The organism is Rheinheimera marina (assembly GCF_042654345.1).
Lineage (GTDB): Bacteria > Pseudomonadota > Gammaproteobacteria > Enterobacterales > Alteromonadaceae > Pararheinheimera > Pararheinheimera marina.
Genome location: NZ_JBHSGB010000010.1, coordinates 1 through 54740, shown reverse-complemented (window position 1 = coordinate 54740; position 54740 = coordinate 1). Strand labels below are relative to the sequence as shown.

63 protein-coding genes and 1 riboswitch are annotated in these 54740 nt (G+C 51.0%); of the genes, 25 read left to right on the top strand and 38 right to left on the bottom strand.

The window, feature by feature from the left end; genetic code table 11:
• Positions 1 to 360: 360 nt before the first annotated feature.
• On the bottom strand, positions 361 to 1836 hold the full coding sequence (ilvC, locus tag ACFO3I_RS09925; RefSeq protein ID WP_377333826.1) for a ketol-acid reductoisomerase: 1476 nt from the start codon (positions 1834 to 1836) through the stop codon (positions 361 to 363).
• A gap of 141 nt (positions 1837 to 1977) precedes the next feature.
• On the opposite strand from ilvC, the gene ilvY reads away from it, so the two are divergent.
• On the top strand, positions 1978 to 2874 hold the full coding sequence (gene ilvY / locus ACFO3I_RS09920; protein ID WP_377333824.1) for an HTH-type transcriptional activator IlvY: 897 nt from the start codon (positions 1978 to 1980) through the stop codon (positions 2872 to 2874).
• Between the two features lie 53 nt (positions 2875 to 2927).
• Here ilvY and ACFO3I_RS09915 read toward each other — a convergent pair whose 3' ends face one another.
• From ACFO3I_RS09915 to zapE, 8 genes are all read right to left on the bottom strand, one after another.
• The gene (locus ACFO3I_RS09915) at positions 2928 to 3353 is read right to left on the bottom strand and encodes a ClpXP protease specificity-enhancing factor (protein WP_377333822.1); all 426 of its coding nucleotides are present in this window, start codon (positions 3351 to 3353) and stop codon (positions 2928 to 2930) included.
• Positions 3354 to 3357: 4 nt separating this feature from the next.
• Positions 3358 to 3987: a stringent starvation protein SspA gene (gene sspA, locus ACFO3I_RS09910; RefSeq protein ID WP_377333820.1), complete on the bottom strand. Its 630-nt coding sequence runs from the start codon at positions 3985 to 3987 to the stop codon at positions 3358 to 3360.
• Positions 3988 to 4133: 146 nt separating this feature from the next.
• Positions 4134 to 4874 (bottom strand): cytochrome c1, encoded by a 741-nt coding sequence (locus ACFO3I_RS09905; RefSeq protein WP_377333818.1) that lies wholly within the window; start codon positions 4872 to 4874, stop codon positions 4134 to 4136.
• Positions 4874 to 6148, bottom strand: coding sequence for a cytochrome b (locus tag ACFO3I_RS09900; RefSeq protein WP_377333816.1), 1275 nt, complete (start codon positions 6146 to 6148; stop codon positions 4874 to 4876). Before ACFO3I_RS09900 ends, ACFO3I_RS09905 begins: the two co-directional genes overlap by 1 nt.
• Positions 6148 to 6738, bottom strand: a complete 591-nt coding sequence (gene petA / locus ACFO3I_RS09895; protein WP_377333814.1) for a ubiquinol-cytochrome c reductase iron-sulfur subunit — start codon at positions 6736 to 6738, stop codon at positions 6148 to 6150. Before petA ends, ACFO3I_RS09900 begins: the two co-directional genes overlap by 1 nt.
• A 408-nt stretch (positions 6739 to 7146) precedes the next feature.
• Positions 7147 to 7539, bottom strand: a complete 393-nt coding sequence (gene rpsI, locus ACFO3I_RS09890; protein ID WP_337842843.1) for a 30S ribosomal protein S9 — start codon at positions 7537 to 7539, stop codon at positions 7147 to 7149.
• Between the two features lie 12 nt (positions 7540 to 7551).
• On the bottom strand, positions 7552 to 7980 hold the full coding sequence (gene rplM, locus ACFO3I_RS09885; protein WP_337842842.1) for a 50S ribosomal protein L13: 429 nt from the start codon (positions 7978 to 7980) through the stop codon (positions 7552 to 7554).
• 176 nt (positions 7981 to 8156) lie between these two features.
• Positions 8157 to 9251, bottom strand: coding sequence for a cell division protein ZapE (gene zapE / locus ACFO3I_RS09880; RefSeq protein WP_377333812.1), 1095 nt, complete (start codon positions 9249 to 9251; stop codon positions 8157 to 8159).
• A gap of 190 nt (positions 9252 to 9441) precedes the next feature.
• Between zapE and ACFO3I_RS09875 the strand changes: the two genes are divergently transcribed.
• From ACFO3I_RS09875 to ACFO3I_RS09860, 4 genes are all read left to right on the top strand, one after another.
• Positions 9442 to 9894: a Z-ring associated ZapG family protein gene (locus ACFO3I_RS09875; RefSeq protein ID WP_377333810.1), complete on the top strand. Its 453-nt coding sequence runs from the start codon at positions 9442 to 9444 to the stop codon at positions 9892 to 9894.
• Between the two features lie 59 nt (positions 9895 to 9953).
• On the top strand, positions 9954 to 11297 hold the full coding sequence (locus ACFO3I_RS09870) for a Do family serine endopeptidase (protein WP_377333808.1): 1344 nt from the start codon (positions 9954 to 9956) through the stop codon (positions 11295 to 11297).
• 90 nt (positions 11298 to 11387) lie between these two features.
• Complete coding sequence (degS, locus tag ACFO3I_RS09865) at positions 11388 to 12458, top strand: outer membrane-stress sensor serine endopeptidase DegS (RefSeq protein ID WP_377333805.1); 1071 nt, start codon at positions 11388 to 11390, stop codon at positions 12456 to 12458.
• 35 nt (positions 12459 to 12493) lie between these two features.
• Complete coding sequence (locus ACFO3I_RS09860) at positions 12494 to 13054, top strand: hypothetical protein (protein ID WP_377333804.1); 561 nt, start codon at positions 12494 to 12496, stop codon at positions 13052 to 13054.
• 74 nt (positions 13055 to 13128) lie between these two features.
• On the opposite strand, the gene murA is transcribed toward ACFO3I_RS09860, so the two are convergent.
• From murA to ACFO3I_RS09825, 7 genes are read right to left on the bottom strand one after another with little or no spacing between them, the layout of a single operon-like run.
• The gene (murA, locus tag ACFO3I_RS09855; protein ID WP_377333802.1) at positions 13129 to 14385 is read right to left on the bottom strand and encodes a UDP-N-acetylglucosamine 1-carboxyvinyltransferase; all 1257 of its coding nucleotides are present in this window, start codon (positions 14383 to 14385) and stop codon (positions 13129 to 13131) included.
• 6 nt (positions 14386 to 14391) lie between these two features.
• Positions 14392 to 14649, bottom strand: a complete 258-nt coding sequence (locus ACFO3I_RS09850) for a BolA family protein (RefSeq protein WP_377333800.1) — start codon at positions 14647 to 14649, stop codon at positions 14392 to 14394.
• A complete protein-coding gene (locus ACFO3I_RS09845) occupies positions 14630 to 14950 on the bottom strand; it encodes an STAS domain-containing protein (protein WP_377333798.1) in 321 nt (106 codons plus the stop codon). Before ACFO3I_RS09845 ends, ACFO3I_RS09850 begins: the two co-directional genes overlap by 20 nt.
• Positions 14937 to 15605, bottom strand: coding sequence for an MlaC/ttg2D family ABC transporter substrate-binding protein (locus ACFO3I_RS09840; protein WP_377333796.1), 669 nt, complete (start codon positions 15603 to 15605; stop codon positions 14937 to 14939). The genes ACFO3I_RS09845 and ACFO3I_RS09840 overlap by 14 nt, the downstream gene beginning before the upstream one ends.
• Positions 15605 to 16072: an outer membrane lipid asymmetry maintenance protein MlaD gene (gene mlaD / locus ACFO3I_RS09835; protein ID WP_377333794.1), complete on the bottom strand. Its 468-nt coding sequence runs from the start codon at positions 16070 to 16072 to the stop codon at positions 15605 to 15607. The genes ACFO3I_RS09840 and mlaD overlap by 1 nt, the downstream gene beginning before the upstream one ends.
• A gap of 3 nt (positions 16073 to 16075) precedes the next feature.
• A complete protein-coding gene (gene mlaE / locus ACFO3I_RS09830; RefSeq protein WP_377333792.1) occupies positions 16076 to 16858 on the bottom strand; it encodes a lipid asymmetry maintenance ABC transporter permease subunit MlaE in 783 nt (260 codons plus the stop codon).
• A complete protein-coding gene (locus ACFO3I_RS09825) occupies positions 16855 to 17658 on the bottom strand; it encodes an ATP-binding cassette domain-containing protein (RefSeq protein ID WP_377333791.1) in 804 nt (267 codons plus the stop codon). Before ACFO3I_RS09825 ends, mlaE begins: the two co-directional genes overlap by 4 nt.
• Before the next feature lie 341 nt (positions 17659 to 17999).
• Here ACFO3I_RS09825 and ACFO3I_RS09820 point away from each other — a divergent pair, with 341 nt between their 5' ends.
• The 10 genes from ACFO3I_RS09820 to ACFO3I_RS09775 are packed head-to-tail and all read left to right on the top strand — an operon-like array spanning position 18000 to position 24729.
• Positions 18000 to 18968: a KpsF/GutQ family sugar-phosphate isomerase gene (locus ACFO3I_RS09820; protein ID WP_377333789.1), complete on the top strand. Its 969-nt coding sequence runs from the start codon at positions 18000 to 18002 to the stop codon at positions 18966 to 18968.
• The gene (kdsC, locus tag ACFO3I_RS09815; protein ID WP_377333787.1) at positions 18968 to 19528 is read left to right on the top strand and encodes a 3-deoxy-manno-octulosonate-8-phosphatase KdsC; all 561 of its coding nucleotides are present in this window, start codon (positions 18968 to 18970) and stop codon (positions 19526 to 19528) included. Before ACFO3I_RS09820 ends, kdsC begins: the two co-directional genes overlap by 1 nt.
• Positions 19525 to 20079 carry an LPS export ABC transporter periplasmic protein LptC gene (gene lptC, locus ACFO3I_RS09810; protein ID WP_377333785.1) on the top strand — a complete coding sequence of 185 codons (555 nt, stop codon included), beginning with the start codon at positions 19525 to 19527 and terminating at the stop codon, positions 20077 to 20079. The genes kdsC and lptC overlap by 4 nt, the downstream gene beginning before the upstream one ends.
• A complete protein-coding gene (gene lptA, locus ACFO3I_RS09805) occupies positions 20066 to 20566 on the top strand; it encodes a lipopolysaccharide transport periplasmic protein LptA (protein WP_377333783.1) in 501 nt (166 codons plus the stop codon). Before lptC ends, lptA begins: the two co-directional genes overlap by 14 nt.
• On the top strand, positions 20563 to 21285 hold the full coding sequence (gene lptB, locus ACFO3I_RS09800) for an LPS export ABC transporter ATP-binding protein (protein WP_377333782.1): 723 nt from the start codon (positions 20563 to 20565) through the stop codon (positions 21283 to 21285). Before lptA ends, lptB begins: the two co-directional genes overlap by 4 nt.
• Positions 21286 to 21331: 46 nt before the next feature.
• The gene (locus ACFO3I_RS09795) at positions 21332 to 22816 is read left to right on the top strand and encodes an RNA polymerase factor sigma-54 (protein ID WP_377333780.1); all 1485 of its coding nucleotides are present in this window, start codon (positions 21332 to 21334) and stop codon (positions 22814 to 22816) included.
• A 25-nt stretch (positions 22817 to 22841) separates the two neighbouring features.
• Positions 22842 to 23129 (top strand): ribosome hibernation promoting factor, encoded by a 288-nt coding sequence (hpf, locus tag ACFO3I_RS09790; RefSeq protein WP_337842822.1) that lies wholly within the window; start codon positions 22842 to 22844, stop codon positions 23127 to 23129.
• Between the two features lie 10 nt (positions 23130 to 23139).
• A complete protein-coding gene (gene ptsN, locus ACFO3I_RS09785; protein WP_377333777.1) occupies positions 23140 to 23610 on the top strand; it encodes a PTS IIA-like nitrogen regulatory protein PtsN in 471 nt (156 codons plus the stop codon).
• Positions 23607 to 24464 (top strand): RNase adapter RapZ, encoded by an 858-nt coding sequence (gene rapZ / locus ACFO3I_RS09780; protein ID WP_377333775.1) that lies wholly within the window; start codon positions 23607 to 23609, stop codon positions 24462 to 24464. The genes ptsN and rapZ overlap by 4 nt, the downstream gene beginning before the upstream one ends.
• On the top strand, positions 24454 to 24729 hold the full coding sequence (locus ACFO3I_RS09775; protein ID WP_377333774.1) for an HPr family phosphocarrier protein: 276 nt from the start codon (positions 24454 to 24456) through the stop codon (positions 24727 to 24729). Before rapZ ends, ACFO3I_RS09775 begins: the two co-directional genes overlap by 11 nt.
• 8 nt (positions 24730 to 24737) lie before the next feature.
• Here the strand turns inward: ACFO3I_RS09775 and ACFO3I_RS09770 are convergent, their stop codons facing one another.
• The 8 genes from ACFO3I_RS09770 to ACFO3I_RS09735 form a co-directional block, all read right to left on the bottom strand.
• Positions 24738 to 25079 (bottom strand): Na+/H+ antiporter subunit G, encoded by a 342-nt coding sequence (locus tag ACFO3I_RS09770; RefSeq protein ID WP_377333772.1) that lies wholly within the window; start codon positions 25077 to 25079, stop codon positions 24738 to 24740.
• Positions 25080 to 25088: 9 nt separating this feature from the next.
• Positions 25089 to 25358: a K+/H+ antiporter subunit F gene (locus tag ACFO3I_RS09765; RefSeq protein WP_377333770.1), complete on the bottom strand. Its 270-nt coding sequence runs from the start codon at positions 25356 to 25358 to the stop codon at positions 25089 to 25091.
• Positions 25358 to 25852 (bottom strand): Na+/H+ antiporter subunit E, encoded by a 495-nt coding sequence (locus tag ACFO3I_RS09760; protein WP_377333769.1) that lies wholly within the window; start codon positions 25850 to 25852, stop codon positions 25358 to 25360. Before ACFO3I_RS09760 ends, ACFO3I_RS09765 begins: the two co-directional genes overlap by 1 nt.
• On the bottom strand, positions 25852 to 27348 hold the full coding sequence (locus ACFO3I_RS09755) for a monovalent cation/H+ antiporter subunit D (protein ID WP_377333767.1): 1497 nt from the start codon (positions 27346 to 27348) through the stop codon (positions 25852 to 25854). Before ACFO3I_RS09755 ends, ACFO3I_RS09760 begins: the two co-directional genes overlap by 1 nt.
• Positions 27345 to 27698, bottom strand: coding sequence for a Na+/H+ antiporter subunit C (locus ACFO3I_RS09750; protein WP_377333765.1), 354 nt, complete (start codon positions 27696 to 27698; stop codon positions 27345 to 27347). Before ACFO3I_RS09750 ends, ACFO3I_RS09755 begins: the two co-directional genes overlap by 4 nt.
• Positions 27698 to 30496 (bottom strand): monovalent cation/H+ antiporter subunit A, encoded by a 2799-nt coding sequence (locus tag ACFO3I_RS09745; RefSeq protein WP_377333763.1) that lies wholly within the window; start codon positions 30494 to 30496, stop codon positions 27698 to 27700. The genes ACFO3I_RS09750 and ACFO3I_RS09745 overlap by 1 nt, the downstream gene beginning before the upstream one ends.
• Positions 30497 to 30718: 222 nt before the next feature.
• The gene (gene nhaB / locus ACFO3I_RS09740; protein WP_377333761.1) at positions 30719 to 32305 is read right to left on the bottom strand and encodes a sodium/proton antiporter NhaB; all 1587 of its coding nucleotides are present in this window, start codon (positions 32303 to 32305) and stop codon (positions 30719 to 30721) included.
• A gap of 237 nt (positions 32306 to 32542) precedes the next feature.
• Positions 32543 to 34603 (bottom strand): S9 family peptidase, encoded by a 2061-nt coding sequence (locus ACFO3I_RS09735; protein WP_377333759.1) that lies wholly within the window; start codon positions 34601 to 34603, stop codon positions 32543 to 32545.
• A 257-nt stretch (positions 34604 to 34860) separates the two neighbouring features.
• On the opposite strand from ACFO3I_RS09735, the gene ACFO3I_RS09730 reads away from it, so the two are divergent.
• Positions 34861 to 35043: a MerR family transcriptional regulator gene (locus tag ACFO3I_RS09730; RefSeq protein WP_377333757.1), complete on the top strand. Its 183-nt coding sequence runs from the start codon at positions 34861 to 34863 to the stop codon at positions 35041 to 35043.
• Here the strand turns inward: ACFO3I_RS09730 and ACFO3I_RS09725 are convergent.
• From ACFO3I_RS09725 to mgtE, 5 genes are all read right to left on the bottom strand, one after another.
• Entirely contained in the window at positions 35029 to 35922 is an 894-nt protein-coding gene (locus ACFO3I_RS09725) for a phosphotransferase (protein WP_377333756.1), read from the bottom strand. The two genes, ACFO3I_RS09730 and ACFO3I_RS09725, sit on opposite strands and share 15 nt — an antisense overlap.
• Entirely contained in the window at positions 35883 to 36500 is a 618-nt protein-coding gene (gene pnuC, locus ACFO3I_RS09720) for a nicotinamide riboside transporter PnuC (RefSeq protein ID WP_377333755.1), read from the bottom strand. Before pnuC ends, ACFO3I_RS09725 begins: the two co-directional genes overlap by 40 nt.
• Complete coding sequence (locus ACFO3I_RS09715; RefSeq protein ID WP_377333753.1) at positions 36497 to 36745, bottom strand: hypothetical protein; 249 nt, start codon at positions 36743 to 36745, stop codon at positions 36497 to 36499. Before ACFO3I_RS09715 ends, pnuC begins: the two co-directional genes overlap by 4 nt.
• A 10-nt stretch (positions 36746 to 36755) precedes the next feature.
• Positions 36756 to 38831 (bottom strand): TonB-dependent receptor, encoded by a 2076-nt coding sequence (locus tag ACFO3I_RS09710; protein ID WP_377333751.1) that lies wholly within the window; start codon positions 38829 to 38831, stop codon positions 36756 to 36758.
• 53 nt (positions 38832 to 38884) lie between these two features.
• Positions 38885 to 38981: riboswitch (TPP riboswitch) on the bottom strand.
• A gap of 87 nt (positions 38982 to 39068) precedes the next feature.
• A complete protein-coding gene (gene mgtE / locus ACFO3I_RS09705; RefSeq protein ID WP_377333749.1) occupies positions 39069 to 40418 on the bottom strand; it encodes a magnesium transporter in 1350 nt (449 codons plus the stop codon).
• Between the two features lie 222 nt (positions 40419 to 40640).
• On the opposite strand from mgtE, the gene ACFO3I_RS09700 reads away from it, so the two are divergent.
• The 3 genes from ACFO3I_RS09700 to ACFO3I_RS09690 all read left to right on the top strand — a co-directional run bounded on the left by ACFO3I_RS09700 (position 40641) and on the right by ACFO3I_RS09690 (position 44005).
• Positions 40641 to 41447 (top strand): DUF432 domain-containing protein, encoded by an 807-nt coding sequence (locus ACFO3I_RS09700; RefSeq protein WP_377333747.1) that lies wholly within the window; start codon positions 40641 to 40643, stop codon positions 41445 to 41447.
• Positions 41447 to 42280, top strand: coding sequence for a mechanosensitive ion channel family protein (locus ACFO3I_RS09695; protein ID WP_377333746.1), 834 nt, complete (start codon positions 41447 to 41449; stop codon positions 42278 to 42280). The genes ACFO3I_RS09700 and ACFO3I_RS09695 overlap by 1 nt, the downstream gene beginning before the upstream one ends.
• Before the next feature lie 87 nt (positions 42281 to 42367).
• Positions 42368 to 44005, top strand: coding sequence for a BamA/TamA family outer membrane protein (locus ACFO3I_RS09690; protein WP_377333744.1), 1638 nt, complete (start codon positions 42368 to 42370; stop codon positions 44003 to 44005).
• Between the two features lie 15 nt (positions 44006 to 44020).
• On the opposite strand, the gene mutM is transcribed toward ACFO3I_RS09690, so the two are convergent.
• From mutM to radC, 5 genes are all read right to left on the bottom strand, one after another.
• On the bottom strand, positions 44021 to 44836 hold the full coding sequence (gene mutM, locus ACFO3I_RS09685) for a bifunctional DNA-formamidopyrimidine glycosylase/DNA-(apurinic or apyrimidinic site) lyase (protein ID WP_377333743.1): 816 nt from the start codon (positions 44834 to 44836) through the stop codon (positions 44021 to 44023).
• 2 nt (positions 44837 to 44838) lie between these two features.
• The gene (locus ACFO3I_RS09680; protein WP_377333741.1) at positions 44839 to 45309 is read right to left on the bottom strand and encodes a hypothetical protein; all 471 of its coding nucleotides are present in this window, start codon (positions 45307 to 45309) and stop codon (positions 44839 to 44841) included.
• Positions 45310 to 45439: 130 nt separating this feature from the next.
• Positions 45440 to 45595: a 50S ribosomal protein L33 gene (gene rpmG, locus ACFO3I_RS09675; RefSeq protein WP_031566726.1), complete on the bottom strand. Its 156-nt coding sequence runs from the start codon at positions 45593 to 45595 to the stop codon at positions 45440 to 45442.
• An 11-nt stretch (positions 45596 to 45606) separates the two neighbouring features.
• The gene (rpmB, locus tag ACFO3I_RS09670; RefSeq protein ID WP_377333739.1) at positions 45607 to 45843 is read right to left on the bottom strand and encodes a 50S ribosomal protein L28; all 237 of its coding nucleotides are present in this window, start codon (positions 45841 to 45843) and stop codon (positions 45607 to 45609) included.
• A gap of 166 nt (positions 45844 to 46009) precedes the next feature.
• Positions 46010 to 46684, bottom strand: coding sequence for a RadC family protein (gene radC, locus ACFO3I_RS09665; RefSeq protein WP_377333738.1), 675 nt, complete (start codon positions 46682 to 46684; stop codon positions 46010 to 46012).
• An 82-nt stretch (positions 46685 to 46766) separates the two neighbouring features.
• Between radC and coaBC the strand changes: the two genes are divergently transcribed.
• From coaBC to slmA, 3 genes are read left to right on the top strand one after another with little or no spacing between them, the layout of a single operon-like run.
• Positions 46767 to 47978: a bifunctional phosphopantothenoylcysteine decarboxylase/phosphopantothenate--cysteine ligase CoaBC gene (gene coaBC, locus ACFO3I_RS09660; protein WP_377333736.1), complete on the top strand. Its 1212-nt coding sequence runs from the start codon at positions 46767 to 46769 to the stop codon at positions 47976 to 47978.
• Positions 47975 to 48433 (top strand): dUTP diphosphatase, encoded by a 459-nt coding sequence (dut, locus tag ACFO3I_RS09655; protein WP_377333734.1) that lies wholly within the window; start codon positions 47975 to 47977, stop codon positions 48431 to 48433. Before coaBC ends, dut begins: the two co-directional genes overlap by 4 nt.
• Before the next feature lie 18 nt (positions 48434 to 48451).
• Positions 48452 to 49045, top strand: coding sequence for a nucleoid occlusion factor SlmA (slmA, locus tag ACFO3I_RS09650; protein WP_377333732.1), 594 nt, complete (start codon positions 48452 to 48454; stop codon positions 49043 to 49045).
• Positions 49046 to 49093: 48 nt separating this feature from the next.
• Here the strand turns inward: slmA and ACFO3I_RS09645 are convergent, their stop codons facing one another.
• The 3 genes from ACFO3I_RS09645 to rph are packed head-to-tail and all read right to left on the bottom strand — an operon-like array spanning position 49094 to position 50842.
• Positions 49094 to 49465, bottom strand: coding sequence for a diacylglycerol kinase (locus tag ACFO3I_RS09645; RefSeq protein ID WP_377333731.1), 372 nt, complete (start codon positions 49463 to 49465; stop codon positions 49094 to 49096).
• Positions 49466 to 49474: 9 nt separating this feature from the next.
• Positions 49475 to 50119: an orotate phosphoribosyltransferase gene (gene pyrE / locus ACFO3I_RS09640; RefSeq protein WP_377333730.1), complete on the bottom strand. Its 645-nt coding sequence runs from the start codon at positions 50117 to 50119 to the stop codon at positions 49475 to 49477.
• 9 nt (positions 50120 to 50128) lie between these two features.
• The gene (gene rph / locus ACFO3I_RS09635) at positions 50129 to 50842 is read right to left on the bottom strand and encodes a ribonuclease PH (protein WP_377333728.1); all 714 of its coding nucleotides are present in this window, start codon (positions 50840 to 50842) and stop codon (positions 50129 to 50131) included.
• Between the two features lie 126 nt (positions 50843 to 50968).
• Between rph and ACFO3I_RS09630 the strand changes: the two genes are divergently transcribed.
• Both ACFO3I_RS09630 and ACFO3I_RS09625 read left to right on the top strand, forming a co-directional pair.
• Positions 50969 to 51829: a YicC/YloC family endoribonuclease gene (locus tag ACFO3I_RS09630; protein WP_377333726.1), complete on the top strand. Its 861-nt coding sequence runs from the start codon at positions 50969 to 50971 to the stop codon at positions 51827 to 51829.
• A gap of 200 nt (positions 51830 to 52029) precedes the next feature.
• Positions 52030 to 53274 (top strand): tyrosine-type recombinase/integrase, encoded by a 1245-nt coding sequence (locus ACFO3I_RS09625; protein WP_377333724.1) that lies wholly within the window; start codon positions 52030 to 52032, stop codon positions 53272 to 53274.
• Here ACFO3I_RS09625 and ACFO3I_RS09620 read toward each other — a convergent pair.
• Positions 53262 to 53819, bottom strand: coding sequence for a hypothetical protein (locus ACFO3I_RS09620; RefSeq protein WP_377333722.1), 558 nt, complete (start codon positions 53817 to 53819; stop codon positions 53262 to 53264). The genes ACFO3I_RS09625 and ACFO3I_RS09620 overlap by 13 nt on opposite strands.
• Positions 53820 to 53922: 103 nt before the next feature.
• On the opposite strand from ACFO3I_RS09620, the gene ACFO3I_RS09615 reads away from it, so the two are divergent.
• Positions 53923 to 54450, top strand: coding sequence for an H-NS family histone-like protein (locus ACFO3I_RS09615; protein WP_377333720.1), 528 nt, complete (start codon positions 53923 to 53925; stop codon positions 54448 to 54450).
• The last annotated feature ends 290 nt before the right edge of the window (positions 54451 to 54740 follow it).

The window sequence follows — 54740 nt, the reverse complement described above, 5'->3', positions numbered from 1 at the left end:
GTAGCGACGAGCGAGTTGCCCAGCCGCCTTGGGCGCACGATTTTGAGCCGGGATTTCGCTGCGACCTGGGGTCGCTTTTTCTTTGGGTACTTTCTTTTGGCGAGACAAAAGAAAGTGCCTCGCCAAAGGCGAAGGCTTTGCTAAACAATCTTGCCGTTTGCATTAAGAAAAAATGAGCACACAACCTAGCGATCATTAAAGTACGTCGGAAGTGAGCCGTTTAGACAAAAAACTATGACAAGAATAAGAAAATCGGGACTTGCCGCGATCAGGCAAAAAAAAGCCCGGCAAAGCCGGGCAAACAACCAAGGTCCACGTAAAAACTCGGTACCTGGGGATGAGGCTTAGGGAGCCTCGCTACTAACCCACAATCTTTTTCATTGCGGTCATGTAGCCCCGTAACTTTTTACCCACCTGCTCTACCGGGTGCTGACGAATCGCTTCGTTCACCGCAATCAGGCGGATATTGTCCACGCCGGTGGCGGCGGAACTTAAACCTTTACCTACATACTCAGTGCTCAGCTGGTTCACAAAATCGCGCAGCAGCGGTACTGCAGCATTGCTGAACAGGTAGTTACCGTATTCAGCAGTGTCCGAAATCACCACGTTCATCTCGTACAGGCGCTTACGGGCAATGGTATTTGCAATCAGCGGCGTCTCATGCAGCGACTCGTAATAGGCTGATTCTTCAATGATGCCAGCCGCCACCATGGTTTCGAACGCCAGCTCTACACCAGCTTTTACCATGGCAACAAACAGAATGCCGCGGTCAAAGTAGTCTTGCTCAGCAATTTGCTCGTCGGACACAGGCGCGCTTTCAAAACCGGATTGGCGGGTTTCTTCACGCCAGCCCAGCAGGTTTTTGTCGTCATTGGCCCAGTCGGCCATCATGGTGCGGGAGAACTCACCGCTGATGATGTCGTCCATATGTTTTTCAAACAGCGGGCGCATCTTCACTTTTAACTCTTCTGCCAGATCAAAAGCTTTGATCTTGGCTGGGTTCGACAGACGGTCCATCATATGCGTGATGCCGCCGTGCTTCAGCGCTTCTGTGGTGGTTTCCCAGCCAAACTGGATCAGCTTAGCGGCGTAACCTGGTTCAATACCCTCGGCCACCATTTTGTCGTACGCCAGGATAGAACCAGTTTGCAACATGCCGCACAGAATAGTTTGTTCGCCCATTAAGTCCGATTTCACTTCCGCTACAAAAGACGATTCCAGTACACCGGCACGGTCACCGCCTGTTGCTGAGGCATACGCCTTGGCAATTTCTAAACCCTGGCCTTTCGGGTCGTTTTCCGGGTGCACTGCAATCAGCGTTGGCACACCAAAACCACGTTTGTATTCTTCACGTACTTCAGTGCCGGGGCACTTAGGCGCTACCATCACTACTGTGATGTCTTTACGAATTTGCGTGCCTTCTTCAACAATGTTGAAACCGTGCGAATACGCCAGCGTTGCCCCTTGTTTCATCAGCGGCATAATGGCGCTAACTACTGAGGTATGCTGCTTGTCCGGTGTCAGGTTTAACACCAGGTCGGCCGTTGGAATTAACTCTTCGTAGGTACCTACTTTAAAACCATTGGATGACGCGCTCTGGAATGACTTGCGTTTCTCGGCAATGGCTTCGGCACGCAGTGCGTAGCTGATATCCAGGCCAGAGTCGCGCATGTTCAAGCCTTGGTTCAGGCCCTGAGCACCACAACCTACAATCACAACTTTCCAGCCTTTTAACAGCTGACAACCATTGGCAAACTCTTCTTTGGCCATAAAACGGCATTTGCCTAACTGCTTTAACTGCTGACGCAGATTTAAGGTGTTGAAATAATTGCTCATACAGGTCTCACAAATTCTTTGGGCCGGCCCTTTGGCTCGGCGTAACAGTGGCTGACACTACGCACTGTTTTGATGCGACTGAGAATAAAACAGTGCATTCATTGCGTGAAGTGATATATTCACAATACAGTATTTCATTTTATGCAACACAGAATGGATATCCGCACCGCCCAGTTGTTTCTGCATTTGGCCAGCAGCCTGAACTTTGCCCGCACCAGTGAGCAGATGTATGTCAGCCCATCCACCTTAAGCCGCACTATTCAGCGGCTTGAGCAGGAGCTGAATGTCGAGTTGTTTATCCGCGACAACAGGTCGGTGCGGTTAACCGCCGCCGGTATCCGGCTGCAGGGTTTTGTCAAAAGCTACCTGGAGCAGTGGCATCAGCTGCAGCTGGACCTGAACCAAAACAGTGCAAATCTGACCGGCGAAATCCGGCTGTTTTGTACCGTCACCGCCAGCTTCAGCCACCTGCCTGCCATTCTGGATAAATTCCGGCTGGTTTGCCCTTTGGCCGAAATTAAGCTGATCACCGGCGACGCCGGCCAGGCGCTGGACAAAGTAAAACAGGATGAAGCTGATATTGCGCTGGCAGTCTACCCCGAACATTTGCCAATGAATATGGCGTTTCGCAGCATTGCCAAGGTGCAGCTGCAGCTGATAGCCCCGGTGATCCCTTGTAAAGCCAATGACTTACTCAGCCAAAACCCGGTGCCCTGGGACCAGGTGCCGCTGATTTTGCCCGAGCACGGCCCGCTGCGCGACCGTTTTGAACACTGGCGTAAACCCCGGGGTATTGAGCCGAAAATAGTCGCCAAAGTAGAAGGCCACGAAGCCATGGTCAGTATGGTGGCATTGGGTACAGGTGTCGCGCTGGCCCCTTCTATTGTGGCGCTGCAAAGCCCGGCCAAAGACAGGGTGCGTTTTATCAGCCAACAGAATGAGTTTGAACCCTTTGATTTGGGCTTATGCGTCTTGTCGAAACGCTTGCACGAGCCACTGTTGCGCGCTTTCTGGCAGGTGGCGTCTGAGCTGAACTGACGGGGATTAAAGAGACCAGCGGGCGAATGCCCGCCTGGCTTATCTGAGGTGACTTATTTGATCACTTTTAAGTGAGAGACTTTTTTAGCGGCCGGTGGAGTTGGTTCTGACGGCTCCGGAAGGTCGTCGTCCAGCTCCAGGTCCACGTCAATTTCTTCTTCGTCCAGCTCGGCTTCAAACATGGTACCGGCACCGTTTTCGCGGGCATAAATAGCCAACACGGCTTTGACAGGCACCGACAGTGCGAAAGGTTGACCACCAAAGCGGGCATTAAAGCTGATGAAGTCGTTGCCCATTTGCAGGTTGCCAATGGCAGACGGGTTAATATTCAATACAATCTGGCCGTTCTGCACATGCTGCTGGGGCACTTTTACCCCGCGCACTGTGGCGTTGACCACCAGGTAAGGCGTCAGGTTGTTATCGACAATCCAGTCGTAAAAAGCACGCACTAAATAAGGTTTGTTGGAGGTCATGTCCATGCAATTACCCTCTTCTGATCTCGCGCTCAGCGCTGGTCAGAGACTGCTGAAAACCATCGCGCTCAAAAATGCGCCCCATATACAGGTTCAGAGCTTTACTGCCAGCTCCGGACAATTCAATCCCCATAGCCGGTAGACGCCACAATAATGCGGCCAGATAACAATCGACCAGACTGAATTCGTCGCTGAGGAAAAAGGTGTTTTCCTGAAACAGCGGCGCCATTGCCAATAAACCTTCGCGCAGGTCGCGGCGGGCGACAGCAGCATCATCACTGTGGCTCAGAATTTTTTTCGCCAGGCTAAACCAGTCCTGCTCAATGCGGTGCATCATCAGACGGGTATTGGCTCGGGCCACCGGGTACACCGGCATCAGCGGCGGGTGAGGAAAACGCTCATCCAGGTATTCATTGATAATAGGCGCTTTAAATACCGACAGCTCACGGTCAATTAAAGTGGGCAGGCTGCCATAAGGGTTCACTTCGTATACGTCTTCCGGGACTTGCTCTGGTTTCACTAACACCAGGTCATGGGCCACACCTTTTTCGGCCAGCACAATGCGTACTATGTGGCTGTATAGCTCATCTTTGTCCGAAAATAAGGTCATGCCAGTACGTCTGTTGGCGGTTTGACTCATTTTTTCCTCCGGCTCGTACCCGTCGTCGCTGCACTACTTCAACTGACTTGGGTCTGTGTTTTCCCCTGATGACGACTTGAATGCAGCACCAGAGGGCCAAAATACAAAGGGGCCAACAGGCCCCTTTATCGGCGTGGCGTGTGCACTCAGTGCACGTCGCGCCAGTATTCCTTCTTCAGCAAGAAGGCGAAGATAAAGAAGATCACTAAGAAGATCATGACCTTAATACCTAAGCTGTGAGATTCCAGCTTGGACGGCTCACCGGCATACTCCAGGTAGTTCACCAGGTCGCCTACGGCGCGGTCGTATTCTTCCGTGCTCAGCTCACCTGAACCGTCGGTTTTGATACCGACATGAACTTCAACCGGAACACCATCGACCAGACGGGTTTCAGTGGCTTCATAAGGAATACCCTGCAGCTCTTGCAGTACGTGTGGCATACCCACCATTGGGAACACTTTGTTGTTCACGCCAAATGGACGGCTTGGGTCCACATAGAATGAACGCAGGTAAGTGTAAATCCAGTCAGGACCGCGTACACGGGCCACGTTGGTCAGATCTGGTGGCGCTGCGCCAAACCATCTGGCTTGATCGGCTTTCGGTGCAGCGTTGGTGATATGCTCACCCACTTTTTCGGCACCGAAAGCCAGAGTTTCCATACCCACGTCTTCCGGGATACCCAGATCACGGAAAGTCCGTGAGTAACGCTGGTACTGCATTTGGTGACAGCCCAGACAGTAGTTCTGGAACAAACGGGCACCACGTTGCAGCGACTCCTGGTCGTGCAGGTTTACCGGCGCTTTGTCCAGGTGAACTGCATGACCACCAGCGGCCATTACGGCGCCGGAAGCAACCAGCGCCACCACAGTCAATAACTTCTTGATCATTATGATAACCTCACTGGCAGCGGCTTGGTTTTTTCGTTTTTGCTGTAGAACCATAACAGGCCGAAGTAGGCGAAGTAAGTCAGCGAGAAAATTTGCGCAAACAGTGTATAGGTTGGTGTTGCAGGCAACACACCCAGCACGCCCAGCGCAACGAAGCTGATCACAAAGTTCACCAGGTTCAGTTTATGGAAAGTGCTGCGGTAACGTACTGAACGTACCGGGCAACGATCCAGCCAAGGTAACAGCGCCAGTAAAATAATGGCGACGAACATCGCAATGGCACCGAACAGTTGGTCCGGAACCGCACGTAAGATGGCGTAGAACGGCGTGAAGTACCACACTGGCGCAATGTGCTCAGGGGTCTTCATTGGGTTTGCAGGTTCAAAGTTTGGTGGTTCCAGGAAGAAACCGCCGCCTTCTGGTACAAAGAAAATCACCCAGCAGAACACCAGCAGGAAACCAACCACGCCCACAATGTCTTTCACTGTGTAGTAAGGGTGGAATGGGATCGCATCAACGATAATTTTCTTACCGCCTTTGGTGAAATACTCATGGAATTTGAACTTGTCTGACACGTTGTCAGCATAGGTGGTGCCGTCATTAGCACGTTTCACGTCGATACCGTCCGGGTTGTTTGAACCCACTTCGTGCAGCGCAATGATGTGCAGGAACACCAGAATCACCAGCACCAGAGGTAAGGCAATCACGTGCAGTGCGAAGAAACGGTTCAGCGTAGCACCGGAGATTACATAGTCACCACGGATCCACAGAGTTAAGTCATCACCAATGCCCGGAATAACACCGAAGATAGAGATAATTACCTGAGCACCCCAAAACGACATCTGGCCCCAAGGCAGCAGGTAACCCATAAAAGCTTCTGCCATCAGCACTAAGAAGATCAACATACCGAAGATCCACAGCAGCTCACGTGGCTTCTGATAAGAGCCATACATCATGCCGCGGAACATGTGCAGATAGACCACCACGAAAAACGCCGAGGCGCCGGTGGAGTGCATATAGCGCAATAACCAGCCGTAATCGACATCACGCATGATGTATTCGACAGAAGCAAAAGCGCCTTCTGAGGTAGGAACAAAGTTCATGGTTAACCAGATACCGGTCAGGATCTGGTTCACCAGTACTAACATGGCTAAGGAACCAAAGAAGTACCAGAAGTTAAAGTTTTTTGGTGCCGGGTACTGCATCACATGGAGATTCATCTTCTCCATAAACGGCATGCGGTATTCAATCCAGCTCATCAGGTTTTTAAACATCAGGCGGTCCCCTCATCTGCACCAATCAGAATGGTGGTGTCGTCGACGAACATATAAGGTGGGATCATCAGGTTTTTCGGTGCTGGAACACCAGAGAACACCCGGCCAGCCATATCGTAGGTTGAACCGTGACATGGACAGAAGAAACCTGAAGGGATGCCTTCAACCTGAGCGGCGAAATCGTCCATACGGTACGTTGGAGAACAACCTAAGTGAGTACAGATCCCCACAGCAACGAAAATTTCTGGTTTTTTCGATCTGTGTTGGTTCTTGGCATAGTCTGGTTGTTGTGGCTCTTCAGAACCCGGGTCACGCAGTTTAGGTTCTGCTTGGGTCAGACTTTCCAGCATGGCTGGGGTCCGCTTCACGATCCACACAGGCTTGCCTCGCCACTCTACCCGGATCAGCTGCCCGTCTTCGAGTTTGCTAATGTCAGCAGTCACCGCGGCGCCTGCTTGTTTAGCTCGTTCACTCGGATTCCAGGATGCTAAAAAGGGAACAGCAGCTCCAACCGCACCGACCCCACCAACCACTGAGGTCGCAATGGTCAGAAAGCGGCGGCGACCATGGTCTACAGGCGCATTGCTCATCCACTCATCTCCACGTTAAACGCTTAAATGTTGTTTTTTTAAGCGGCTGAATTTCAGCAATTATTATAAGTTGAAAAATACGGCGGATCATAAAGAAAACCCCTGCTTTACACAAGGATTAAGCCCAATTCAATTGCGGTTGAGCCGCATTTTTTCGACGAATGCCCCCTGCCGATTCGCTATTAAATAGGGCTTTCACAAAATATTAAAACTGACAACGATGCTGGCTCAAACTTTGTCGAAAAACTTAGCAGATTCAGAGGGAATTGACAGGTCTGTCCGCAAACTTTGTTCGTTCAGCCTGCGAACAGCCGGCAGTAAAAATATCAGAACCATATGGTCACAGTTGATTCTTAGAGACATAAAAAAACCCGGCATAAAGCCGGGTTTTGACAGACATAAAACGAATTAACGTTTTGAGTACTGTGGACGCTTACGCGCTTTGTGCAGACCGATTTTCTTACGTTCAACCTGACGAGCGTCACGTGTAACGAAGCCGGCTTTACGCAGAGCTGGGCGCAGAGATTCGTCGAATTCCATCAGCGCACGGGTGATACCGTGACGGATAGCGCCGGCTTGACCAGAGATACCACCACCTTTAACAGTGACGTACAGGTCAAATTTACCAACCATATCCACCAGCTCTAATGGCTGCATTACAACCATACGAGCAGTTTCACGACCGAAGTATTCAGTGATAGAGCGTTGGTTGATAACGATGTTACCTGAACCAGCTTTGATGAATACGCGAGCTGTAGAGGTCTTACGACGACCAGTACCGTAATATTGATTAGTTGCCATGTTCTGCTCCCGTTAGATGTCTAATACTTGCGGTTGCTGAGCAGCATGTTGATGCTCGGCGCCTGCATACACTTTCAGTTTACGGAACATAGCACGACCCAGTGGGCCTTTTGGCAGCATGCCTTTGATAGCAGCTTCCAGTACCATCTCCGGTTTCTTGGCGATTAATTTTTCAAAGTTGATTTCTTTGATACCACCTGGGAAACCACTGTGAGAGTAGTACATTTTGTCTTGTGCTTTTTTGCCAGTAACAGCCACTTTCTCAGCATTTACAACAACGATGTAATCGCCGGTGTCAACGTGAGGAGTGTATTCTGGCTTATGCTTGCCACGCAGGCGAGCGGCGATTTCTGTTGCCAGACGACCCAGGGTTTTACCTGAAGCATCAACAACGTACCAGTCGCGTTGTACGCTTTCTGGTTTAGCAGTAAAAGTTTTCATCAAAAACTACCCAATTAAATAAAGCTGTTACACCTATAATCCGGCCTTCACCGGATCGCTTGAACGTACCCCTTCGAGTACAACACTGCCTGGCTAAGGCAGATTTCAGGCTGTAACGTGGGCCGGCGCGGGATTATACAGGAGGAATTAACAAAAAACAGCCACTTGCCGAAAAATTACGGCAAATGTTCACGCGCCAGGTAGTCACGCGACTGCATCTCCTGCAGCCGGCTAAGACAACGTTTGAACTCAAAAGACAAAATGCCTTCGGTATAGAGCTGCTCCATCGGAATGGCTGCAGAGATAATCAGCTTCACGTGACGCTCGTAAAACTCGTCCACCAGCGCAATAAAGCGGCGTGCTACATCATCTTTGCTTTGTCCCATCTGGGTTACGTTGGCCAGCAATACCGTATGGTACAGCTTGCTCAGCTCCATATAGTCGTACTGACTGCGCGCTGTTTCACAGAGCTCACTGAACTCAAACCAGATAATGCCGTCGGCTTCTTTGCGGCTTTTCAACTGACGCCCGGCAATTTCGATACTGACATCAGTTTGACGCGGCTCGACAGACAAAGCGTCAAAGTAACAATGCAGGTTGGCTTCGGCTTTTTCATCCAGCGGTGAATGGTAAATTTCGGCTTGTTCCAGTGTACGCAGCCGGTAATCGATCCCACTGTCCACATTTACTATCTCGGTATGCTGCTTTATTAACGCAATAGCCGGCAGGAAGCGGGCGCGTTGCAGACCATTACGGTACAAACCGTCGGGTTCAATGTTCGACGTCGCCACCAGCGTAATGCCACGGGCAAACAATTCCTGCATCAGGGTACCCAGAATCATCGCGTCGGTAATATCAGAGACGAAAAACTCGTCAAAACACAAAATGTCGGTTTCTGCTTTAAAGCGGTCTGCGACCACTTTCAGCGGGTCGGCGACACCACCGAGGGTTTTCAGCTCGTCATGCACCTTGTGCATAAAACGGTGAAAGTGAATACGTAATTTGCGTTGTGTCGGCAGGCACTCGTAGAAGGTATCCACCAGATAGGTTTTCCCCCGGCCGACCCCACCCCAGAAATACAAACCTTTTAGGGGTTGCTGCCCCGCGCCTTTGCCGGTCAGTTTCTGCCATAAGCTGGCTTTGGCCGGAGTGCGGCCAACAAAATCATCAAACAACCGCTGCAGCTGGTTCACTGCATGTTGCTGGGCTGCATCAAACTGGAAATCGTCCCGGGTCAGATCCTGCTGATATTTTTGTAATGGAGTGCTCATACAACGGATTGAAAAATTACTGCGTCAGCCTTAAATAATGTCGGCAATAGTAACATGGCAGCCACTCAGGGAGAGAGCTCAGACTTTTGTTTCACAGAAAAAAGTGCCATCAGTAGCAGCTCGACTTACCACTTCGTGGGTGAAGTTGGGTTAAACTGCTGTGGAATGAGCTTTTTTATCAGGAGTGGATATGACTGTTACTTTTGCCTTGGCCTGGTTAATCGCAGGTTTGGTGGTTGGCATAGTGGCAACCCGGTTTTACTGTATGCGCCAGTTTAATCAGAACAAACTGCAGCTGGAACTGAACGAAACCAAACAACAGTTACAGCAGTATCGTGCTGATGTGACCGAGCATATTGATACCACACATCAACTAATGAATCAGTTGCATGAACACTATGACAAAATCGCCCGTCATATGGCGCAAACCAAAATGCAGTTAATTGAACGGCCAGGTTTTGAACCCCGTAGTGACGTCAACTATTTTGCTGGCGACACCGCGGCCCAAATCCGCCAGTCAATTCACAAACTGGATGAGCGTCGCAAGGTGAACGATCAAGCTTCACATCAGCCGCTGGACTATTCTGCCGATGCCAGTGGCCTGATGCGATCACACACCGAGCGCACTGCTTCAGACAATTGAACTTTTTGACTGGTAACGCATTCTTAGTGGCGTCGTCCCTGTAAGGAGCATTACCTCTTATGAAGTCGCAGTTTTCTGTTTTAACCGCAGCTATTCTGGCAACCTTAGTGCTGGCGCCGGTTGCGCCAGCCGAGGCAAAAATTCCGTTTTTTGGTTCAGACTCGCAGGAAATGCCGAGCCTTGCTCCTATGCTGGAGCAAGTCACTCCTGCAGTTGTCAATATCTCGGTCGCGGGCAGCCGCGAAGTCAAAGCCCGCTTGCCGGGTGGCCTTGAACAATTCTTTGGTCGTGGCGAATTACGTCAGGAGCAGCCTTTCCGAGGTTTAGGCTCAGGCGTGATTATTGACGCGAAAAAAGGTTACGTAGTCACCAACCATCACGTCATTAATGAAGCAGATGAAATTGAGGTTACTTTAAAAGACGGCCGTTCTTTTAAAGCCAAGAAAATTGGTGAAGACCCAGAAAGCGATATTGCGCTGCTGCAAATTGAAGCCGACGGTCTGACTCAGGTAGAACTGGCCGATTCCGACGCCTTACGTGTCGGCGACTTCACCGTAGCCATTGGTAACCCCTTTGGCTTAGGCCAGACCGTCACCTCAGGTATTGTCAGTGCACTTGGCCGCAGTGGCCTGGGTATTGAAGGTTACGAAGATTTTATTCAGACCGACGCCGCCATTAACAGCGGTAACTCAGGCGGCGCCCTGGTCAACCTGAAAGGTGAGCTGATTGGCATTAACACCGCCATTCTGGGCCCGAACGGTGGCAACATCGGCATTGGCTTTGCCATTCCGGCCAATATGATGAAAAACCTGGTGGCGCAGTTTGTCGAGTTTGGCGAAGTCCGTCGCGGTGCTTTAGGCGTCAGCGGCCGTGACCTGAACACTGAAATCGCCAAGTCGATGAATGTGAAAGCAAACAAAGGTGGTTTTGTGCAGGAAGTGGTGCCGGGTTCGGCCGCCGAAAAAGCCGGCCTGAAGAGTGGTGACGTGATCACCCACTTAAACGGCAAACGCATTGAGTCCTTTACCGAACTGCAAGCCAAAGTCGCCACTTTGGGCGTAGGTAAAGAAATTAAACTGGGCATTTTGCGCGAAGACAAAGAGCTGACGCTGACCGCCAAACTGCAGGCCCGTGAAGAAACTGTGGCCGAAGCCAAGACACTGCACCCGATGCTGGAAGGCGCCACGCTGAAAGATGGCGATGACAGTGTGCTGGTTGAAGATGTGGCTAACCGTTCACCAGCAGCCATGATTGGCCTGGAAAAAGGCGACCAGATCATTGGAGTCAGCCGTGTTAAAGTGGCCAACACCAAGCAGCTGAAAGAACTGCTGAGCAAAGCCTCTGGCACTACGGCGCTACAAATTCAACGCGGCAATCGGATCTTATATATCCTTATTCGTTAACTATTTTGCAGTAGCAAGCCTGTGGCTTGCTACTGCAACCAAACTTTTAGTGTTATGCTTTTGACACTATTCACTTTTTATTGAATCTCCGTGCCCAAATTTTTACTCAGTCTGTTGCGCAGTATTGCTTACGGTCTTGCAGCAGCCATGGTCTGGCTGTTTTTTTTCAGTAACGCATCATTTCTGTCCAATTCCAGCGTGCAAACCAAAGCGGAACCGGTGTCTTATGCCCGGGCCGTTCGTTCTGCTGCGCCAGCTGTGGTGAATGTCTATACCAAAGCCACCTCAACAGACCCTCGCTCGTACCAGAATCGCACCATCCAGCGGCAGGAACTGGGCTCCGGCGTGATTATGAATGCTCAGGGTTATATCCTGACCAATTATCATGTGGTCTATGGTGCCGATCAGATTTCTGTTGCCCTGCAGGATGGTCGGGTCTTTGATGCGGTGTTGATAGGCCAGGACCAGCTGACCGACTTAGCGGTACTTTATGTCGAGGCCAATAATTTACCGGTGATCCCACAAGATGCCAGTATTGACCCTCAGGTAGGCGATGTGGTGCTGGCTATCGGCAACCCGTTTAACCTCGGTCAGGCAATTACTCAAGGTGTAATTAGTGCGACAGGCCGTGCAGGTCTGAGCCCTGCCAACGGCTATGCCGACTTTATGCAAATGGATGCCGCTATCAACGCCGGCAACTCAGGCGGTGCGCTGATCAACAGCAACGGCACATTGGTGGGCATTAATACGGCCGCCTTTCAGCGCCAGCGTAATCAGGATATTCAGGGCATTTTCTTTGCCGTGCCTTACAAACTGGCCAACAGTGTGCTGCAAAAACTTATCCAGCATGGCCGGGTGATCCGTGGTTATTTGGGCGTCAGTGGTGACCCTGTGGTGAACCAGGCCGGCGAGCCACTGATATCAACCGCACAAACTCTGTATGGTGTGCGTATCACCGGCATCGAACCGCTGAGCCCTGCCGCTATTGCCGGCATGAAAACAGGCGACATCCTGCGCCAGATAAACGGCGTTCAGCTGTCCAGTGTGCACCATGCGCTCGACATCATTGCCGAAACCGCGCCCAATACCACACTGAATATGCTGGTGGACCGCCAGGGGCAGAACCTGACCATCCCTGTGGTGATTCAGGAACTGAATTAACACGACAGCATTCACAATGAAGATATGGATATCTGATGAACCGCAGGTTGTTACTCGGCTATAGCCTGATCCTGCTGCCTTTGGCAGAAACACTTTGGCTGGGAAATACCTTTAGTCTGACCTGGCATAGCCCTAAACTGATGTACCAAATCAGCACTTTTCTGGTGCCGATAAAAATGCTGCTGACTATTGCTGGCACGATACTGATCTATCGGACCGGGTTTCGATCCCCTTTGTCTTACCTGCACATGGCCCCCTATTGTATCGGCCTCTGCCACGCCTTGCTGCTGAGCCTGGTCTGTCTGTCTTATTTAATCTTCGGTACAAAAGCAGATTTATTCCGGGAAAGCGGCACCATTCATGTTTACACCGCAGACGCGGGGGCGATGGCAAAGTCCTACCATCATTTCAGTTTGATCTGCCGGGATGATTTCGGGTTTTACAGATTACAACCCATCGAAACGCTCGACTGGCTGGGTGAATTTACCTTTCAGCAGCAAGGTGATGAATTACTTATCCAGCATAAGGACTATGAAGGTGAGCACGAAAAACGGCTGGATATCGCCGGGTTCAACTGCGACAGCGGCAGCAATTGATCCTTTTAGCTGCAGTGAAAAAGAAAACGGCAAGTGACTACACTTGCCGTTTTTTGTCGAGCTAACCCTTAGGTTCAGCCATTAATACGCTCAATCTGCGCACCTAAACCACGCAGCTTGTGTTCAATCTGCTCATAACCACGATCAATATGGTAAATGCGATCCACCACGGTTTGGCCCTGAGCCACCAGACCAGCAATCACCAGACTGGCTGATGCACGTAAATCTGTTGCCATCACCTGAGCACCGGTCAGGCTGGCACTGTGCTTCACTAAGGCGGTGTTGCCTTCCAGCTGAATGTCTGCGCCCATACGTTGCAGTTCCGGCACATGCATAAAGCGATTTTCGAAAATGGTTTCTGTCACCAGACCTACGCCTTCAGCCACCACGTTCAGCACAGTAAACTGCGCCTGCATGTCAGTAGGGAAACCAGGGTGAGGTACTGTTTTGATATTGACTGACTTTAACACCCGGCCTGTCATATTCAGACGGATCCAGTCCGCACCTGTTGTGACTTCGGCACCGGCTTCGCGCAGTTTTTCCAGCACCACTTCCAGTTCTGTCGGGTCTGTGTTGCGGCAGGTGACATCTCCGCCGGTCACAGCTGCAGCCACCAGGAAAGTACCCGTTTCAATGCGGTCCGGTAATACGGTATGGGCAGCACCCAGCAGCTTGGCTTTGCCAGTGATCCGAATGCTGTCAGTGCCTGCGCCTTCAATCTGCGCGCCCATGGCGCTCAGGTACTTAGCTAAATCGACGATTTCAGGCTCGCGGGCTGCGTTATCAATCACAGTCACGCCATCCGCCAGTACGGCCGCCATCATCAGGTTTTCAGTACCTGTCACACTGACCATATCCATCACAATATGGGCACCTTGCAATCGGCTGGCTTTGGCTTTGATATAGCCATTTTCAACCACAATGTCGGCGCCCATTTTCTTCAGGCCGTCAATATGCAGGTTGACCGGGCGGGCACCAATGGCACAACCACCAGGCAGAGACACTTCAGCGTGGCCAAAACGAGCCAGTAATGGGCCTAAGGCCAGAATAGAAGCACGCATGGTTTTCACCAGCTCATAAGGCGCCACTTGATTATGGATGGCTGTCGCGTCCACTATGACCTGGTGGCCTTCACTGGATACTTCAGCGCCAAACAAACGCAACAGTTTAAAGGTGGTATCAATGTCTTTCAGTACAGGCACATTGCTCAGTACAGACGGCTGCTCAGCCAGAATAGTGGCGAATAAAATAGGTAAAGCGGCATTTTTAGCGCCGGAAATAACGACGTCGCCTTTTAAGGTGGCGCCGCCGGAAACCAGAAACTGTTGCATATAGGGTTACACCGGAGGGTTAAGTAATTTTTCACGACGCCACTGGCTGGGCGTAAAAGTTTTGATCGATACGGCATGGATGCTGCCGTCTGCAATGGCTCCCATCAGAGGAGCGTAGATCATTTGCTGTTGTTTGACCCGGCTGACGCCATCAAAACACTCACCCACTGCGGTCACCGCGTAATGGTTGCCTTCGGCACTGACGTACACTTCGGCCAGTTGCAGCTGCTCTTGTAACAACTGCTCAATTTGTTGGGTTTGCATGCCCTGCATCTCCGTCGACTAAAGGCAGTAAAGATACCACGTCTGACAAAGCCGCCAAAGTCTTTAACTGCGCTGGCGCATTCAGCATACGAATGGTTAACCCCAATTTTTTGCCTTCAGCCACCTGATGCAGTAACCAGGCAAGACCTGCAGTATCAACCAGCCTGAGGCCAGCCAGATCGAAGGAGACTTCACCAGTCAGTTTCTGCAGTAACTTAAAAGGAAAATGGGCAGGGACTGTGTCCCTGTCCATTACACCGCTCAGCAGCACTAACTGCTCACGTTGTTCAACCTTTAGCATTGCTGTCCTTGATCAGTGGAGCGACAGGAGCTTTGGCTTTTTCCAGCAATAAAGCAGTGACTTTTGGTAAGCCTTGCTGGCGGATCATTGAGCCTAATTCAGCGCGTTTGCTGTCCAGTAAAGAAATTCCCTCAGCCACCATATCGAACACCAACCAGTTCTCGCTGTCCTTAACACGACGCAGTTTGAACTCAATGTTGATGTCTGGTTTTCCTGGGTCAACGACGCGGGTTTTGATCGAAATAATCTTCTGGCCGTCCCCCACTTTGGCTGGCTCGATAATCACTTTCTGATTTTTGTACTGGGTAAAAGCACCCGCATAAGTGCCGACCATATAGTCGGTGAAGGCTTTAACGAAGTCTTCACGGTCCTGTTCGCTGGTTTGTTTGATGTAGTTACCAATAACGCGGAAAGCGGCGTATCTGGTGTCAATATAAGGCACCAGCTCCTCATTCACCACCACGCGTAAATGCTCAAGGTCCTTCTGAATAATGGCCTGGTCCGCAGCAATACGGCGGAAGGTTTTGTCGGCAACGGCTTCCATCATTTTGGACGGGTCGTTGTACTGCTGCACGTCAGCAGCCTGCGCCACCGACCCCAAATTCAGCATTAATACCACTGGCAGCCATACCAGTTTCAATAGGGTTTTGCTCATTAATTGCTCCCTCTGTTAAATAAAAACTGACCGATCAACTCTTCCAGTACCAGAGCTGACTTGGTGTCTTCCACCGCATCGCCGTCTTTCAGAATAGACACAGTTTCATCAATAAAACCAGGCTGTAGACCCAGGTACTGTTCACCCAGCAGGCCTGAAGTCAGAATGGCGACTGAGCTGGTTTCCGGAAAATTGTTGTATTGGCTGTTGATTTCCATTTCCACCACGGGGGCGTATTCGGTTGGGTCCAGCCGAATCGCTTTCACGCGGCCAACCACCACACCACCCACTTTGATTGGCGATCGCACTTTCAAGCCACCAATGTTTTCAAACTTGGCATACAGCGAATAGGTTTCGCCGGAACCCGCAGTACCCGAGTTGGCTACGCGCAGCGACAACAACAGAAAAGCTGCAATGGCCAGGGCCACAAATAAACCCACTAACACTTCTACTTTGCGCGAGGTCATGTTCTATCCACCAAACATTAAAGCTGTTAATACAAAATCAAATCCAAGGACGGCCAGTGACGAGGTCACCACGGTCTGCGTGGTCGCCGTACTGATGCCTTCGGACGTTGGCACTGCATCAAAACCTTTGTGCAGCGCTATCCAGGTCACAATAAATGCAAACACCAGGCTCTTAATTAAACCGTTGACGATATCCTGCTGAAAATCAACATTGGCCTGCATGGCGGACCAGTAGCCGCCTGCATCCACACCCAACCAGTCCACACCCACCAGATGGCCACCCAGAATACCGACCGCAGAGAAAATCATCGCCAGCAGTGGCATACTGATCACGCCAGCCCAGAACCGGGGCGCAATCACCCGGCGTAATGGGTCCACCGCCATCATTTCCATCCCCGATAACTGCTCAGTGGCCTTCATCAAGCCGATTTCGGCGGTCAGCGCACTACCAGCCCTTCCGGCAAACAGCAAGGCAGTCACCACTGGGCCTAATTCACGCAGTAAACTCAGCGCCACCAAAGGCCCCAGCATTTGTTCAGCGCCAAATTTGGACAGCACTGTGTAGCCTTGTAATGCCAGCACCATGCCGATAAACAGGCCAGAGACCAGAATAATCAGCAGTGACAACACGCCAACAACATAAAGTTGCTTCAGCAGTAACGGAAAACTCTTACGAGGCGTCGGCATCGCCAGTATGGCGCCGAACACCATCAGTGCGGCTTTGCCCAGCCCTTGCACTTTGGCAATAGTGCTTTGCCCCAGTTTTTGTAATTGATCCAGAATCACAAGCCTGACTCCATTAACTCTGTGCTGTAACTGTCGGCTTTGAAATGGAACGGCACAGGACCATCCGCTTCGCCTTGCAGGAATTGCTGCACCAAAGGAGACGGATGCTGCCGCAATTGTTCTGGCGTGCCTTCACCAATAATACTTTGCTCAGCGACCACATAGACATAGTCAGCGATGCTCATTACCTCTGTAACGTCGTGCGACACCACGACAGAAGTCAGGCCCAGTGCATTGTTAAGTGAACGGATTAACCGGACTATCACACCCATCGAAATCGGATCCTGCCCGGCAAAAGGTTCGTCGTACATAATCAGCTGAGGATCAAGTGCAATGGCACGAGCCAGCGCCGCGCGTCGGGCCATACCGCCAGACAGTTCAGCCGGCATTAAATCGCGCGCCCCTCTTAAACCGACCGCTTCGAGCTTCATCAATACCATTAAGCGGATCAATTGCTCAGGTAATTTAGTGTGCTCACGAATTGGAAAGGCCACGTTGTCGTAAACCGACATATCGCTGAACAAAGCACCGCTTTGAAACAACATGCCCATTTTCTGCCGGGCTTTGTACAAGTCTTTACGATTTAACTGAGGAATATCCAGGCCATTGATCAGAATCTGGCCTTGTTCAGGCTTCAGCTGGCCGCCAATCAGTCGCAATAAAGTAGTTTTACCTATACCGCTAGGCCCCATAATGGCCGTCACTTTGCCGCGCTGAAATTGCATATTCAGGTCGTTATAAATGACTCTGTCACCACGTTTAAAGGTAAGGTGCTGAATATCTACCAGAATATCTGACACAAAGTTCCTCTTTAAAGTCTGATGCAGCCTTAGCCAAAAGCGGCGCGCACTATACAGCTGCTGCCGTAACGCATCAAGCAAAGCGGCGAAAACCCTGACCGGTATTGTAAAGGGTTTTAGCTGTCAAAGGTTTACAAAAATTCGTAACAACACTTTGCTAAAACCGAATATTCCGCTGCCACGCCCTTGAATCTTTTGCATTTGAGCCAGATTCATCCGAAAATACCGTCACTTAAGGGCTCGCAGTCTGACCAGACTTAACTGAATGCCGGCTTAACATCAGCGCTATGTGCCTGATTTACAGAAGGTCAGCTGGGTGCACTGCTTACTAGGTCTGAATTATGAATATTGATTTTCGTCAGCACGCGCTGCAGGTACTGAGTATTGAAGCGGAAGCTGTGGCTCAGTTATCCCAGTACATTGATTCCCGCTTTAATGAGGCCTGCACTTTAATATTTCAAGGGGCTGGCCGTGTTGTTGTGTTAGGCATGGGAAAGTCCGGCCATATCGCCAATAAAATAGCCGCCACCCTAGCCTCCACCGGCACCCCTGCATTTTTTGTTCATCCGGCCGAAGCCAGTCATGGCGACCTTGGTATGATCATAGACGGTGACATAGTGTTGGCCATTTCTAACTCAGGCGAAACCAGCGAAGTGATCAGTCTGATCCCAGTGTTAAAACGTCGTGGCATTAAAATGATAGCGATGACGGGTCGGCCTGAATCCACCTTAGCAACACTGGCCGATGTGCATCTCTGTGTCAAAGTGGAAAAAGAAGCCTGCCCACTGGGGCTGGCTCCTACGGCGAGCACTACGGCCACCCTGGCCATGGGTGATGCCTTGGCAGTCGCCTTGTTGGACGCCCGCGGTTTTTCTGCCGATGACTTTGCGTTGTCGCACCCGGGCGGTAGCTTGGGTAAACGTCTGCTGTTGCGGCTGGACGACATTATGCACAAAGGCGAGGCCTTGCCCTGTGTGCATCAGAGCGTTAGCCTGAAAGAGGCCCTGTTGGAAATTTCCCGTAAAGGATTGGGCATGACCTGCATTGCCGATGACCAGGGCCGCCTGGCAGGTTTGTTCACTGATGGTGATTTACGGCGGGTACTCGACCTGAACATCGATATTCATCAGGCCAAAATAGAGCAACTGATGACGAAAAATTGCATCACAGCCAATGCACAGATGTTAGCAGCCGAAGGCTTAAAAATTATGGAACAGCGTAAAATTAATGGCCTGATCGTGGTCGATGAAAACCGCCATCCGGTAGGAGCGCTGAATATGCATGATTTATTAAAAGCCGGAGTTCTGTAATGCAGCGTCCGTTATTTCAACAGATGTACCAGCCCGTGACTGACGCGTTATGGCAGAAAGCTGCCTCAATCCGGTTGCTGATTTGTGATGTGGATGGCGTGTTCTCCGACGGCCGCATTTACTTAGGCAATGACGGCGAAGAGCTGAAAGCCTTCCATACCCGTGACGGTTACGGCGTCAAAGCATTGCGTCAGTCGGGTATTGAGGTAGCAATCATTACCGGCCGGCGTTCCGCTATTGTCGAGCAACGGATGAAATCGCTGACCGTGCCTTATATCTACCAGGGCCAGGAAGATAAAATGGCTGCCTTTGCCGAACTTAAGCAACAGCTCAAACTCGAAACAACACAAATTGCCTTTATTGGCGACGACCTGGCAGACTGGCAAGTTATGCAGCATTGCGGCCTTGCCGTTGCCGTACAGGATGCTCACCCTTATCTGGCGTTAAATGCCCATTACCGTACAGTGAAAGCCGGCGGCTTTGGTGCGGTGCGGGAACTTGCTGATTTGCTGCTGTGCAGCCGGGGTAAGTTCGCCGAATTTTCCGGAAGCAGTTCATGATTAAACAATTTTTATGGTGGCTACTGGTCGCGGTTGGCGCTGCAGTGATGTTCAGTCTGCTGATGCAACAACAGGAACCGCAAGTGCAACAGGCTCAGGAAAACCAACCGGATTTCATTGCGACCAACATGACCCGTTTTGTGTATGACCAGGAAGGTCATTTGTCGGATTTAATCCGGGCGCAGCGAATGGAGCATTTTGAGCGCTTTGGCTTTATTCAGTTTGAATACCCCATTTACACCCTGTACCAGCAAAAAGCCGCCATGTGGCAAGTGACAAGTGAACAGGCCGTGCTTTATCCTGATGATAAACTGATCCTGGAACGCCGGGTCGAACTGCGCAGCATGTCGCCGGATTCCCTGTTTACCCGCATCGAAACGCCTGCGGTGGAGCTTTTGCTTGCTGACAACCAGCTGCAATCCACCGAACAAGTCCGCATCTTCGGACATGGCTTTCAGATTTCCGGCAAAGGCATGCAGGCTGATTTAAACCAGCAGTTGATTGAACTGAAACAGCACACAAAAACGGTGTATTACAATGAAGATAACTAAGGTTCTGGCCTTGCTGCTGTGCACGGCAGCACTGGCATCGCAGGCCGCTCAGGACGACTACAAAAAGGAAATCCAGGTCGGTTCTGACCGTCAGTTCGGTTCGCTGAAAGACAAAGTGATGACCTTTGTAGACAACGTCAAGGTGCAGCAAGGCAGCTTACTGATTGAAGCCGACAAACTGGAGGTGATTGCCACCGAGGGTAAAGGCAAAGAAGTCTTTATTGCCAGCGGTAACCCGGCACACTACTCACAAGAGTTTGAGCAAGGCAAAAAAATTATCGCCAAAGCCAAAGAAATCAAATACGACGTGGGCGCTGCCCTGCTGATCCTGATCGGTGAAGCCGAGCTGAGTCAGGCCGGAAGCATGGTTCAGGGCTCGGTCATTCGTTACAACCTGGTCAAACAGGAATTGGCCGCTGAAGCCGATGGCAAAAAATCAGAACGTGTGACGACCGTATTTACGCCGGAAGGAAAACAGGATCAATGAAGTTAATTGCCGCTCACCTGGCTAAAAGCTACAAAGGCCGCCAGGTAGTGAAAGACGTCAGCCTCGAAGTGAAAGCCGGTCAGATTGTCGGTTTGCTCGGGCCAAACGGCGCCGGAAAAACCACTACTTTTTATATGATTGTTGGCCTGGTCCCTTCTGACAAAGGCAGCATCACTCTGGATGGCAAAGACATCACCTTTGACCCTATCCATGCCCGCGCGCGTCTGGGCATTGGCTATCTGCCTCAGGAGAGCTCGATTTTCCGCAAACTGACGGTCTACGACAACTTGCTGGCCATTTTGCAGCACCGCAAAGACCTGACCGAAGAGCAACGGGAAGAAAAAGCCGACGCCTTGCTGGATGAGTTCCATATCGGCCATATCCGGAATAGCCTCGGCATGAGCTTGTCTGGTGGTGAACGCCGGAGGGTAGAAATTGCGCGGGCGTTGGCGGCAGACCCGGCTTTTATCCTGTTGGATGAACCTTTTGCTGGCGTTGATCCCATTTCAGTGTTAGATATAAAAAAAATCATCCAACATTTATGCCAACGTGGCATAGGAGTCCTGATCACCGACCATAACGTACGCGAAACCCTGGATGTGTGTGAGCTGGCCTATATCGTCAGCCACGGCGAACTGATTGCCGCCGGAACTCCGCAGGAAGTGCTGGCAAACCAGCAGGTACGGGATGTGTATTTAGGTGAACAATTCAGGCTGTAAGTAACAGATATCCGTTAATGGATTGCCCGGAGCAGATCGGAAGTACATGAAACCTTCTTTGCAACTTCGCATTGGCCAGCAACTTACGATGACGCCACAGCTGCAGCAGGCGATAAAACTGCTGCAGCTGTCCAGTATCGAATTGCAGCAGGAAATTCAGGAAGCGCTGGATGCGAACCCCCTGCTAGAGTCCGATGACGAATTTGAACAGTACCAGCCCCCAGCCAAAGATAATAACGGCGATGAATTTAATCAGGGCGCAGAATCATCTCAGACTGATGACAGTTTTGAGCCTGAAGTGCCAGACAGCAGTGAGGCCATGACCGAACAGAACATCGCTGAAGACCTACCGCTGGACAGCCACTGGGATGATTTAGTCAGTGCAGCGCCTGTCGCCAATAACAACTTCAATGGCGACGAAGACACGGTGTATCAGGGCGAAACCTCAGAGACCCTGCAGGATTATCTGCGTTGGCAAATGCAGTTGACGCCGTTTTCAGAAACTGATCGCACCATCGCCGAAATCATTATCGAAGCCATCGACGACAACGGCTTGCTAACCATTGATGTCGACGAGATCCTCGAAGCATTGGGCCAACCCGATGTCGAAGCTGACGAAGTTGAAGCCGTAATCAAGCGTATCCAGCTGTTTGACCCGGTCGGAGTGGGAGCCCGCAGTATTCAGGAGTGTTTGCTGGTGCAACTGCGCCAATTTGATCCGAATACGCCTTATCTGAAAGAAACCCAACAAATTATTCGGGATTACACCGACTTTTTAGCCAACCGTGATTTCCGTTCTTTGATGCGCGTGACTAAACTCAAAGAAGAGGAATTAAAAGAAGTGATGCGGCTGATCCACAGCCTGAACCCACGACCTGGGGCAGATGTGATCAGGCAAGAGCAAAGCTACATAGTTCCTGATGTGTCAGTCGCAAAAATCAAAGGACGCTGGGTGGTTGAACTAAATCCGGATGCAATGCCGAAAATTCGTATCAATGAGCAGTATGCGGCCATGTCACGGCAGGCGCGTAATGCATCGGATGGGCAGTTCATCCGTTCCCACCTGCAGGAAGCAAAGTGGTTTTTAAAAAGCCTGGAGAGTCGCAACGAAACCTTACTCAAAGTCGCCAACTGCATTGTTCAGCAGCAACAGGCTTTTTTTGAGCATGGCGAAGAAGCGATGAAACCCATGGTACTCAATGACGTTGCTGAAATGGTGAGCATGCATGAATCCACCATTTCACGGGTCACGACTCAAAAGTACATGCACACACCTCGAGGAATATTTGAACTTAAGTTCTTTTTCTCCAGTCATGTAAGTACAGAGAGCGGCGGTGAATGTTCATCCACCGCTATCCGCGCCTTTATTAAGAAATTGGTGGCGGCGGAAAATCCGGCCAAGCCGTTAAGTGACAGCCGGATGGCAGAAATCCTGTCTGAACAGGGCATCAACGTAGCGCGGCGTACTATCGCCAAGTACCGTGAAGCCATGTTTATTCCACCGTCTAATCAGCGCAAGAGCTTGATTTAAAAGCTCGCATAAGAAGGAAGAGTCTATGCAAATCAACTTAACTGGTCGTCATGTTGAAATCACTGAAGCATTAAGAGAGTACGTTGGCAGCAAATTTTCCAAGCTTGAAAGGCATTTTGATCATATTAACAATGTACATGTCGTGCTGAACGTGGAAAAATTAAAGCAGATTGCAGAGGCTAAATTACACCTCAATGGTGGTGAAGTGTTTGCGGTGTCGGAAGACGAAAATATGTACGCGGCGATTGACCAGCTTATCGATAAACTGGATCGCCAAGTGATTAAACATAAAGAGAAAATTTCTCGTCATTGATCCTAAACTTATGAACCTTAGCTCAATGTTATCGGAGGACTGCACTAAGAGTGCGGTCCTTTTTAACAGTAAAAAACGAATTTTGGAATACATTGCCGAACTGGCGCATCAGCATCTGCCTCAGATCCCTGAATACAGTATTCTGGAAGCCTTAATGACCCGGGAAAAACTCGGCTCTACAGGTATAGGCGGTGGTATCGCGATCCCACACGGCAAACTCAAAGATGTCAGCAGCCCGCTGCTGGTGTTTGTGGTGAGTCAGGATCCGATCCAGTTTGATGCGATCGACAATCAGGCGGTGGATATTTTCTGCGCCATTCTGATCCCGGAAAACCAATGCCAGACGCACTTGTCCACCCTGTCCGGTATAGCCCGAATGTTAAGCCAGAAAGATTTCACCAAAAAAATCCGTCACAGTCCGGATGATCAGGCACTGTATCAGTTACTTCTTTGCGGCGCGGAGCAGGTTCAGGACAAATGAAACTTTTAGTGGTCAGCGGACGATCAGGCTCAGGAAAATCAGTAGCGCTGCGGGTAATGGAAGACCTGGGGTATTATTGTGTTGATAATATTCCGGTGAATTTATTACCGACTCTGGCCACCTCCGTCATGGGCCAATACGAGAGGGTCGCCGTTAGTATTGACGTGCGTAACTTGCCGCAGAACCAGGATGAGCTGACCGATATTCTCTGTTACCTGCCGAATAAAGTTGACCTGACCATTTTGTACCTGGACGCCGATCACACCTGTCTGATTAAGCGTTTCAGTGAAACCCGCCGTTTGCATCCTTTGTCGCATCAGGCGATGTCACTGGATGAAGCCATCCAGCGCGAGCAGCAACTGCTGGATCCTATTTCCAGCCGGGCTGACCTCTACATAGACACCACAGAGCTCAATGTACATCAGCTGGCTGAACAACTTAGAGAACGAATTCTGGGCTTGAAAACCGGCCGTCTGGTGATCTTATTCGAGTCCTTTGGGTTTAAATACGGCATTCCAAAGGATGCAGATTACGTATTTGACGCGCGCTTTTTACCCAACCCACACTGGCAATCGGAGCTGAAAATACTGACAGGTCTGGACCAACCGGTGAAAGAATATCTGGCCGCCCAGTCCGACGTTGCCCGTTATATCTGGCAAATCAATCAATTTATTGCCACCTGGCTGCCGCAGCTGGAACGCAATAACCGCAGTTATCTGACCATTGCCATCGGCTGCACCGGCGGTCAGCACCGCTCTGTGTATATTGCCGAGGCGCTGGCAGAGAGTTATCGCTTACAACGCGATGATGTGCAAATTCGTCATCGGGAACTGGTGAGGCATCATGGACGATAAACTGAGGCAGACTGTCACTATCGTCAACCAACTGGGGTTACACGCCCGTGCAGCCACTAAACTGGTGCAGCTGTGTCGTCAGTTTGATGCCCGGATCGAACTGCAACAAGAGGGTAAAAATGCCGACGCCAGCAGTGTGTTGGCGTTATTGATGCTGGCCAGCAGCAAAGGCAAAACACTCGAAGTTTGCACCAGTGGCGCCCAGGCTGAAGCCGCCTTAAGCGCTGTCGTGTCCCTGATTGAAAACGGTTTTGACGAAAACTAAGCACCCGTTTAATCGGCCTTTAGCTTCGCCTGTTCTTTGCCTGAGGTTGCTTTCGCTGTTTTCAGCTGTTGATGCAAAGCCGCTTTAATCAGCATATGCGCTGTAATAGGCGCTGTAATAAATAAAAACAGCGCGATCAGTAACTGTTGCAAACTCAGCACCTGCTCCACCGCATTAAAATAAAGCAAAGACGCCAGCACCAGGCTGCCTAGCCCAAGTGTGGTCGCTTTGGTCGGTCCATGCAGCCGGGTATAAAAATCCGGCAACTTCACCAAGGCCACAGACCCCACTACCACAAAAAGCGAGCCTAACAGCGCCAGCATGGCTATCAGGTATTCAAGCACAGTCATCTGCTTCTCCTATTCGATAATATCGCCGCGTAACAAGAACTTGCAGACAGCCACTGTACTGACAAAGCCCAGCATCGCTATCAGCAGTGCCACTTCGAAATTAAGTCCCGAGCCCAGATAAATGCCATACAGCAACAATAAGGCAATGCTGTTGATATACATGGTATCCAGCGCCAGTAAGCGGTCGACATTGGAAGGGCCACGCACCACAGCGTATAAATTCAGCAACAAGGCAAAGCCAACCAGACAAAAGCAGAACTGCAACAGGGTCTGCAACATCAGAACATCTCCTTCAGTGGCTTTTCATAACGCTGTTTGATTAAGTCGATCAGTTCAGTTTCGGCACTGGCATCCAGCACATGCAGCAACAAGATGCGTTCACCGCTGTCTCGCTGAATCACATCAGCACTGACAGTGCCGGGGGTCAACGACACGGTGCCAGCAAGAATCGTCACAGCTAAATCATTCTCCAGCTCCAGCGGGAATACCACAAAACCTGGTCGCAGGTTTTTATTCGGCCCCAACACCAACCGCAGTACCTGCAAATTGGCCAATACAATGTCCCACAGCAATTGCAGCGCATAATGCAGTGCCAGGCCAGGCCGCTTTAATGCAGGTTGCACCAGACGAAAGCGCCGGCTCAGCAACGGAATACCCCAGGCCAGTAGCAACCCCACAACCAGATGCACCAGGGCCACACTGTTATTGAGCAGTAACCAGAGTACAAACAACATCAGACTGCGCACCGGAGTGGGCCATAACTGAGTCCACATCAAAGCTGCCCTCCCTGAATTAACTGCACTAACTGGGAAAATTGGCCAATGCCCTGTAAACACCATTCTGTTAAAGGCCCGGCGAACACACTCAGCAGCACACTGGCAGCTGTCAGCAGGATCACCGCCGATGCCCGCCGGGCACCTGCGAGCCGGCTGTCCTGGTTGCGGCCTGACACCTGCCAGAATAACACCACGCCAGAGCGACTCAGCGCCAGCAGCACCACAAAGCTGCTGAGTAGTATGGCGCCCCAATACAGCACCATTTGCCAACCAGGACTGACCGACTGCAGCAGCATCAGCTTGCCAATAAAACCTGAAAAAGGTGGCATACCGGTCGCGCTCAGCGCCAATACCGCAAAACTGCAACCTAATAACAACGGCTGGGTAACACGGCGTCCTGTCACCAAGCGGTCCGCTGCTTTACCACGTTGCTCGGCAATCAGATCGGCCAGTAAAAATAACGCTGCACAGGCAAAGGTGGAATGGACGGCATAGTAGAGCACCGCCTGCAATGCGCTTGGTGTGCCTAACGACAAACCAGCTATCATGGCCCCGACCGACAGCACCACCAGATAAGCCACCAGACGACGGAAATCTTCACTGGCAAGCACCGCCACAGCACCGACAACAATGGTCAGCAAGCCACCCCACCACAACAGGGATAAGGCCCAGCTGCTGATGTAATCGGCGTCAGCGAACACCTGCAAAAACACCCGCAGCACACTGAAAATGCCCACCTTGGTCATCACGGCAAAAAGCGCAGCTACAGCAGGAGACGCCGAAGCGTACGCACTGCCGAGCCAAAAATGCAGCGGCATCATGGCGGCTTTCAGACCAAACACCAGCAGTAACAATGCGGCAGCCCCCTGCATCAGCAACTGCTGACTGGCGCTTAAATGCTGCAGCCGCACCGCAAGGTCGAGCATATTCAGGCTGCCAGCGGCGCCATAAATCAACGCCAGCGCAAACAGGAACAATGCAGAACCCAGTAAATTCAGTACCACGTAGTGCACAGCAGCCTTGGTTTTGGCTTTACCGCCACCGTGGATCAGCAACGAATAGGAGGCGATCAACAACACTTCAAAAAAGACAAAGAGGTTAAACAGGTCGGCAGTTAAAAAAGCGCCATTAATGCCCATTAACTGAAAGTGAAACAGGCTGTGGAAAAAAGGCCCCTGCTCATCGTCACCGGCGTTGGCATACAGCAAAGCAGCCAGACCCAAGACTGCAGTCAGCATCAGCATCAGCACTGAGACTTTATCCAGCAGCAGACTGATACCAAAAGGAGCCGGCCAGTTACCCAACTGGTACAACTGGCTTTGGCCACCCGCGCTTTGCTGCCATAACACCAGACTAATCAGCAACAACCCCAGAGTGCCAACGAAGCTTAGCATCCGGCGATATCGGGTCACGGTATCAAAAGGCGGCAGCAGGCAACACAAGGCCACCAGCAAAGGCCAGACAACAGGCAAAACTATCCAGTGATTGGTCACGACTGCCCTCCCCGGTTTTGCGGCTGATCTGGCAGTTTGCCGTCCACATGGTCATTGCCTAAATCAGCACGGGCCCGTATGGCCAGCACCACCAAAAACGCCGTCATTGCAAAACCGATCACAATGGCCGTCAACACCAGCGCCTGCGGCAGCGGGTCGGCATAGTCGTCCGTGGCCTTTAACACGGCTCCGGCTCCGACTTTCAAGCCACCACTGGCGAAAATAAACAGGTTGACCGCATAGGACAGCATGGTCAGCCCCAGCATCACGGCAAAGGTACGGCCACGCAGCACCAGAAAGACCGCACAACAGGTCAGGGTGCCAATCAGCACCGCCATTAACAACTCCATCAGCGGTTCTCCTCATGCACAGGCCGGTAACTGGTGGTCATTTTGCCAAGGTTGGCCAGGATCATCAGCGTGGCACCGACCACGGTCAGGTAAACCCCTAAGTCAAAGGCCATAGCGCTGGCAAGTTCAATCTCACCAATCAGCGGCAGATGAAAATAATCAAACCAGGACGTCAGGAAAGGCCGGTCAAAACACCAGCTAAGAGCGCCGGTGGCGGCGGCAATCAAAACGCCCACCGCAATCAGGCGGTGGTATTCCAACGTCAGGCGCTGTTTCACCCAATCCACCCCTTGCGCCACGTACTGCAAAATAATGGCAATAGCGGTGATCAGGCCAGCGACAAAACCACCGCCTGGTAAATTATGGCCACGGAAGAAGATATACACCGACACCATCAACGCCATCGGCAGCAGCGCCTGCGAAATCATCGCCAGCAGCAGCGGATGTTTGTCGAGCGCCCAACTGCGCCCTTCTGCATCGGAACTTGGTTTAAATAACGGCAAGCGGGTTAACAGCTTAAAGATGCCCAACGCCGCTATGCCCAGCACGGTAATTTCCCCTAGCGTATCAAAACCACGGAAGTCGACCAGAATAACGTTGACCACGTTGTAGCCACCACCACCTGATTTGGCATGTTGCAGGAAAAACTCAGAAATACGCTGCTGAGGCTGCAGCATCAGCACATAACTCAGGCTGCCGATCACCACTCCAGACAACAGGGCGATAGCCGCGTCACGCATCAGTTTGCCCGCCTGGGACGCCCGGTTAATTTTTTGCGGCAAGAAAAACAGCGCCAGCATCAGCAGAACGATAGTCACCACTTCAACCGCCAGCTGAGTCAGTGCCAAATCGGGGGCAGAAAACCGCACAAACACCAGAGTGACGACCAGGCCTACCACTGAGATCAACACCAAAGCCAACAGGCGCTGACGTTGGCAGATCACCGTGGCGACAGCAGCCACCACCGCCACTAACACGGCGATAAACATCAGCGGGTCAGTCGGCAAGCCAGGCAGCAGCCCAGTCAGCTCCCCCATTTGCTGCAACGGCAACAACAGCAGAATCACCATAAGTAACAGCACCCAGCTCAGGTAGCTTTGCAATTCGCCAGTTTCAATACGCTGATGCAACCGCTGGGCTTTGCTGACCAACTGCCGGAACCACTGTTCAAACAGCACTAAGGCATTAACCGTGGGAATTTCAGCCTGGAAACGGAATAAGTGTTTGCGGTTGGCATACAGGGTAATGCCCAACACCAACGCCACCACACTCATCAGCAGCGGCAGGTTAAAGCCATGCCAGATAGACAAACTGTACTCTGGCACCGGCCCTGCCAGCGCGGCGGCAGACGCCACCTGTAGCAAATCACCCACCACATACTGAGGCAGCACCCCAACCAAAATGCAAAGCGCCACCAGGATTTCCACCGGCACCCGCATATACCTAGGCGGTTCATGTGGCGTTTTCGGCAATCCTTTTGGCTGGCCGTTAAAAAATACGTCATGAATAAAGCGGGCCGAATAGGCGACCGACAAAATTGCGGCGACAGTTGCCAGCACTGGGAGCAGCCAGGACAAAGCACCAAGCACGTCCTGGTGAAGGGTTTCCGCAAAAAACATCTCTTTCGACAAAAACCCATTTAGCAAAGGCACCCCAGCCATAGACGCAGACGCCACCATGGCCAGGGTCGCGGTTACCGGCATAAATTGCCAGAGCCCGTTTAACTTACGCATATCGCGCGAGCCGGATTCATGGTCAATAATACCGGCGGCCATAAAGAGCGATGCCTTAAATGTGGCATGGTTCATTATGTGGAAAATTGCGGCCACGGTCGCAAGGTCAGTATCCAGCCCCAGAAGCAGGGTAATCAGGCCCAGATGTGAAATGGTGGAATAGGCCAATAAGCCTTTTAAATCATGCTGGAATAACGCCAGATAAGCCCCAACCAGCAAGGTGGTGAGTCCAGCCAGCGTGACCAGCAAAAACCATAAATCAGACCCTGCCAGCACCGGGTATAGCCGGGCCAATAAAAAAATACCGGCTTTCACCATAGTGGCCGAATGCAGATAAGCACTGACTGGCGTTGGCGCCGCCATCGCATTGGGCAGCCAGAAATGAAACGGGAATTGTGCCGATTTGGTAAAAGCGCCCAACAGAATTAACACCAGGATCAGCGGGTACCAGGGGCTTTGCTGCAGTTCAGCTGCTTTACCAAGCACAACATCCAATTGATAGCTTCCCAGCACTTGCCCAAGTAGCAGCACACCAGCCAACAGTGCCAGACCACCAAAACCGGTAATGGCCAATGCCATCCGAGCCCCAAGGCGGGCGTCGGCTCTGTGCCACCAGTAGCTGATCAACAAAAATGAACTGATGCTGGTGAGCTCCCAAAATACCCAGAGCTGGATCAGGTTGTTGGACAACACCACCCCCAGCATCGCCGCCATAAAAAACAGTAAAAAGGCGTAGAACCTGGGCATCGAATCTTTTTCCGCCAGATAATAGCGGGCATACAGGATCACCAAGAGTCCCATACCCAGGATCAGCAGCACAAACAATAACGACAGGCCATCCAGCCTCAGGCTGATCAGCAGGCCTAAAGCTTCAACCCAGGGCAAGTGCAGGTACAGGGTTTCACCGGCAAAGACCGCAGGAGCTAAATTCAACACCAGAGCCAGAGCAGCAAGCGGAAGTGTGGCAGTGGCCAGAGCACAAAAGCTTCGGCTCCAATGCCGGCATAATAGCGGGATCAGCACCCCAATTAACGGGAGCAGCACCAGCAACAGCAGTTCAATCATCGATTTGCGTCCTTATGGAGGCCCGGCGTCATCAAAGGCACCAGGAAAACGACCAAAGCAGCGCGCAACGAGGCGGGCCGAAATCAATCAGTCCAGCATTATCAAAAATTTCAGAATGTTATACCTGCCAGCCTGCTGCCTGTCCAGCCAAACCGGACTGCCGTGCAGTGCAGTGGGATAAAGCAAAGACAAGAGGCAACCGCAGTTGCCTCCTTTTGGCGATTAATGCCCTGAAACCTGGTTACTGACTGCCGCCGGGTCAAAGTGATGGATCCAGCCATGGGCGTACATCCAATGCGTCACTTCTGGCAATACAAAGACAGTGGTAAGCAAACCAACAGAGGCCAGCACCAGTGTATAAGGCAACGCCATCCAGACCATTTTCATATAGGACAAGCGGATAAGCGGGGCCAAGGCACTGGTCAGCAGGAACAGGAAGGCCGCCTGGCCATTTGGCGTGGCCACACTCGGCAGGTTGGTCCCGGAGTTAATCGCAATCGCCAGTAGTTCAAACTGCTCGCGGCTGATCTGGCCTGACTGCCAGGCTGCTTTGACTTCATTGATATAGACGGTGCCGACAAACACATTGTCACTGACCATCGACAAGGCGCCATTGGCCAGGAACAGCATTGCGAGCTGATTCTGCCCATCGAATGTCAGCACCCAGTCAATCACAGGCTTAAACAAATGCTGGTCAATAATCACCGCCACTACAGCGAAAAACACCACCAGCAACGAGGTGAACGGCAAGGCCTCCTGGAAAGCTTTGCCTAGTTGGTGTTCATCGGTGACACCACAAAAGGTTGTCGCCAGAATAATTACCATCAGACCTATCAGACCGACAGACGCCAGGTGCAGACTCAGGCAGACAATCAAAATCACCGCAATCAGACCCTGAACCCATAATTTGCTGATATCTGAACTGGTCATGCGTTCAGTCTGGTAATTGTCATAGGCAATTAACACATCTTGCACCGGTTGCGGCAACCGCACACCAAAGTCAAACCAGCGCAGTTTTTCCAGCACAAAACAAGTCAATAAACCAGACAACAATACTGGCACGCTAATAGACGCCATACGCAGCGCAAACTCGGCAAAATCCCAGCCGACAGCTTCGGCAATAATCAGGTTTTGTGGTTCACCGACCATGGTCGACACCCCACCCAAGGCAGTACCTACACCAGCATGCATTAGCAGGTTACGTAAGAACCCGCGAAAAGCGTCCAGATCGGCACGGGACAGTTCATGCACTTCACTGTCTTCATTATGGTTATGCGGGTCCTGAAACTTCTTACCTGAAGAAATTTTGTGGTAGATCGCATAGAAACCAACACCGACCGCAATAATCACCGCGACAACGGTCAGCGCGTCCAGAAAGGCAGACAAAAAGGCTGCCATGCAGACAAAAGCCAGCGACAAAGTGGTTTTTGACCGTACACGGATCAGCAACTTCGTAAAGACAAACAACAGCAGGTCTTTCACAAAGTGGATACCAGCCACCATAAAGACCAGCAACAGAATCACTTCGATATTGACGGAGACTTCATGCATTACTTTGCTGCTGCTGGTCATGCCCATCGCGACCGCCTGCAGGGTCAGCAAACCACCAGGTTGCAGCGGATAACACTTCAGCGCCATCGCCAGCGTAAAAATGAACTCCACAACCAAAGCCCAACCTGCCAGATAAGGGTTCTGGATAAACAAAATGGGGTTAATCAGTAGAAAAGCGATAATGGTGAGTTTGTACCAGTTAGGTGCCTGACCTAAAAAGTTGTTGTAGATGGCCAAGGACATGCCGGATGCTTTCATAAGCGTTACCTGAATTATGGTTATTATGTGACTGCTATAAAAACCATAGCTGATAATTCTGTCCAGTTCATGACAGAACAAAAAATTCAGCTAAGTCATATTGTTATACAGAGCACAAAAAACTTTGTCTACCGGCAGGCGTCGGGAATTGAGGCAAAACCGCTGCTGGTTACGCCTGACACACCCAAAAATTTGAAAAAAACCGCAGTCCAGTCCGGACTGCGGCAGGACAAGAATTTAGGAACCAGGTTGGTTCAGCAACGAAAGAATAAAGGCATATTCCTGCGCTGTTTCGTGTAAGCGGGCAAAACGTCCCGACTTACCACCATGGCCTGCTTCCATATTTATTTTGAATAACAGCGGGTTAGAGTCTGTCTTCATGGTACGTAACTTGGCAACCCATTTGGCAGGTTCAAAGTACTGCACCTGAGAATCATGCAGACCTGTGGTCACCAGCAGCGCCGGATAAGCCTGCTTTTTCACCTGATCATAAGGCGAATACGACAACATATAGTCGTAAAAGGCTTTTTGCTTCGGATTGCCCCATTCATCAAATTCATTGGTGGTTAGCGGAATGGATTCGTCCAGCATAGTAGTGACCACATCGACAAAGGGCACATGAGCCACTAAACCGCGGTATTTCTGCGGCGCCATATTGGCAACAGCCCCCATTAATAAGCCACCGGCGCTGCCGCCCATACCAAAAACTTTGTCTTTGGCGGCATAACCTTCAGCCACCAGGTAATCCGTTACCGCAATATAGTCAGTAAAGGTATTGATTTTATTCAGTAACTTACCTTGTTCATACCAATGGCGCCCCATTTCCTGACCGCCGCGGATATGGGCTATTGCATAAACAAAACCGCGGTCGACCAAAGACAACACTGTTGAACGGAAATAAGGGTCCGTCGAGTTGCCGTAAGAGCCGTAGGAGTATTGATACAACGGCGCAGTGCCATCCTGTTTAAAGTCTTTTTTATACAATAAGGACACCGGGATTTTGCTGCCGTCTTTGGCTGGCGCCCAGACACGAGCTGTTTTGTAGTGGGTTTGATCAAAACCACCCAGCACTTGCTGCTGCTTCAACAACACCCGCTCACCGGTTTTCATATTCACCTTGTACACACTGTTCGGTGTGGTTAAAGAGCTGTAGTTGTAACGCAGCCAATCGGTATTCTGTTCCGGATTTGTCTCGAAATCCGCCACATAAGATGCTTCATCCGACGCTACATAAGTCGCTTTGCTCAGATCTTTCCAGGGTAAAACCCGGATCCGGCTTAAACCATCACTGCGCTCATTAATCGCCAGGTACTGGTCAAATAACTGGAAGCTTTCAATAAAAATGCCATCGTCGTGCGCCAGCAGCGACTGCCATTTACTGCGATCACCAATGTCTTTGTCCGCCACCGTCATCAGACGATAATTCGGTGCCTGCCAGTCGGTGCGGATCACCCAACGGCCCGCCTGATGGTCGGCGTCGTATTTAAAATCACGTTGGCGTGGTGCCAACAGCTGAAACTGGCCATTTGGCTCTGCTGCTGACAAGACACGGAACTCATTCGACACCGTGCTCTCCAGACCAATGACGATATATGCGTCATCACTGCTGGTGCCGACCCCCATATAAAAGCTGTGGTCGGTTTCTTCATAAACCACAGGGTTTTTCGCCGCATCGCTGCCCAGACGGTGTTTCTTCACTTTGGTGCTGAGCAGGGTCACTGGATCATTTTCGATATAAAACACCGTTTTATTGTCGGCAGCCCAGGCAATGGAAGCGGACAAACCGGTGATCTGATCCGGCAAATCTTTCCCTGTCGCTATGTCGCGGAATTTCAGACTGTATTGGCGACGGCCATTCAGGTCTTCCATATAGGCCAGCGTTTTTTGATCCGGACTGACTTCCCAGTTGCCAATCTGATAAAAGTCTTTGCCTTGTGCCAGTGTATTTACATTCAGCAGGATCTGTTCCGCACCACCAGCTTTAGGCTTACGGGCATAAATCGGGTACTGCTGGCCTGTCTCAAAGCGGGTGTAATAGGTGTAATCACCTTTGTCATAAGGTACCGAGCTGTCGTCTTGTTTGATGCGGCCGACAATCTCTTTATCCAGTTGGTCCACCAACGGCTGCTGACCCGCGGTCATTTGCTGGTAATACTGATTCTCTGCATTCAGGTAGGCCAGCATTGCCGGGTCTTTGCGGCTGTCGTCACGCAACCAGTAATAAGGGTCCGCACGTTTTCCAAACGGCGATTCGACGTCATAGGCTTTGGTTTGAGCTTGTGGTGCTTCTGCTGCCATCGCGGTTGCTCCGGAAAAAACGCAAGCCAGCGCCAGGCCGACTAAAGGGGTTTTAAACATAATGGGGTCCCAAGCGTGTTAATTATCACAAAAATCTAACACAGCCTTCACCAGCCACTACAAATAATTTGTAACGAAATCTGAGTGTTCAGGTTGTCTGTCTGCCTAAAAAACAGTAAAACAGTAGTAACGCGTACAAGCGTTTGGTAAAAACAGAGATACACTGATTTTGGGTTAATAGGGCAGGAAACAAAACGATGGCAACAATGACCGTGGCGCAAGTCGCAGAATTCTTGGGCATTCAGGATATTCGCGTTGAACGGCTGGCGCGGGAAAACTTACTGGTCCCATGCGACAAAGACGGCGATGGCAAACCTTTGTTTGAAGAAGACGACGTCAAACGTTATAAAATTCTGGCAGAGCGCTTAGGCGGTTTGTGACAGTAACTGCAGCAACTGCCTGCGGGTGGTTGCTGCAGCTTCCTGATGCCTCGGGTCCCGGTTTTTCAGCTGTTCGGCCTTATACCATAACCAGGCAAACCCCAAGGTCAGTCGTTTGACCAGCTGGTATTTGTGCTTGTCGATGGCGCTGGCTTGTTTACCTCGCGCTTGTGTATACAAGGCCAATACATGCTGCTCGGCTTCCTCGTCCAACCCATAGTTCCAGCATAAGCTTGCCAGGTCGAAACAAATATCGGCCAACTGACAGTATTCAAAATCGATCAGCCAGAGCTGACCTGCCGACCAAAGCAGGTTGGCCGGATTCAGGTCCATATGACACAAGCCAACCTCAGGCAGGAAAAATTGCAACTGACGCGCTTGTTCCAGCAACTGCTGGTACAGCGACTCGTCGGCTGTGGCCCAATCCATGCTGAGTTGTTGTTTTAAATGCTGCAAATAAAGCCAGGGGTCCAGCACTGGGGTTTGCACCTTTAACTGATGCAATACAGCCAACCTGGCTAACACAGTCGCCAGATGCTGATGTAGCTTGTCTGCACTGGTATGTTCGGCGTCCGATAAATACTCACACACCAGCATCCGCTGATGGTTGTTCAGACATAAAGGCGCAGGCGCCAAGCCGGCAGCTGCAGCCGCATGCTGGCAGCGCAGCTCTTGCTGACGACGCACAGGCAACACTGAATCCGCATAGTGCCGCACTGCGTAGTGGCCTTGATCAGTCTTGACCCTAAAGGTTTGCGTTAGCTGACCAAAGGTCAATTGCTCCAGTTGTAACGGCTGATGCTCAGCAAAAAACTCCAGCCTTTGGCATAACGCCCAAATCAAGCTGGTTGCTGTTGCTGCCGGTAACTCTGTCGCCATAAGAAAAACCCTGCCAATGCTATCAGGGTGTAGAGTACAAAAAGTGCAGTGGTGAAATACAGGTGTTTTTCGATATAGACATAAATACATACCGCATCAATGACCACCCAATACAACCAGTTCGACACCACTTTGCGTGCCACCAAAAACGTCGCCAGTACGCTGAAGGTGGTGGTTTGTGCATCCACCCAGGCAAAATCAGCCTGGGTGTAACGGTTCATCAGGTAACCCAACAGTAAACCTGCACCGGCTGTCGCCGCAATTAGGCGACCATGAAACACCAGACTGAACTCCGTCATACCGTGCTGATGGGACTGTTGTTGCTGCAACCGACGCCAGTTATACCAGCCGTACAGCGCCATACCGGCATAATAAATCTGCAGTAAAGCGTCGGACAGCAGCGCCGAATGCCACATGATATGGCTGTACAACAAGGTGCTGAGCAGCGCGGCCGGCCAGCACCATAAGCTTTGCTTTAACGCCAGCAACACATAAGCCAGCGCAGACAACACAGCCAGCAGTTCCAGCTGTGTCATCAGCGCCATATCGGCAAAAAGCTGCTGCCAGAGTGCGGTCATGGTCGCAGATCACCATGCAGAAATTTCACCACAAACACTACTTTGCCATAGCGTTCAAAGGACCAGCGAATGCCTTCCGACAGCGCCGCCATCACCTGGTCATAGTCACCAAACACCTGAGTACTCAGGGTATTGGTGATCACATGCAGTTCCGGTTTCTGGTTCAGCAACTCAATAAAGCCTTTAATCGGCTCAATGTAGTGTTCGGTCAGTGGGTACTTACTGATCTCAATAGATAATTGCATTTGGCTCTCCTCAGAACTGGTAACGGGCACTGACGCCAAGACGGCGCGGTTCACCCAATTGCTCATAGGTATGCTCAGCGTAGCCATCTCGTGGGTCATTGCCGAAATAGAAACCACGCACACCATAGTCTTCATTCAACGCATTGCGGCTCCACAGCGCAAACTGCCATTGGTCAAGCTGGTATTGCAGGCGCAGGTTGACCAAATGCATCTGATCCGATTTGGCGTCATGACTGTCGGAATAATAAAACGCCGCTTTACTCTGCAGTGCCAGGTTCAGGCTCCAGCGCTCCGCCAGTAGCCATTCAGACCCCAGTTGATATTGATAGTCAGGTGCGTGCGCCTGATCCCGCCCGGTTTTGTCGACACCTTCTTCGGTGATAAAACCACGAATTTCGCTGCGAAGTAACCCCAGAGTCCCGTACAAAGTCCAGTCCGGTCTGAACTGGTAACGGCTCTCCAGCTCCAGGCCATAATTACGGCCCGACGCCGCATTGTCGATAAAGCCGATAAACATCTGGTCACGCGTGACCCAGCTGTTCACTTGCATATCGTCCCGCCACATGGCAAAAAGCGCAACCCGGCTCACCAGAGTCTGCTCCGCGTTACTGGCTTTGACGCCAAACTCGGTATTCAGCAAGGTTTCCGGAGCAAAGCTGGCGCGTTCACGTAAGTAGTCAGCCAGGGCGGCAGAACCGGTGGCGTCGGCTTTGCCTAAGGCTTCACCGTTCACCCCACCCGCTTTGTAACCTTGCGACACCAAGCCATACAGGCTGGCTCTGTCGCTCAGTTGATAACTCAGGCTGGCCTTGCCGCCGAACATCCAGTCATCGTCCTGCCGCGTTATGCCTTTGCTGTCACTATACTGATCCTGATAACGCTCCGCGCGACCTCCCAAGGTCAGCTCCAAATCCGAAGCCAGCGCCAGGCTCAGCTCACCAAACAGCGCACTGTTTTTGCGTTCAAAATGACTGAAAAACTGCGCTGGCGCCCAGGCGTCCCAGTCCCAGTACTGCCGCTCTAAGTCGGTCTTTTGCTGGCTGTGGTACCAACCCGCTACCCAATGGCGATCGGTAGAACTAACCAGGCGCTGTTCGGCACTCCAGTGGGAGCGGTCGCGTAAATAGCGGTCCGTCGTACTGTACCCATCCGGATGAATGCCGTCATAGCTCCAGTCTTCATCAAAACCATAATCGGTATCGGCGTTCAGGTAACTCAGCTGGCTGAATAAACGTGCAAAGCCAAAACCGCTGTAATCCGCGCTCAGCATTGAGCCCTGGCTGCGCTGCTGGTCCTGCCCGGGTTGGTCCGACAAGGTGGTACGGTTACGGTCCAGCGAAAAGGCATCATAGCCATTATCCAGGTCACGCCAATGCGTCACCCAATCCAGCGTCAACTGTTCGGTCGCCAGATAACGCAACGCCAGTTTGGCCGTGGTTTCATCAATGTTGTTGGTGTCGTCGCGCTGCAGGTAGTTGTTGTCGATAAAGCCGTCCGACTGCTGATGATCAACTGCCAGCCGGAAGGCCAGTTTGTCGGTCAGACCCTGACCATAGGCTGCACTCAATTGCAGGCTGTCGTAGTTGGCAAAGGTTGCTGCCAGTTCGCCGCTTGGGTCAAAGTCGGCCCGGCGCGACTGTAAATTCAGCATGCCTGCCATAGCATTGGCACCAAATCGGGTCGCCTCCGGGCCACGGAATACTTCCACCTGCTCCAGATCAAACAAAGAACTGACACCCAGAATGGAATAATCGATGCCGTCAATCAGCACCCCGACTGACGGGTTGATGCTGTCGACAAACTCGCTACGCTCGCCAACGCCACGCACTTGCAGAAAGCGGCCGCGGGAGGCGCCGGCCGAGAAATTCAGGTTGGCTGCCTGTTGCAGTAAATCATCCAGATGCTGGGCATTCTGGCGCTGCATATCGGCGTCGGTAAAGACCGCAATGCTGCCTGGAATTTTATTGAGTTGCTGGCTACGAAAATCGCCTTTAACTTCGATGGTTTCCACCACGCTGTCATCGGCCTGAACAAAAGCACAGCTGACTGCGCTTAACGCAATGAATAGACGGGATAATCTACGCATTTGTGACTTACTCCAGTGAAATCAGAAAAACGTAGGATCACCAGAGCAAAAGGAAATGAGGTTAGTACCATCCCTCCGCCGGTATGATCCGGATCAGGTTCTAAGGGTTCGCCTGACGGCGTCTCAGCTTTCGCACCCCTTGGTTCGCCGCGCACTATAACGGCTTTTTTTGAGAGCGACAATCCGGATGGCTAAAACTTTTGTCGTACTTGGGTATACACACAGAACACCGGCGCTTTACAACACCAGTTCTAAGTACCAGCTGGCAATGGAGAAATAAATCACCACACCAGCCACGTCAGCAATTGAGGTGATCAAAGGGCCACTGGCGGTGGCCGGGTCCATGCCAAAACGACTCAGTAAAAACGGCAACGACAAGCCAATCAGACTGCCGATCATCACCACCAACAACATGGTGGCGGCCACCACTACACTGATATCGGCACCGCCGCGCAGGAAGCCAAGCCCTGACACAGCCGCCGCCATGGTCAGGCCCAGCAGGCTGGCAATCAGCACCTCTTTGCCCAGCATTTTGCCCCAGTCCCGCAATTTAACGTCCCCAGTCGCCAAAGCACGCACCATCAGGGTGCCCGACTGGGCGCCGGCATTACCGCTACTGGCAATCAGCAACGGCAGGAAAAACAGCAGCGCAATATGTTGGGAAATCACTTGTTCAAACAGAGCCAGGCCAGCACCGGAGAAAATATTGCCAAACACCAGTACCACCAGCCAGACCACTCGTTTGCGATACAGCAGGCTGATTTTGGCGTCTTTGACACTGCCTTCTAACTTACCTATGGTGGCGGTTTTGTGGAAATCTTCGGTGGCTTCGGCGGCTGCAACGTCCATCGCATCATCGTGGGTGACAATACCAACCAATTGCCCTTGCTGATTCACTACAGGAATTGCCAGCAAGTCGTAGCGGGCAATCAGTGCCGCCACCTCTTCCTGAGAACTGTCTGCCGTCACCTGAATTGGGTCATGCTTCATCACGTCATCAACTAACGCAGAAGCAGGCGCCAGGATCAGTTCACGCAGTGACAAGGCACCAATTAATGCTCTTTTCTCGTCGACCACATAGGACAAATAAATGGTTTCTTTGTCCGGCGCCTCATGACGCAGTACCTCAATGGCTTCACTGACCGTCAGGTGCGGCGACAGCATAGCATAGTCCGAGCTCATAATGGCGCCGGCAGTGCCTTCGGAATAGGACGACAAACTCAGAATGTCGTCGCGTTCCGCCTGTGCCAAGGCAGGCAACAAGGCTTGTTTCTGCTCGTCAGAGAATTTGTTAAATAAGTCCGCCCGTTCATCCGACGACATCTGCCGGATCAGAGGCGTAAAGCGGGCCCGGCTGATGCTGTGTGCCAGCTGCACTTGCTGCTCCAGCGGCAAATAGACAAAAATTTCGGCCTGACGTGCCAACGGGCACTGGGTCAGTAACTGCCATTGGTGTGCCGGTGAGAATTCCGCCAGCGCCGCAGCCAAATCGGCTGGGTGGGTGTCGGCCAGTTTATCGGCCAACTCAGAAAAGTCGCCGCTTTCCAGAGCCGCCCGTAACAGATGGATCAATACCAGAAGTTCCATAATTACCTCAGACTAGCGGTTGTCGTGAGGCAGGAACCAATCACTACAACCAGATAAATAATTGACGAGTTGAATTCAGGCCAGGCCTGTGACTGGGCACGTCCATAAAACGGACTCTCCTTCAGGGTTTGTGTGCTAACTCATTGCTGAGTCGGTGAAAAACGCGCATTATTTTACGCGTTAACGGCCTGAACCTCAACTTAACCCCTGCAAGGAATTTCTATGTGGCTGGATCCGCAGAGCCAGTGGTGGCAAGCACAAACGCTGAATCATCAACAAGTCGTACGGCTGCAGATAGGTCCTTTGGTTGTGTATTTACAGCGCAAAACCGGTGAATGGTGGCTGCATACCGAGCAGCTGACCGAACCGGAACAAAATATGGCTCACGCCAGTTACTTGCCGGAGTGGCCACTGCACAAGGTCTTCAGCCGCTATGTGTTCACCCACGAACCATTGCAGTTTTGCCTGACGCCCTTGTTGCAAGACAGGCCTGTGGTGGTGAAAACCCGCCAGCCAGTGTATTTACCTGTGGGTGAAGAAGTGACCTTTTACATCAGCAGCCCTGTGGTGATAAGGCTTGAGTTGAAGCAACCGGATATTCTGCTGCAGGAACTACCCACCCAACGCTTGTCTGACACCTGGTTTGGCCCGAACACACAGGCGGGTGAGCTGTGTTATGCCGACAAAACCCAGGCCAGACACAGTAAAGAGGAATTGCCTGCCCGCGCGCACCGGGCTATCACCCCAATTCGGGTGAAGAACAACTCCAGCCAGATGATGAGTATTGAAAAACTCAGCCTGCCATTGCCGTTTCTGTCGTTATATGGCCTGCCAGATGGTTCGCTCTGGACAGATTTAGTACAGATTGATCATCAGAATGACGCAGAGTTGTCACGCTTAAACATTCATAAACAAATGCCTCCCGGACACGCGAATGCTATCCGCTTAAGCCGGCCAAGACAGGCATTCGAAAAACACGGTTTATTCCGTGTCTTCAGTGATTTATTTCAACATACGGAGCGCAGTTGATGTCGCTGGATACCATTCTGAATTACTTTGACTCCCAGAGTTTTTTCCAACTGTTACGTGCAGTGCTGCTGTTTGCTTTTGGCTTTCTGGCGGCCAGCCTGCTGTCAAAAGCCGCCTTTAAACTCAGCTTAAAAAAATTCAGCCCTCATCATGCGTCCTTAACAAAACGGCTGGTGTATTGGCTGGTGCTGGCGCTGTTTATCGCCACCGCCCTGAAACAACTGGGCTTTAACCTGGGCGTACTGTTAGGTGCAGCCGGGGTACTGTCAGTCGCCTTGGGGTTTGCCTCACAAACCTCGGTATCAAACCTGATCAGCGGCTTGTTCTTAATTGGTGAACGCCCGTTTCAGATTGGTGACACCATCCGGGTCGGCAGCACCACAGGCGAAATACTGTCCATTGACTTGTTGTCGGTGAAAATCCGCACGCCGGAAAACCTCTTTGTGCGGATCCCGAACGAAAGCCTGATTAAAACCGAAGTCACCAACCTGACCCGCTTTCCAATACGTCGCTTGGATTTGCTGATAGGCGTGGCTTACAAAGAGCAAATCAGCCAGGTCAGAGCTATTCTGCTCCGCGTGGCTGACGAGCACCCATTTTGCCTGGATGAACCGGCACCGGATTTTCGCTTTTTAAATTTCGGGGAATCCTCGTTGGATTTGCAACTCTCCGTCTGGACCCGCAAAGAAAATTACCTGGCGTTGAAAACCGGCCTGCTTGAGCAAATCAAACTGGCGTTTGACAAAGAAGGCGTGGAGTTTCCTTTCCCGCAACGCGAGCTAAGCTTAAGCGAACCGAGCCAGAGGTTTTTAAAGGAATGGAAATCTCAATAAAAACAGCTACTTTACAAAATGCAGCCTGACAAGCTAAGGTCTGGCTATACGATTTGATCAGCATTCGGGCTCACGAAGGAGATTTCCATGCGCTTCCTGATGGCAGCAATGTTGTGCTGGATATCGATGCCTGGCAGTACCGTGGCTTTTGCTTCAGAGCTGGAAAATTGCGCACCGCTGCAAACCGGAGCTAACCTGTCGTCATTACAAGGCAAACCGGTTCGGGCTATTCGGGTACAAAGCGAAGATGTGTTTGATCTGGAAGCAGAGAAAGTCTACTGGTTTCATCACCTCGCCAACCGCACCCACAAAGTCACCAAAGCCGACACCATTTTGGAAGATGTGTTGTTTAAAGCAGGCGACCCGCTGGATGCCGAAGCGTTGCTGGAAACCGAGCGTTTGCTGAGGACCCGGCGTTACTTACGCAAAGTCGAAGTCAAAGCGACTGAACAATGTGCCGACGGCTCTGTGGTCGTCACTATCCACACCTGGGATAACTGGTCGTTATTGCCCAATATCTCCTTATCCCGTGAAGGCGGCGAAAGTAAAACTGTGCTCGGGCTGGCGGAAGACAACCTGTTTGGCACCGGAAATCAGGTCAATCTGGATTACGAAAATGACAGCGAGCGCAAGAGCTACCTGCTGAACTTCCGCTCCCCTAACCTGTTTGGCAGCCACTGGAACCTCAATACCCTGTACGCCGATAAAACCGATGGCGAGTCTTATTTGCTGGCATTAGAACGCCCCTTTTACCGGCTGCATGCCCCCTGGGCCTTCGCCTTTCACATCGAAACCGACAGTGAAAATGTCAACGAATACCTGCGCGGTGATGAGATCAATGAATACCAGCGCAAACTGGATCTGCTGCAACTGTCATCCGGCTGGAAAATTGCGGAAACCGGGCATTGGGTGCAACGCCTTAGCCTGGGGCTGGACCGCCAGCAGCTGCAATTTAGCCCGACAGCTTTAACCGACTTTGGCATGCCCGAAAACCGTGATTTATCGCAACTGTGGCTAAGTTGGCAGTTTGTCGGAGCCGAATACCGGCAACTTTATAATGTGTATCAATTTAACCGGGTGGAAGACATTAATTTTGGCTGGCAGGCCAGTGTGCAGCTGGGATGGTTGCAACCCGGGCTGGGCGCCGACCACAGCGGCTGGTCACTGAAAGGAAGGCTCGACAAGGCCTGGCAACTCAGCCCGACTGACTTACTGATTGGTCAATGGCAAGCCGAACAGTTACAGCAGGCTGAAGTGAATCAATGGCTGATCAGCAGTTATGCGATGTGGATCCATCAGCTGGATAAGAATCAAAGTCTGGTGGGGCAATTAACCTATGCCCATGGTCAGGATTTATTCCGCGACCAGCGCCTCAGCCTGGGCGGCGATACCGGCATGCGGGCTTACCCTTTGTATTACCAGACAGGTGAGCGGCTGGCGTTGGCGACAGCGGAATACCGCTACTACAGCACCTTATCCATCGCCCAGATCTTCGACGTAGGTTACGCTGCATTTGCCGATGTGGGCCGCACCTGGGGTAGCAATCCGGCGTTACCAGAAGGCACAGCAGGCCAAAGCCTGTATGGTGTCGGCCTGGGGATTCGATTGCTATCCAGCCATAGCAGCCGGGGCACCATGATCCATATCGACCTGACCAAAGCCCTGCATGAAGAAGGCGATGTTTCAGGCTTTGAATGGCGAATTCTGGCGAAACGCCGTTTCTGACCACCTGCTTTGGTGCTAGCGCTCCGGCTGGCAATGCGGGCAATACACGGTGCTACGCTGGCCAAGCCGTATTTCTTGCAGCTCTGTGTTGCAGCTAAAGCAGCACTCGCCGCCGCGACCATACACCAGCAGTTGCTGGGCGAAGTAACCGGGTTTGCCATCCACCTGACTGAAGTCTTTCAGAGTGGTGCCGCCTTGGGTAATGGCTTTGGCCAGGGTTTGTTTGACGATGGCCGTCAAACGCTCGGCTTGAGGCAAGCTCAGTTGATTGGCCGGCATGGTCGGACGGATCCCAGCCTGAAACAGCGCCTCGTTTGCATAAATATTACCGACCCCCACCACCACCTGATTGTCCATCAACACCAGTTTGATCGCGCTGCTGCGTTTACTGCAGGCCTGAAACAAATGCTGCGCAGTAAAGTCTGGTAATAAAGGTTCAGGGCCCAAATTGGCCAGCAGCGGATGCACTGAGTTTTTATCCTGCCAGAGCACAGCGCCAAAACGGCGGGTATCATTCAGCCGCAATAACTGGCCTGAACTCAGCAGTATATCCACATGATCGTGTTTACCGGCCACAGAGTTTTGAGGTAACACTTTCAGGTTGCCGGACATACCCAAATGAATAATCAGCTCGCCAGCTGGCAGGTGGATCAACAGATACTTGGCGCGACGACTGACATCCAGCACGGGTTGGTCACGTAATGCCAGCACTTCGTCAGGTATAGGCCAGCGCAACTGGCGCTGCCGCACCACCACTTGTTCAATACGTTGCTGTTGCAGGTGCGGGCTGATCCCTAAGCGGGACACTTCAACTTCTGGTAATTCAGGCATAGTTATCGTAGGGCGGTTGGAAAAATTTGCTGGGCTTCGGTCTCGGTCAGACGGAACCAAAGATCGGTGTCGACGGCTTTCAGCCACCACTGTTCATCGGCCTGATACAGCTGCCAGTGCTGCTGCGCAGGTTTGCCGGCGAGCCAGGAAAACACTTCTGAACGCAGTACTGGCTGAATCGGGTTTAATGGTGATGGCGCCGCCAGAGTCCCCTGCTGCCAGTAGGTCACTAATTGCTGCAATTGCGCATCGGACAAAGCGACAGGTTGCACCCGCCAGACTGGGCCTGCGCGTTCCACCTGATGCGCCGGGTAATGTAAGGCCAATAATGCCTGGTTGGCAGGCACCAGTTGCGTCGGCGCTGCTTGCTCACCGCGCTGCCAATACTCCGGCAACACCACAAAAAGCCCAATCAACACCAACACAGTGTAAATCAATACATTGTTCCAGCTGGTTCTGGATAATCGAATCATTGGTACAGCTCCTGCGTCACTGCTGACAGGGTACCTGCTAGGGTCGGCCTTGTCACTGCTGTCATTTTTCTGGCTGCAGAAAACAACAAACCCGGCTTGTGGCCGGGTTTGTTGTTGAAATCGAATTCGATTATTTGATTTTCGCTTCTTTGAAAATCACGTGCTTACGCACTTTAGGGTCGAATTTTTTGATTTCCATTTTTTCTGGCATGGTACGCTTGTTCTTATCAGTAGTGTAGAAAAAGCCAGTACCAGCAGAAGAAACTAAACGGATTTTATCGCGCATAATTTATTTCCTTAAACCTTCTGACCGTTTTTACGCAGGTCAGCTAATACTGCATCGATACCATTCTTATCGATGATACGCATACCTTTAGTAGATAAACGTAAAGTTACAAAGCGGTTTTCGCTCTCAACCCAGAAACGGTGAGTTTGCAGGTTAGGCAGGAAACGACGCTTAGTCGCGTTGTTGGCGTGTGAACGACGGTTACCTACCATCGGACCTTTGCCAGTGATTTGGCACACTCTAGACATGTCAATGTTTCTCCAAAATAACTTCAGCTCGAGCTTCTTTCATCCTTCTGGCCAAGAAGAATGCCCCGGACTTCTGAAAGGGCGCAATTTATACACGAAAGCCTGAACAAATTCAAGGCAAATCTGTATTTGATTCCGACGATCGTGAGCGGATCCTTTCCGATCATCACAGCCAGCCGCGTTCAGCAAAGGAAACAACCTCAGCGTCGCCGACGACAAAATGGTCCAATAACTTAATATCGACTAGGGACATCGCCTGATTCAGGCGTTCGGTTATGGCTCTGTCAGCACGGCTTGGCTCTGCAACTCCGGATGGATGATTGTGAGCCAAAATAACGGCGGCGGCATTATGCGCTAAAGCACTCTGAACTACAATACGCGGATACACGGGAGAAGCGTCGATCGTGCCAAAAAATAACGGTTCTGCGCAAATCAGCCGGTGTTGGCTGTCCAGATACAACAACATAAAAATTTCGCGCTTCTGTTCAGCCAGACTTTGCAGCAAATAACGCTTCACCAAAGCAGGCTCCGTAAACACAGTTTCGCGCTGCAAACTTTGCATTAAATAGCGCCGGCTGAGCTCAAGCACCGCTTGCAACTGCACGTACTTGGCCTGCCCTAAACCACGGCCACGGCAAAACTCCACTTCACTGGCGGCCAGCAAAGGCCGTAAGCCACCAAAGTCTTGCAGTAGCTGGCGGGCCAATTCGACGGCGTCCAGCCCCCGGACACCGGTGCGTAAAAAAATTGCCAGCAGCTCACCATCCGACAGGCTACCAGCCCCTTGTTGCAATAATTTTTCTCTGGGCCTTTCACTTTGTGGCCAGTCACAAATTGCCATCACACACCTCCTTTGTGTTTTGTTTTCCTTTAACTTTCCGTGTTATCTTAACGCCCCATGAACACCTCAGAATCTCGCTGCAATGAGCTTAGCCCTGGCCAATAAACGTATTCTGCTTGGCATCACTGGTGGCATTGCTGCTTATAAAAGTGCCGACCTGATCCGCCGCTTAAAAGAACGGGGCGCGGATGTCCGGGTGATCCAGACCGACGCCGCCCGTGAATTTATTACGCCGTTAACTTTGCAGGCGCTGTCCGGCAATCCTGTCAGCCACAGTCTGCTTGACCCAGCCGCAGAACTGGCAATGGGTCACATTGAACTGGCCAAATGGGCCGATTTAGTACTGGTGGCGCCCGCTTCTGCAGACGCCATTGCCCGCATTGCGCATGGCATGGCCAACGACTTACTCAGCACCTGCATTCTGGCCACCGCAGCGCCAGTGGCGATAGCCCCTGCGATGAACCAGCAGATGTATAAAAATATAGCGACCCAGGTCAATATAGACAGGCTTAAGCAACATCATTTTTACATTTGGGGCCCGGCCGCCGGTGAGCAAGCCTGTGGCGATGTGGGCCCGGGGCGTATGCTGGAACCACTGCAGCTGGCCGAATTAGTCGTACAATTTTTTCAGCCCAAACCACAGCTGCTGCAAGGACTGACAGTCACCATCACGGCTGGACCGACCCGCGAAGCGATAGACCCGGTGCGTTATATCTCCAACCACAGTTCCGGCAAGATGGGCTTTGCGCTGGCGCAGGCCGCTGCCGAACTGGGTGCAAAGGTTCAACTGATTGCTGGCCCGGTCAGTTTACCTACACCAGCCGGTGTGCAGCGTATTGATGTGCAAAGCGCCGACCAAATGCATCAGGCGGCTCTGGAGCTTGCCGTCAGCAGCCAGATCTTTATTGGTTGTGCCGCCGTGGCTGACTACAAAGTGGCGCAGGTGGCGGCACAAAAACTGAAAAAGACTGCGGACGACAACCTGAGCCTGCAGCTGGTGAAAAACCCGGACATTATTGCGGCAGTGGCAGCCCTTCTGCAAAACCGGCCTTTTACTGTCGGCTTTGCGGCCGAAACTCAGGATGTGGCGAGCTACGCCAAACAAAAACTGCAGAAGAAAAAGCTGGATTTAATTTGCGCCAACGACGTATCGGTGCCAGGCCAGGGCTTTAATGCCGAGCAAAATGCTTTAACCGCCTATTGGGCTGACGGCGAGCAGCCCTTCGCCTTACAAGATAAAAGCCAGCTGGCTGAACAACTTATTTCTTTGATTTACAAGCGGTACTCACAATGAAAAAAGCTATTGACCTGAAAATTCTCGATGCCCGCATTGGCACCGAATTCCCATTACCAGCTTACGCAACACCAGGCTCAGCCGGGTTGGATTTACGCGCCTGCCTTGACGCTGTTGTCGAGTTAGCACCGGGTCAAACCACCCTAATCCCTACCGGCCTGGCGATTCATATTGGTGACGCCAATTTATGCGCGACTATCCTGCCACGCTCAGGCCTGGGCCATAAACATGGCATCGTCCTCGGCAACCTGGTGGGCCTGATTGACTCGGACTACCAGGGCCAGCTGATGGTGTCGGTATGGAACCGTGGTCAGGATAGCTTCAGTATTCAGCCAGGCGAGCGTATTGCTCAACTGGTGTTTATGCCAGTGGTGCAAGCCGAGTTTAATCTGGTCAGTGATTTTGACGCTTCAGAGCGTGGCGAAGGTGGTTTTGGTCATTCAGGCCGCAGCTAACAGCAGACAGGGATTGGCATGGCGACCATAAAAAAAACCAACCGCAAGGAAGATATTCTGCAGGCGTTGGCAGCAATGCTGCAAAGCCATGCCGGACAGCGAATTACCACAGCAGCACTGGCCGCTGAAGTTGGCGTGTCGGAGGCGGCCCTGTACCGCCACTTCCCCAGCAAGGCCAGGATGTTTGAGGGATTGATTGATTTTATTGAAGATACCCTGCTGTCCCGCATCAACGCCATTTTGCAGGAACATAAACAAACCGAACAACGCATTGAACTGATTATGCAGCTGCTGCTGATTTTCGCCGAACGCAACCCGGGTATTTGCCGCATTCTGACCGGCGATGCCCTGCAAGGTGAACAGGAACGATTGCAGGAGCGCATCAGTGCTTTGTATGAAAAACTGGAAACTCAGCTCAAGCAATGCCTGCGTGAACGCAAACTGCGGGAAGGCAAAAGTTTCAGCGTGGACGAAGGCGACTTAGCCAACCTGCTGCTTGGCATTTGCGAAGGCAAACTGCAGCAGTTTGTCCGCTCTGGTTTTGAGCGCCAGCCAACGGCACAGTGGCCGAACCAATGGGCACTGCTGCAGCGCAGTATTTTTGCCCTGTAACGGCATTAAAAAAGGCGGGTTTACCCGCCTTTTTTACATCACAAGCAATTACGCAAACTTCTGCCAGATGGCTCCAATCCACACCAAAGTGACAAACAGCAGCGCCAGGCTCACAGCGGCAGAGCCCATATCTTTGGCGCGCCCCGACAGTTCATGACGTTCCAGACTGACCCGGTCGGTCAGCGCCTCAATCGCCGAATTCAGCAGTTCGACAATCAGCACCAACAACCAAACGCCCATCAACAAGGCAAACTGAGCAAAGTCTGCTGCCAGATACCAGGCAAAAGGCAACGCCAGCACCGTCAGCGCCGCTTCCTGCCGGAAAGCAGCTTCGTTAATCCAGGCCGCAGCCAGGCCTTTACGGCTGCAATCGGCTGCTTTCAGCACCCGGCCAAAACCGCTGCCATTGGGTTTGGTCATGGATGGTCCTTAATTCACACCGTACTGGGCACGGTAGGCTTTCACCGCATCCAGATGGTCTGCCAGTTCAGGTTTATCCTGCAGGTACTGGATCAGATCTGTCAGGCTGACGATAGACACCACTTTGGTGTTGAAATCACGTTCCACTTCCTGAATCGCAGATAACTCGCCTTTGCCTTTTTCCTGACGGTCCAGTGCAATCAACACCCCCGTCAGTTCGGCGCCCGCTTGCTGAATGATCTGCATAGATTCACGAATGGCGGTGCCTGCAGTAATCACGTCGTCCACCAGCATCACCCGGCCTTGCAGTGGCGAGCCCACCAGGCTACCGCCTTCACCATGGGTTTTCGCTTCTTTGCGGTTAAAGCAATAAGGCACGTCTTTGCCATGATGGTCAAACAACGCCACCGCTGTAGTAGTGGCAATAGGAATACCTTTGTAAGCCGGGCCAAACAGCAGGTCAAATTCCACGCCAGCGTCTTGCAGCGCAGCGGCATAAAAGCGGCCTAAGCGGGCTAAATCGCCACCTGTGTTAAACAAACCGGCGTTAAAAAAGTACGGGCTGGTGCGGCCGGATTTTAAGGTGAACTGGCCAAATTTCAGCACCTGACGCGACAGCGCGAACTCAATAAATTCTTTCTGAAATGCTTTCATCAGTGCCTCTTATGCCAGAACTTTTTTCTGTTCGTCGATAATTTCACGAATGGCATGACGGGCCAGTTCAAGCATGTTTTGCATTTCGTCGAAACTGAAAGGCTCAGCTTCAGCAGTGCCCTGAATTTCAATCAGCTTGCCGGTTTCGGTCATCACCACATTCATGTCGGTGTCGGCCGCTGAATCTTCCACATACTCCAGGTCGGCAATGGCTTCGCCTTTGTACACACCGACAGAAACCGCCGCCACCATGTATTTCAGTGGGTTGGTTTTAATCAGGCCTTTACTACGCATATGATTCAGCGCATCGACTAAAGCCACACAAGCACCGGTAATGGCCGCAGTGCGGGTGCCACCATCAGCCTGAATGACGTCACAGTCGAAGGTGATGGTGTTTTCGCCGAGAATAGATAAGTCCACCGCAGCACGCAGCGCACGGCCAATCAGACGCTGGATTTCCATAGTGCGGCCAGATTGCTTGCCACGAGCGGCTTCCCGGTCGTTACGGGTATGAGTGGCGCGAGGCAACATGCCATATTCCGCTGTGATCCAGCCTTTGCCCTGGCCTTTCATAAAACGTGGCACCCCTTCCTCCACGGAAGCCGTACATAAAACCTTGGTATTTCCAAACTCCACCAGCACCGAACCTTCGGCATGAGCAGTGAATTGACGGGTGAACGAGATAGGACGAATTTGACCAGCAGTTCTGCCACTTGGACGCATGATGGAGCCTCTGTCAGCTGAAAAATGTGCCTTATTATAGGGATTTCGCTGGCCCGATGCCATCCATTAGCGGAATTGAGGTGAACTGGGTATACTCGGTTTTATTTTCATTTTCAGGACCTTGTTATGATCCACAGCATGACCGCTTATGCCCGGCACGAAATTAAAGCCAGTTGGGGCAACGCCGTCTGGGAAATTCGCTCAGTGAACCAGCGTTATCTGGAGACGTATTTCCGTCTGCCAGAACAGTTCCGTGGCCTGGAAGGCCTGCTGCGGGACAAACTGCGTCAGAAGCTGAACCGTGGCAAGCTGGAAGTGAATTTGAAGTACAGTGCCAGTGCCGCCACAGGTGAGCTTGCCATCAACGAACAGCTGGCCAGCCAGCTGATGAAAGTGGCCAGTTCACTGGCAGAGCACAGCAGCAAAGCCCAGCTGAATGTGCTGGATATTCTGCGCTGGCCAGGTGTCATGGAAAGTCAGGAATCTGACCTCGACAGCCTGCAGGCCGAACTGCTGGCCGGTTTTGACGCCGCGTTGACTGACTTTTTAGCGGGCCGTGGCCGCGAAGGCGCCGCCATCGAACAAATGCTACAAGACCGCCTTGCTCAAATTGCTAACCACGTCAGCAAATTACGCCAGCACTTACCACAAGCGCTGCAATGGCAACGCGACAAAATCGTCGCCCGCCTGCAAGAAATTAAAGCCGAACTGGACCAAAACCGCCTGGAACAGGAAATGGCCTTTTTAGCGCAAAAATCTGATGTGGCAGAAGAGCTGGACCGCTTAGACGCCCATATCAAAGAAACCCGTCACAGCATCAAACAAGGTGGCGCGGTCGGCCGCCGGCTGGACTTTATGATGCAGGAATTTAACCGCGAAGCGAACACCCTGTCGTCCAAGGCAATTTCGACAGAAATTACCAATACAGCCGTGGAATTAAAGGTGCTGATTGAGCAGATGCGGGAGCAGGTCCAAAACGTCGAATGATTTTTCAAGCTGGTTCAAACTGAACCACCTAATCGTAAGTGACTGATATAAAAATAATTACCTAATCAACCTGTATCTTTCTGGCTCAAGTAGCGTAAAGCCGATGGTTACTAGTTTGGTTACCAGTTACCCTATTGCAAGACCTCGAAATGGTTACTAGTATAAGCTCCATAAGTGTCGAATTTATGGAGCTTTTTCTTATGACAACCACAACCGTTGCCGAACTCAAACAAATCATCAGCGCTGGAACTCCTGTCCGTAAGCCTGTTGGTGACAACCTCTACTTCCGTTTAAACCAGTACAAGGTGGCTAGTTGGGAATTCCGTTATGTCATCAACGGTAAACGACGTTATATGACCATAGGCAATTATCCTCAGCTAAGTCTCAAAGAAGCTAGAGAAGTAGTCATTGGATTGTCAGATCTTAGAGACGAAGGCAAAGATCCACTGGTCGAGAAAAAAAGAGCTTACGCAGCGAACCTGCACACTTGCGAAATGCTTTTTCAAGATTGGTACAAGCATGACTTAGAACCAAGAATTAAACATGCCAATATTCCGTACCGAATTTATAACAAGCACATTAAACCGATCCTTGGTGAACTATCGGTTGGTTCTGTTACGCCTTTAGACGTTCGTAACGTACTAATCAGTATTCGCGAAAAAGATGTTCCAACAATCTGCAACGATGCGCTGATGTATATGAAGCAGATGTTTAGACATGCCATCAAACTTGGCCTGATTGATTCCAATCCAGCAGCCAGTTTCACGACCAACGATGCAGGCGGTGTCGAAGATGCTAAAAGCAGAGCGCTCAGCGAGTCTGAGATTGCCGAAGTGTTTCGTATATTTCGTGAAAACATCAGCAGTTTTGGCCGTGATAACTATATATCTTGCTGCCTATTTCTGATGCTTGGTGTGCGTAAGTCAGAGTTATGCGAAGCGAAATGGTCTGAATTCGATTTAGACAATGGACTTTGGAACCTGCCAAAAGAACGGATGAAGACAGGTGTACCAATCACAATTCCGTTACCGACACAGGCACTGACATTATTCAAGATCCTCAAAGTGCAAGCTGGTTTCTCTGAATATGTCTTTCCAGCAAGACGCGCTAGCAAAACACCGCATATGGGTTCTGACACCTTAAATCGAGCAATCACCAAATGCTTTGGTCATGAAGCAGGCCGCAAGGTGCAACCAAAAAATTTGATGGGCGATATCACGCACTTTAGTGTGCATGACTTGCGTCGCACCTTTCGGACGCTTTGTGCAAAATTGGGGATTTCAGGTGATGTGGCAGAACGCTGCTTAAACCATAAACTTAAAGGTGTTGAAGGTATTTATGACCGTCATGACTACTTAGAGGAACGTCGAGTCGCGCACCAACGAGTTGCTGATGCGCTTGAAAAACACTTCGACCTGAAGAGCATGAGTCCCTATTTATCCTGAGTTTCAAACTCTTCATCGATCTTTTTGAAAGTACCAGGGGGGACGACATAGACCTCCCTTTTTACCCGTTCCGGCAGTTTAGCAACCACTTTGACGCCAGAAAGACGTTTACCAGCTTTTGGTATTTTGTCTGACGTTGGTAACTTATCAGCAGCTAACTCAAGTAATGTTCTGATAGCAACTTGGTAAGATACTCTTCGCTTATTCAAATAACCTGCAACTGATGACTGCAATTGCGCAGCCAGTTCTTTGCTTAAGGTAATTTTCTTTTTCGATAACGCATATCGACGCGACTTTTCAGCATCGATGATCTGCTTCTTGAGTTTTGGTAAATCAGCTTTGTCGGAAATTTTGTCGATCAACTTATTCAGCTTTATAGCTGCATCAGTCTGCTCCTTTTTCTTCAGTTTGCTAAAGCCATCCAACAGCACAAGACATTGCTCTACATATTTGAACGCTGAATGCTCAGGTGATACATCACTGCGCAATTTATTAATCACAGATTTTGCGCCATCCTTGAATACGCGTATTTTGATAGTAGCCATAACTTAAGCCTCTTTAACCATGTGAATGAACAAACAATAGTGCATGACACGCAGAAATTGAGTAACCTAAAGGTATTAGATCTCACCAACACTTGGAAATACCATGTCTATTCTGCTTGATAAAAAAGAACTGAAAAAAGCCGCCAAAGAAATCTCTGTTGCCAAAATTCATGAAGCGATTGAAGTACTGCAATCAGTCATCGCTGATCGTCAAAAAGAAATCGATACCATCGAACAAATTAAACAACTGGCAAAAGCACAAGGTTTCTCTTTAGAGCAACTTGGTCTGCAACTCACAACCAATGTTGTTGCTGAAGTGGTTGAAGAAAAAGTCGAAGCTGGAAAACGTCCGACAAAACCAAAGTTCAAAACTCTGAATCCAGAAAGTCAGTTTTTCTATGTTGAAAACGGCAAGTTACACTTGCTGAAAACGCACACCATGAAAAAAGGTCTCGAAGATCGCGGTATCAAAGTTGTGCCATTTGCCAAGGTCGAAAAGAAATTTCAAAGTGAGATATCACCACTTATTGCTGAAGCAGTAGCTCAAGCGACAGAAAGTTTTAACGCTAAAGTTGAAATTTGGAATGCTTGGGCAGCACAGAATGGTGAAGAGATTCTAGCAAAACGCTAATAAATCATCGGACGCCAAGAACTTATAAATTATTTTATAAGTTCTTGTGTGATTTTATGCAAATTTATATAAACAATAAACACCAACTCTATAATATGAATGCACGACATACAAGGCATATAATGACATGCAAATGAAAGTCGTTCTTATATAATTACTATAACTCGAAAAAAGCATCTGAATTCATCAAACGGTAATCATCCCTTAAATTAACTGACGTCAAAAGTAGAATTTTCTCGTACGATAAACGCAGGAGATTCTGCATATGAAAACATCAAAATTTAGTGACA

Bases quoted from the DNA above. Each gene is read 5' to 3' on its own strand.
- ACFO3I_RS09735 (WP_377333759.1), bottom strand. From the start codon at position 34,603: ATGGCAGCAGAAGCACCACAAGCTCAAACCAAAGCCTATGACGTCGAA.
- rph (WP_377333728.1), bottom strand. From the start codon at position 50,842: ATGCGTCCAAGTGGCAGAACTGCTGGTCAAATTCGTCCTATCTCGTTC.
- pyrE (WP_377333730.1), bottom strand. From the start codon at position 50,119: ATGAAAGCATTTCAGAAAGAATTTATTGAGTTCGCGCTGTCGCGTCAG.
- lptC (WP_377333785.1), top strand. From the start codon at position 19,525: ATGATTAAACAATTTTTATGGTGGCTACTGGTCGCGGTTGGCGCTGCA.
- mutM (WP_377333743.1), bottom strand. From the start codon at position 44,836: ATGCCTGAATTACCAGAAGTTGAAGTGTCCCGCTTAGGGATCAGCCCG.
- ACFO3I_RS09760 (WP_377333769.1), bottom strand. From the start codon at position 25,852: ATGTGGACTCAGTTATGGCCCACTCCGGTGCGCAGTCTGATGTTGTTT.
- rplM (WP_337842842.1), bottom strand. From the start codon at position 7,980: ATGAAAACTTTTACTGCTAAACCAGAAAGCGTACAACGCGACTGGTAC.
- kdsC (WP_377333787.1), top strand. From the start codon at position 18,968: ATGCAGCGTCCGTTATTTCAACAGATGTACCAGCCCGTGACTGACGCG.
- ACFO3I_RS09710 (WP_377333751.1), bottom strand. From the start codon at position 38,831: ATGCGTAGATTATCCCGTCTATTCATTGCGTTAAGCGCAGTCAGCTGT.
- rapZ (WP_377333775.1), top strand. From the start codon at position 23,607: ATGAAACTTTTAGTGGTCAGCGGACGATCAGGCTCAGGAAAATCAGTA.
- ACFO3I_RS09620 (WP_377333722.1), bottom strand. From the start codon at position 53,819: ATGGCTACTATCAAAATACGCGTATTCAAGGATGGCGCAAAATCTGTG.
- rpmG (WP_031566726.1), bottom strand. From the start codon at position 45,595: ATGCGCGATAAAATCCGTTTAGTTTCTTCTGCTGGTACTGGCTTTTTC.
- coaBC (WP_377333736.1), top strand. From the start codon at position 46,767: ATGAGCTTAGCCCTGGCCAATAAACGTATTCTGCTTGGCATCACTGGT.
- pnuC (WP_377333755.1), bottom strand. From the start codon at position 36,500: ATGACCGCACTCTGGCAGCAGCTTTTTGCCGATATGGCGCTGATGACA.
- ACFO3I_RS09795 (WP_377333780.1), top strand. From the start codon at position 21,332: ATGAAACCTTCTTTGCAACTTCGCATTGGCCAGCAACTTACGATGACG.
- petA (WP_377333814.1), bottom strand. From the start codon at position 6,738: ATGAGCAATGCGCCTGTAGACCATGGTCGCCGCCGCTTTCTGACCATT.
- ilvY (WP_377333824.1), top strand. From the start codon at position 1,978: ATGCAACACAGAATGGATATCCGCACCGCCCAGTTGTTTCTGCATTTG.
- ACFO3I_RS09770 (WP_377333772.1), bottom strand. From the start codon at position 25,079: ATGACTGTGCTTGAATACCTGATAGCCATGCTGGCGCTGTTAGGCTCG.
- ACFO3I_RS09850 (WP_377333800.1), bottom strand. From the start codon at position 14,649: ATGCAAACCCAACAAATTGAGCAGTTGTTACAAGAGCAGCTGCAACTG.
- ACFO3I_RS09750 (WP_377333765.1), bottom strand. From the start codon at position 27,698: ATGGAGTTGTTAATGGCGGTGCTGATTGGCACCCTGACCTGTTGTGCG.
- radC (WP_377333738.1), bottom strand. From the start codon at position 46,684: ATGGCAATTTGTGACTGGCCACAAAGTGAAAGGCCCAGAGAAAAATTA.
- ptsN (WP_377333777.1), top strand. From the start codon at position 23,140: ATGAACCTTAGCTCAATGTTATCGGAGGACTGCACTAAGAGTGCGGTC.
- ACFO3I_RS09765 (WP_377333770.1), bottom strand. From the start codon at position 25,358: ATGTTGCAGACCCTGTTGCAGTTCTGCTTTTGTCTGGTTGGCTTTGCC.
- ACFO3I_RS09645 (WP_377333731.1), bottom strand. From the start codon at position 49,465: ATGACCAAACCCAATGGCAGCGGTTTTGGCCGGGTGCTGAAAGCAGCC.
- ACFO3I_RS09615 (WP_377333720.1), top strand. From the start codon at position 53,923: ATGTCTATTCTGCTTGATAAAAAAGAACTGAAAAAAGCCGCCAAAGAA.
- ACFO3I_RS09680 (WP_377333741.1), bottom strand. From the start codon at position 45,309: ATGATTCGATTATCCAGAACCAGCTGGAACAATGTATTGATTTACACT.
- sspA (WP_377333820.1), bottom strand. From the start codon at position 3,987: ATGAGTCAAACCGCCAACAGACGTACTGGCATGACCTTATTTTCGGAC.
- rpsI (WP_337842843.1), bottom strand. From the start codon at position 7,539: ATGGCAACTAATCAATATTACGGTACTGGTCGTCGTAAGACCTCTACA.
- murA (WP_377333802.1), bottom strand. From the start codon at position 14,385: ATGCAACAGTTTCTGGTTTCCGGCGGCGCCACCTTAAAAGGCGACGTC.
- ACFO3I_RS09845 (WP_377333798.1), bottom strand. From the start codon at position 14,950: ATGCTAAAGGTTGAACAACGTGAGCAGTTAGTGCTGCTGAGCGGTGTA.
- ACFO3I_RS09700 (WP_377333747.1), top strand. From the start codon at position 40,641: ATGTGGCTGGATCCGCAGAGCCAGTGGTGGCAAGCACAAACGCTGAAT.
- ACFO3I_RS09875 (WP_377333810.1), top strand. From the start codon at position 9,442: ATGACTGTTACTTTTGCCTTGGCCTGGTTAATCGCAGGTTTGGTGGTT.
- ACFO3I_RS09695 (WP_377333746.1), top strand. From the start codon at position 41,447: ATGTCGCTGGATACCATTCTGAATTACTTTGACTCCCAGAGTTTTTTC.
- slmA (WP_377333732.1), top strand. From the start codon at position 48,452: ATGGCGACCATAAAAAAAACCAACCGCAAGGAAGATATTCTGCAGGCG.
- ACFO3I_RS09730 (WP_377333757.1), top strand. From the start codon at position 34,861: ATGGCAACAATGACCGTGGCGCAAGTCGCAGAATTCTTGGGCATTCAG.
- mgtE (WP_377333749.1), bottom strand. From the start codon at position 40,418: ATGGAACTTCTGGTATTGATCCATCTGTTACGGGCGGCTCTGGAAAGC.
- ACFO3I_RS09870 (WP_377333808.1), top strand. From the start codon at position 9,954: ATGAAGTCGCAGTTTTCTGTTTTAACCGCAGCTATTCTGGCAACCTTA.
- ACFO3I_RS09690 (WP_377333744.1), top strand. From the start codon at position 42,368: ATGCGCTTCCTGATGGCAGCAATGTTGTGCTGGATATCGATGCCTGGC.
- ACFO3I_RS09725 (WP_377333756.1), bottom strand. From the start codon at position 35,922: ATGGCGACAGAGTTACCGGCAGCAACAGCAACCAGCTTGATTTGGGCG.
- ACFO3I_RS09715 (WP_377333753.1), bottom strand. From the start codon at position 36,745: ATGCAATTATCTATTGAGATCAGTAAGTACCCACTGACCGAACACTAC.
- dut (WP_377333734.1), top strand. From the start codon at position 47,975: ATGAAAAAAGCTATTGACCTGAAAATTCTCGATGCCCGCATTGGCACC.
- ACFO3I_RS09820 (WP_377333789.1), top strand. From the start codon at position 18,000: ATGAATATTGATTTTCGTCAGCACGCGCTGCAGGTACTGAGTATTGAA.
- ACFO3I_RS09840 (WP_377333796.1), bottom strand. From the start codon at position 15,605: ATGAGCAAAACCCTATTGAAACTGGTATGGCTGCCAGTGGTATTAATG.
- ACFO3I_RS09775 (WP_377333774.1), top strand. From the start codon at position 24,454: ATGGACGATAAACTGAGGCAGACTGTCACTATCGTCAACCAACTGGGG.
- ACFO3I_RS09625 (WP_377333724.1), top strand. From the start codon at position 52,030: ATGACAACCACAACCGTTGCCGAACTCAAACAAATCATCAGCGCTGGA.
- hpf (WP_337842822.1), top strand. From the start codon at position 22,842: ATGCAAATCAACTTAACTGGTCGTCATGTTGAAATCACTGAAGCATTA.
- rpmB (WP_377333739.1), bottom strand. From the start codon at position 45,843: ATGTCTAGAGTGTGCCAAATCACTGGCAAAGGTCCGATGGTAGGTAAC.
- ACFO3I_RS09900 (WP_377333816.1), bottom strand. From the start codon at position 6,148: ATGTTTAAAAACCTGATGAGCTGGATTGAATACCGCATGCCGTTTATG.
- nhaB (WP_377333761.1), bottom strand. From the start codon at position 32,305: ATGAAAGCATCCGGCATGTCCTTGGCCATCTACAACAACTTTTTAGGT.
- ACFO3I_RS09630 (WP_377333726.1), top strand. From the start codon at position 50,969: ATGATCCACAGCATGACCGCTTATGCCCGGCACGAAATTAAAGCCAGT.
- ACFO3I_RS09860 (WP_377333804.1), top strand. From the start codon at position 12,494: ATGAACCGCAGGTTGTTACTCGGCTATAGCCTGATCCTGCTGCCTTTG.
- mlaD (WP_377333794.1), bottom strand. From the start codon at position 16,072: ATGACCTCGCGCAAAGTAGAAGTGTTAGTGGGTTTATTTGTGGCCCTG.
- zapE (WP_377333812.1), bottom strand. From the start codon at position 9,251: ATGAGCACTCCATTACAAAAATATCAGCAGGATCTGACCCGGGACGAT.
- ilvC (WP_377333826.1), bottom strand. From the start codon at position 1,836: ATGAGCAATTATTTCAACACCTTAAATCTGCGTCAGCAGTTAAAGCAG.
- lptB (WP_377333782.1), top strand. From the start codon at position 20,563: ATGAAGTTAATTGCCGCTCACCTGGCTAAAAGCTACAAAGGCCGCCAG.
- lptA (WP_377333783.1), top strand. From the start codon at position 20,066: ATGAAGATAACTAAGGTTCTGGCCTTGCTGCTGTGCACGGCAGCACTG.
- ACFO3I_RS09905 (WP_377333818.1), bottom strand. From the start codon at position 4,874: ATGATCAAGAAGTTATTGACTGTGGTGGCGCTGGTTGCTTCCGGCGCC.
- ACFO3I_RS09745 (WP_377333763.1), bottom strand. From the start codon at position 30,496: ATGATTGAACTGCTGTTGCTGGTGCTGCTCCCGTTAATTGGGGTGCTG.
- ACFO3I_RS09915 (WP_377333822.1), bottom strand. From the start codon at position 3,353: ATGGACATGACCTCCAACAAACCTTATTTAGTGCGTGCTTTTTACGAC.